Below are 47,694 nucleotides of genomic sequence, written 5' to 3'. Positions count from 1 at the left end.
ACGACGAACCGGGACCTGCTACCGGGCACTCCGGTGTCTACCCGGACGGGACTCCCACCCGCGAGCCTGGACCAGCTTGCAGGACGCAACATGACTCCAGCCTACTCACCTGTGGTGATGCCCGAACCGTATTGCTCGATGCGGAACAGGCTTTGGACGCGGCCACCCTGCCCTCCGGAGGATGGAGGCACATCCACTCACCACCCTGGAAGGGCTGCACCATGCGCGTATTCGTCACGGGCGCGACCGGTTTCATCGGCTCTGCGGTCGTCCGCGAACTCCTCGACGCCGGGCACCGGGTCACGGGGCTGGCCCGCTCCGGCGCCTCCGCCGAGGCGCTGCGGGCCGCCGGAGCCGAGGTGCGCCGCGGGGACCTCGCCGACCCGGCAGGTCTCGCGGAGGGGGCGGCCGCGGCCGACGCCGTCGCCCACCTCGCCTTCATCCACGACTTCTCGGCAACGTTCGACTTCGCCGCCGCGTGCGCGGCCGACCTGCGGGCCGTCGAGGCGATCGGGGCGGCGCTGGAGGGCTCGGACAAGCCCTTCGTGATGTCCTCCGGCACGGCGCTGCTGCAGCCGGGCAGGTTCAACACCGAGGAGGACACGGCCCCGCCGGAGTCGTTCGGGGCGGTCCGCGCGCGCAACGAGGACGCGGCCGTCGCGCTGGCCGACCGCGGGGTCAGGTCGGCGGCCGTCCGGTTCTCCCCGACCGTGCACGGCCGGGGGGACAAGGGCTTCGTCTCGATGCTGATCGCCACCGCCCGCGAGAAGGGCTTCGCGGCGTACGTAGGTGACGGCGCCAACCGCTGGCCCGCCGTGCACCGCACGGACGCGGCCCGTGTGGTCCGCCTCGCCGTGGAGTCGGCGCCCGCGGGCACCCGGCTGCACGCCGTGGGCGAGGAGGGCGTCCCGTTCCGGGACATCGCCGCCGTCATCGGCCGCCACCTGGACGTCCCGGTCAGGAGCATCACCGCCGAGGAGGCGCCCGCCCACTTCGGCTGGCTGGCCCACGTCGTAGGCCTCGACGTACCGGCCTCGAACACACTGACCCGCAAGTGGCTCGGCTGGGAGCCGACGGGCCCCGGCCTGATCGAGGACCTGGAGGAAGGGCACTACTTCACCGCGTGACGGCCCGCGCCCGCTCCGCAGGCTCCCCGCCACCGCCCGCAACGCGCCAAAAGCCACGCGGCGAGCCTTGGACTGGCAGCACGACATCCTCGGCATGACCAAGAGCCCGGCCCCCAGGCCCGATCCTGAGGCGCACACCTCCCAGCGCATCTTGCACCTGCACGGAGAGCTTCAACGTCGCAGCGACACACCTGTCAGGTCCATCGAATCTTCTCGACCGTTCATTCCAGCAGAACTGAACGATCGGGGGTGAGCGGGCCTTGTCGCCTGCCCCGCCACCGTCGCCCCGAACGCCAGCGCCATGCCCGCGAGTTGGACCGGGGTGAGCGCCTGGCCGAGGGCCGCCCAGCCGACCACGGCCGCGGTCAGCGGGGAGAGCGGGCCGAGGAAGGTGACCTGGGTGGCGGTGAGGCGGCCGATGCCGCGGAACCAGAGCCAGTAGGCGATGGCCGTGTTGGCGAGGGCGAGGCAGAGGTAGCCGCCGATGGCGCGGGTGTCCAGGGCGGGCGGGGCGCCCTCGACGAGGAGGGCGAGCGGGGCGATGAGCAGCCCGCCGGCCGTCAACTGCCACCCGGTGAGGGCGAGCGGGCCCACCCCCTCGGGGCGCCCCCACTTCTTGGTCAGCACCGTGCCGGTGGACATCGACGCGGACGAGGCGAGGGCGGCCAGCACACCGACGGGGTCGAGCGCTCCGGCCGCCTTCAGTACGACGAGGCTGACGCCGAACGCCGCCACGACCCCGGCGGCCAGCGCCCGCCCCGTCGGCCGCTGCCCCAGCAGCAGCGCCGACAGCCCGACCACGAACAGCGGCCCGACCGAGCCGACGACGGCCGCCATGCCGCCGGGCAGCCGGTACGCGGACAGGAACAGCAGCGGGAAGAAGGCACCGATGTTCAGCGCACCGAGCACGGCCGCCTTCCACCACCAGGCACCGCGCGGCAGCACCCGGGTGACGGCCAGCAGAAGCAGACCGGCGGGCAGGGCTCGCGCCAGCGCGGTGAACAGGGGACGGTCGGCCGGGAGGAACTGCGTGGCGACGGCGTAGGTGGTGCCCCAGGAGACGGGGGCGAGGGCGGTGAGCAGGACGGTCGCGGTCCGTTTCATGACCGGGTTCCTTCGGGGTGGCGGGAGGTGAGGGTCGGGGCTTCCTCGGAGTCACGGGAAGCGAGCGGGGAGGTCCTGCGTACGACGGTCTCCGCGACCGGCCGTACCGCGTCGGCCGGCAGCCGGCGTTCCGTGCGGATCAGCAGGGCGGCCGCCAGCGCCGAGGTGAGGATCAGGACCGCCCAGGGCGCCCGGCCGTCCACCGCGAGCAGCGCCGTGAACAGCGAGGGCGCCACGGCCTTCGCCAGCGACCAGGACATCTGATAAGCCGCCAGGTAGCGGCCGCGCACGGCCTCGGGTGCCGCCGACACGGCGAGGACCTCGGCGGCGGGACTGTGGATCAGCTCACCGAGCGTGTAGACGACGACCACGGCGACCAGGGCCCCGCCCAGCACCGGCCCGGACTCCGGCCGCACGGTGCCCAGCGCGATCAGCCCGAGGAACGCCACCGCGAACAGGCTCCCACCCAGCGCCGCCGCCCGGGTTCGCCGTGCACCGGCCCTGCGCACCCGTCCGCCGACGTACACCCCGGCCGCCGCGCACAGCACCGTGTTGATCGTGAACGCGGCACCGGTGAGCGCCGCGGGCCCGTGCAGCCACTCCACGAGGAACAGCGGGAAGAGCACGGGCAGGGCCGAATAGCTCAGCGCGTTCAGGAAGTTGGCGCCGGTGACGACCAGGAAGGGCCGGTCGGCGAACACGAGCCGGTAGCCGGCCCCGGCCGGCCGGACCGCCGTACCGTCGGCGGCGGGCAACGGCCGCAGCGGCTTCAGCAGCAGCGCGGCGAGGGCGAAGGACAGGGCGTTGCCCCAGGCCGCGTAGGTGTAGCCGGCGGGTCCGGCGAAGGCGATGACCAGGGTGGCCAGCAGGGCACCGGCGCCGTAGCCGCCGTTCTGCAGCGCCCGGGTGGCGGCCTGCAGCCGGTCCCGCGCGGCACCCCGCGCCACCTCGCCGAGCAGCGAGGACTGCACGGCGGGGAAGGCGCGGTCGGCCGCGGCGGTGACCAGCGCGACCGCGGCGAAGGCGGCGAGGGAGCCGGCGAAGGGGTAGACGGCGAAGCCGGCGGCACGCACCCCGTACAGCGCGAGCTGCACGGGCCGCGCGCCGAACCGGTCGACGGCTGCTCCTGCCAGCGGCAGGGCGGCGAGGCCGACGAGCCCGGTCACGGTCAGCACCAGCCCGACGGTGGTGAAGGAGAGGCCGGTGACGTAGTGGAAGAAGACCAGCGTGAAGGGCACGTACATGCCCGTGCCGACGCCGTTGACGGCGGCGGCGACGGGCAGGGCCCACTGGCCGGGTATGCGGTCCGGTTTCTCCACGGTCGACCTCTCGGAGTCGGAAGGGGATGCGGCTCGGCGACGAGCGCAAGGGAGCCTGGCGATGATTAGCTTGGCAGTGATTAGCTTAGCGCCAAGCAACTTTCCGTCAAGCTACTTTCTTGCGAGTGACTCTGTGCTTGCGGATACTCGGGGCATGAGTGCACAGCGCAAGGACGCCGTCGACGCGATCATCGAGCAGTGGGCGGGGGTGCGACCGGACCTCGACACCAGGGCGATGGAGGTCTTCGGGCGGATCTACCGCCTCTCCCGCACCATGGGCGACCGCATGGAGAAGGCGTACGCCCCGCACGGCATCTCACGCGGCGAGTTCGACGTGCTGGCGACCCTGCGCCGCTCCGGGGAGCCGTACACCCTCTCGCCGCGCCAGCTCTCGGCGACCCTGATGCTCACCACGGGCGGCATGACCGGCCGCCTGGACAAACTGGAACGCGCCGGTCTGCTGCGCCGCTCCCCCGACCCGCACGACCGCCGGGCCCTCCAGGTGACGCTCACCGAGAAGGGGCTCACGGTCATCGACGAGGCGGTCGGCGCGGGCCTCGCCGTCCAGACGGAGGCCCTGGCCACCATGAACGACGAGCAGGCCGGCCAACTGGCCGACCTGCTCCGGCAATTGCTGGCGGGGACACTGGAGGCCGGGCACTAGCCCACGTACCGGGCCACCGCTTCCTCGATGCGCCCCGCGTCCGCCGAGTCCGCCGCCCAGGCCACATACCCGTCGGGGCGGACCAGGACGGTGGTGCGCCGATCGCTCGCCCAACGCTCGACGGCCAGCCGGTCCTTGCGGGCTCCCCGGCCCTTGTAGGCCTCGGGAGTGATCAGCACGAACCTGCCGCCGCGCAGGGCCTCGTAGAGGCGGCCGCCCTTGAGGGCGACGTCCGGGACGCGGGTGCCGGTGAGGCGGTGGGCGCCGCGGGGGGCGGGGTAGCGGTAGCCGATGCCGGTGATCTGGCCGACCGCCCTGCGCCGGGCCGGGGCCACGGTGTCCAGGAAGGCGGTGAGCGCGGCACGCAGCCCCAGTTCCCAGGGACGCTTGGCCATCGCCAGGCGGACGATGCCGCCGCTGCTGCGCAGCACGGCCTCACCGACGGGGTGGCGCTCGGCCTGGTAGCTGTCGAGGAGGGCCGCGTCCGAGTGGCCCTGGACGACGGCGGCCAGCTTCCAGCTCAGGTTGGCCGCGTCCTGCAGGCCGGTATTCATGCCCTGACCGCCGGCCGGGGTGTGGACGTGCGCGGCGTCCCCGGCGAGGAAGACGCGTCCCACCCGGTAGGCGGGGGCCTGGCGTTCGTCACTGTGGAAGCGGGACATCCAGCGGGCGTCGTGCATGCCGTAGTCGCGGCCGAGGGCGAGCCGGGTGACCTCCTTGACCTCGTCGAGGTCGAGGGGCTCGCTGTCGGGGACGTTGCGGGCGCGGTTCCAGGCGATCACGCGGTGGTAGCCGTCGCCGAAGGGCGCGAGGAAGGCGAAGGCGTCGCCGACCGCGTTGACGGTCAGCAGGTTCTCGGGCTCCTCGGCGAGGCGTACGTCCGCGAGGACGACGGAACGGATGGCGGAGCGGCCGGGGAAGGGCAGCCCGATCGCGTCGCGGACGGCGCTGCGCATGCCGTCGGTGCCGACCACGTACGCGGCCCGGAGACTGTCGGCGGCCCCGCCGGGCCCGCGGACCTCGACCGTCACGCCGTCCGCGTCCTGCGCGAGCCCGGTCAGCTCGGTCTCGTGGCGGAAGTCCACGCCGGCCTCGACGGCGCGCCGCTCCAGGGCCTTCTCCACCTCGTACTGCGGGATGACGAGGAGGTGGTTGAAGCGGGAGGGGAGCGTGGAGAGTTCGATGGTGAGGCGGCCGAAGAGGCGGAGGCTGTCGAGGGGGCGGCCGATGGCCTCCAGACCGTCGGCGAGACCGCGGGCGTCGAGTTGCTCGAGGGTGCGGGCGTGCAGGACGAAGGCGCGGGAGAGATTGCTGATCCTGTGCGGGCGCTTTTCGAGGAGGGTGACGGGGACGCCGGCGGTGGCGAGGTCGCCGGCGAGCAGGAGACCGGCGGGGCCCGAGCCGACGACGATCACGGAGTGCTGAGCCTTCATGAGGACCTCCCTGTTGCCAACGCTTGTTTGCCAACATGTGTTTGCCAACGCTTGTTGACGAGCGTAGGGCGGCCGGGCGAGGGAAGTCAACACTTGTTGGCCAACACGCGTTGGCCTAAGCTTGATGATGTGAAAGTCAGCGACAGCAGCAGCACGGCTCCCGGCTCCGGCGGCACCCGCCGCCGCTCGGAGACCACCCGTAACGCCATCCTCGTCGCGGCCCGCGAACGCTTCGCGGCCGACGGCTACGAACGGGCCACCATCCGTGCCATCGCGCGGGACGCGGGCATCGACCCGTCGATGGTGATGCGCTACTACGGCAACAAGGAGGGCCTGTTCGCGGCGGCCGTCTCCATCGATCTGAGAATGCCGGACATGGCAGCGCTACCTCGGGAGGAGGTCGGCTGGCGGCTCGTCGCGCACTTCCTCGGCATGTGGGAGGAGAACGAGGTGCTGACGGCGCTGCTCCGGGTCGGGGCGACCAACGGGGCCGGGGCCGAGCGGATGCAGGAGATCTTCCGGGACCAGATGATGCCGGTCGCCTACGCGGTGTGCCCCGACCCCCAGCAGGCCCCCGCGCGGGCCGCGCTCGCCGCGGCGCAGCTGCTCGGGCTGGCGCTCACCCGCTACGTCCTGCGGTTCCCGCCGACCGTGGCACTGCCCCCCGAGGAGATCACGGCGTGGCTCGCACCCACCCTGCAGCGGTATCTGACGGCCCCGAGCCCGTGAGAACACAGCGGGGGCGTCGGCCTCACCGTACGTACGGTGAGGCCGACGCCCCCGGGAAACGTGAGGTCAGGCCTTCGCCTTGGCCTTCGGCTGACGGTCCTTGGACTTGTCCAGCGCCATCACCAGGCCCGCGATGACCGCGAACAGGGCCAGGGGGGCCAGGACGTAGAGGCCCAGCGTCTCGCCGACGCTCAGGCCGTGGCCGGGGTCGTCGCCGTCGTCGCGGATCAGCGCGGAGGCGGGGGACGACATGAGCAGCATCATCAGCGTCGTACCGGCGGCCAGGGCGCCGGCGCGCAGGGCGTTCTTCTTGTCCACGCTGTCAAAAGTATCGAACGACGATTGGGGCCGCGCGTCCGGGGGGTGCTCTACGAGATCGGCCCTCTCCTCATCCCGGCCGTACGGTCCGCAGTACGTCGATCAGGGCATGCAGCCGCGGCGATCCGGCCAGTTCCTCCAGCGTCACCGGACGGCCCTCCGCGTCCGCGATCGGCAGTCGCCAGTTCGGATACTGGTCCCAGGTGCCGGGGAGGTTCTGCGGGCGGCGGTCCCCGACCGTGTCGGGGAGCCAGATGCCGATCATGCGGGACGGGGTGCACAGCAGGAAGCGGTGGACCGCCTGGATCTCGGCCTCCTCCTCCGACGCGCCGTGCGCGCCGCCGGTGCCGTGCAGCAGGCCGAGGCGGACGAGCAGGCCCAGCCACTCCCCCGTGTCGTGGGCCGCCTCCGCACGCTCCTCCTCCAGCGGGCGGGTCAACAGGCCGAGGCGGTCGCGGAGTTCGACGTGTTCGCCGGTGAGACGGGCGGCGGTGGGCGGCAGGTCGTGGGTGGTGGCGGTGGCGAGGCAGTCGGCGCGCCAGGCCTCCGGCGGCAGCGGCTGTCCGTCGCCCTCCCAGTCCCGCTCGAACCACAGCACCGAGGTGCCGAGCACCCCGCGCTCGCGCAGCGTCTCCCGCACCCCCGGCTCGACCGTGCCCAGGTCCTCGCCGATGACGACCGCCCCGGCGCGCGAGGCCTCCAGCACGAGGATCGCGAGCATGGCCTCGGCGTCGTAACGGACGTAGGTGCCCTCCGTGGGCGGGTGGCCCTGGGGCACCCACCAGAGGCGGAACAGGCCCATCACGTGGTCGATGCGCAGGGCGCCGGCGTAGCGGAAGAGGGCCTTCAGCAGGCGGCGGTAGGGCGCGTAGCCGGACTCGGCGAGGCGGTCCGGTCTCCAGGGCGGCAGGCCCCAGTCCTGGCCGCGCGCGTTGAAGGCGTCCGGCGGGGCGCCCACCGACATCCCGGCGGCGAAGTACTCCTGCTGCGCCCAGGCGTCGGCGCCGCCGGGGTGCACCCCGACCGCCAGGTCGTGCACGATCCCCACCGGCATCCCGGCCTCGCGTGCGGCACGCTGGGCGTCGGTGAGCTGGGCGTCGGTGAGCCAGGCGAGACGGGAGTGGAAGTCGACGCGGTCCATCAGCTCCCCGCGGGCGCGGGCGGTTTCGGCCGAGCGCGGGTCCTGGAGCGGTGCGGGCCAGCGGCTCCAGTCGGAGCCGTGCACCTCGGCGAGGGCGTACCAGGTGGCGTGGTCCTCCAGGGCCTCGCCCTGCTCGGCGAGGAAGTCGACGTACGCGGCGCGTCGGCCGGGCCCGAGCTCCACCTCGCGGATCAGCTCCAGCGCCTCCCGCTTGAGCTCCCACACGGCGTCCCGGTCGATCAGCGCGCCCTTCTCCAGCACGGCCTCGCGCAGTTCGGCGGCGCGCCCGAGCAGCGCCCGTACCCGCTCCCGGTCCTCGACATGGGCGTATTCGGGGATGTCCTCGACGCGCAGATGCACGGGGTCGGGGAAGCGGCGGGAGGAGGGGCGGTACGGGGAGGGGTCGGTGGGCGCGCCGGGCACGGCCGCGTGCAGCGGGTTGACCTGCACGAATCCCGCGCCGAGCGTACGTCCGGCCCAGGCGGTGAGCTCGGCGAGGTCACCGAGGTCGCCCATGCCCCAGGAGCGCCGGGAGAGCAGGGAGTAGAGCTGGACGAGCAGGCCGTACGAGCGTGCGGTGGGGGTGGGGAGCCGGGGCGGGGCGACGACGAGGTGGGCCTCGGCGCTGCGGCCGTCGGGTGCGGTGGCCGTCAGCCGGTGGACGCCGGGCGGGAGTTGCTCGGCAGAGGCGCGCGTCTCGCCCTGCTCGGTCTCGATGCGCAGCCGGGTGCCGGCCGGGAGGGCTTCGAGGGCGGAGGAGGTGGCTCCGCTCCACAGGACCACCGTCGGCGGCAGCAGCCGCTCGGCGAGCTCCCGCTCCCGGGCGGCGAGCGCGGCACGGGTCAGTTCGTCGGTGCTCGCGTCGACGCCGAGGGCGGCGAGGGCGAGGGTGACTGCGGTGGCGGAGGCCGCGACCGTGCGGTCCGGGGAGGGGCTGTAGGAGGTGGCGACGCCGTGCAGTGCGGCGAGCCGGGACAGCTCCTCGGAGGGCGGGTCGGCCGACCCCTGCGCCGTCACTAGTGCCTCGGAGCGTCCGGCTCGGGGGCCACCGCCTCGCTGGTCAGGGGGGCGGCGTCGGCGAGTGGCGGCTCACTGGTGAGGGGCTCGGCCTCGGGCAGTGGCGGTTCGCTGGTCAGGGGGGTCTCGGCGCAGGCACCCTCCGCGCTGAAGACGCAGAAATGCGGCTCGGGATCGAGGGACGGCAGCTGCGCCACAGGTTTGGAGAGGGGGTAAGCCGGTGCGGCCACGGGGGCCTCCTTTTCGAGTACGGCGAGGTTGCGGGTCAACGCAGCCCTACCCACCGGACGCGGCGGCAGACGTACCGAAAGGGAGTACGTGCCTCTCCTCACATTCTGCGTCAGGTTCAAGGCGCTGCGACGGCCACTATTCACTCAGTACATGTACCGAGTGCATAATGATCGCCATGAGCACCCGCCACATCCTGCTGGGGCTGCTCGCTGCGGGGCCGAGCCATGGCTACGACCTGAAGCGACGGCACGACGAACGTTTCCCGCAGGCCCGTCCACTGGCCTACGGGCAGGTCTACACGACCTTGCAGCGCCTGGTCCGGGACGGCCTCGCGGAGGTCGAGGGCACCGACTCGGACGGCGGCCCGGAGCGGACCACGTACCGCTCGACCGAGGACGGGGCGCGTGAACTGGCCACCTGGGCCGGGGAGATCGCCCCGCCGGCTCCCTTCGTGACGAACGAGATCTTCGCCAAGGTCGTCGTCTCGATCCTCTCCGGCGGCGACGCGGACGCCTATCTGGCCGCCCAGCGCGCCGCACACATGCAACGGATGCGGGAGCTCACGGCGGTCAAGACGGCGCCCGGCGCCGATCTCGCGACCGTGCTCTCGGCCGACTACGCCCTCAACCACCTCGACGCCGACCTCCGCTGGATGACCACGACGGCGGCCCGGCTCACCACCCTGACCGCGGAGGTCGACGCAGCATGAACAACGGGGACAGCCCAGACAGCACGGTGCCGCTTCTGGCGGCCCGTGACCTCACCAAGGCGCACGGCAGGACCGAGGCGCTGCGCGGCGCCTCGGTGGAGCTGCGGGCCGGCGAGATCCTCGCCGTGACCGGCACCAGCGGCAGCGGGAAGTCCACGCTGCTGCACTGCCTGGCCGGCATCGTCCGCCCGGACGCGGGCTCGGTGACGTACGACGGGCAGCGGCTGGACCAGCTGCCTGAGAAGCGGCTGAGCGAGCTGCGCCGCAGCGACTTCGGGGTGGTGTTCCAGTTCGGACAGCTGATTCCGGAGCTGACGGTCCTGGACAACGTGGCGCTGCCGCTGATGCTCGCGGGCGCCGCCCGCAGGGACGCCCAGGCGGCGGCCGGCGAGTGGCTGGAGCGGTTCGGCGTACGGGGGCAGGAGGCGCTGCGGCCCGGTGAGCTGAGCGGCGGCCAGGCCCAGCGGGCGGCGCTCGCGCGGGCCTCGGTCACCGGCCCCAGGGTCGTCTTCGCCGACGAGCCGACCGGTGCGCTGGACTCCCTGTCGACCGAGCAGGTGATGACGCCCCTGGTCCATACGGCGCGCGAGGCGGGCACGGCGGTCCTGCTGATCACGCACGACGCCCAGGTCGCGGCCTACGCGGACCGCGAGGTCCGGCTGAGCGACGGGGCCGTGGTGGCGGCGGGGGTGACGGCGTGAGGGCGGATCTGCGGCTGGCCTGGCTGCTGACCCGGGGTTCGGACCGCCGCGAGGGATGGCGTGTTCTCCTCACCGCCGTCGGCGCGGCCCTGGCGACCGGGCTGGGGCTGGTGATCGCCGCGCTGCTGTCGCTGGACGGCCAACTCACCATGTCCGTGGGCGGCGGTCTGCTCGACCAGCCCGGCACCCGCATCGGGGTGGTCTTCGCGCTGCTGATGCTGTTCGTCCCGGTCCTCGGGTTTCTCGGCCAGTGCGCCCGGATCGGCGCGGTGCACCGGGACCGCAGGCTGGCCGCGCTGCGGCTGGCGGGGGCCGCACCCGCCCAGGTGCGGCGGATCGCGGCACTGGAGGCCGGGCTGGCATGTCTGGCGGGTTCGGCGGCGGCCACGGTGATCTCCGTGCCGACCCTGCTCCGGCTGTGGCACAGGCCCGCCCCCTGGCCTGGGTCGGCATGGCCGTGGTGGCGGTCGGGGTGCCGGTGCTGGGCGCGGCCGTGAGCGCTCTGGTGCTGCGTCGTGTGGTGGCCTCGCCGCTGGGGCGGATACGGCGGGTGCGGCCGGCCGAGGGTCCGGGGCGGATGTTCCGGGTGGCGACCGCGGCGCTTGCGCTGGCGGTGGTGTACATCGTGACCGTCCCCTTCTTCGATGACGTCCCGTTCGAGTTCGCGCTCGCCCCGCTCACCGTGTTCGCCGTGTGCCTGCTGGTCGGCGCGGTGGCGGTGTGGCTGACCGGGGCGTCGGCCCGGCAGCTGGGCGAGGGGCTCACCGCCCGCGCCAAGAGCCCCGCGGTACTGATCGCGGCGGGACGGCTGCGCGAGGACCCGTGGGCAGCGGCCCGCACCCATGCCGCGGTGCTGCTGGTGACGGTGGCGGCCTCGGGCTTCGCGGGCGTACGGCAGGTCATGCTGGTGCAGCTGCACTCCGCGCAGGCGCACTACGCCGAGGGGAACGGGTTCTACGAGAACGGTCTGAACCTGGCCGGCGCCGCGATCCTCGTCGCCCTCGCGCTTTTGCTGACCGCGCTCGCCGTGGGCACCGCCGAGTCCGTCGCCACCCGGCGACGGGGCCTGGCCGCACAGGCCGCCGCCGGGGTGCCGCACGGCGTACTGGCCCGGGCGCTGCTGCTGGAGACCGCGGTGCCGCTGGCGCCCGCGATCGCGGTGGCCGGCCTCGGCGGCACGGTGATCAGCTTCTGGTACGACTCGATCACCTCGGAGCCCCTGGCGCTGCCCGTGCCGTACGCCTCGCTCCTGGTCCCGCTCGCCGTCTACCCGGCCTGTCTGCTGGCGGCAGCCACCTCGCTGCCGCTGCTGCGCCGTTCGGTCCGCCCCGCGGAGCTGCGCTACGCATGACGGTCCGGCCCCGGGAGTACGGGGGGCTCCCGGGGCCGGACCCCTGTGACCGCAGGCCCCGTCACCAGGGGTGTGCGAAGGCCCGGATCGTCAGGCGGAAATGCCGTCGATCCGGGCCATGGCGTCCTCCGCGCCGTACGGCTGCAAGTACGGCAGCCAGCGCGGGTCCCTATGGCCGGTGCCGATGATCCGCCAGGCCAGACCGGAGGGTGGAGCGGGTTTGTGGCGCAGCCGCCAGCCGATCTCGAAGAGGTGTCGGTCGGCCTTCACGTGGTTGCAGCGGCGGCAGGACGCCACCACGTTGTCCCAGACGTGTTTGCCCCCGCGGCTGCGCGGGATGACGTGGTCGACGCTGGTTGCGACGCCACCGCAGTACATGCACCGGCCCCCGTCGCGCGCGAAGAGCGCCCTACGGGTCAGAGGAACGGGCCCCCGATAGGGAACCCGGACGAATCGCTTGAGCCGGACCACGCTGGGTGCGGGGACTGTGACGGTTGCGCTGTGCATGAAGGCGCCGGATTCCTCCAGGGAGACAGCTTTGTTCTCCAGGACGAGGATGAGCGCGCGGCGGAGCGGTACGACGCCGAGTGGCTCGTACGACGCGTTGAGGACCAGGACATGCGGCACGGATGCCTCCTTGGGCGTCGGCGGCGCGTGGCTCGCGCCGGGACGATCTGTAGTCAGTCTCCCCTCTTGCCTGGTGGAAGCGCCACCATGTCCCGGTAACGGGCTGGGAGTGTTTTCGACCACATCTGATTCATCCCCCGGAGGGGCATCGGTTTATCCCACCTGCTCAACCCGGGGTGAGCACGGTCTCTCCTCAGAAGATGGCAAGGATTCGCACACCATGCCCCGATAGTGTGGTGGGCCTGCCTCCCGGTGACCTTTTCGTGACCTTGACCGAGTTGACGTACGGGACGGCAGACCGTTGCACCTGGAGGTACCTGCCGTGTCCTTGCCCGCCGTCCTACTGGCCGCCGGTCCGTCGCCGTCGCCGACATCCTCGGAGTCGACGCCCTCGGCGGTCCGCACGTTCCAGGACGCCCAGCAGAGCGCGACCAACGCTGCCAGCTGGGTCGAGCAGAACTGGTCCACGTGGCTCGCGATCGGGCTCCGGGTCCTGCTGATCCTGGTGGTAGCCGGGGTGCTCAGAGCGGTCGTGCAGCGGGCGATCACCAAGCTGATAGACCGGATGACCCGCACCGCCGAGGCGGTCGACGGCACCTCGCTGGGCGGCCTGCTGGTCAACAACGAGCGCCGCCGCCAGCGTTCCCAGGCGATCGGCTCGGTGCTCCGCTCGGTGGCGTCCTTCGTGATCCTCGGCACCGCGGCCCTGATGGTCCTGGCCGCGTTCCAGATCAACCTGGCACCGCTGCTCGCCTCTGCCGGAGTCGCGGGTGTGGCGATCGGTTTCGGCGCCCGCAACCTGGTCACGGACTTCCTCTCCGGCGTCTTCATGATCCTGGAGGACCAGTACGGCGTCGGCGACACGATCGACGCGGGCGTCGCGTCCGGCGAGGTCATCGAGGTCGGCCTGCGCGTGACGAAGCTGCGCGGCGCGAGCGGCGAGATCTGGTACGTCCGCAACGGCGAGGTCAAGCGCATCGGCAATCTCTCCCAGGGCTGGGCGACGGCCGGCGTGGACGTGACCGTGAAGGCGAACGAGGACCTGGACCGGCTGAAGTCCACCCTCGACGAGGTCGCCGAGAAGATGAGCGCGGAGGAGCCCTGGAACGAGCTCCTGTGGAGCCCGATCGAAGTCCTCGGCCTGGACAGCGTGCTGCTGGACTCGATGGTGGTCCGGGTCTCCGCCAAGACGATGCCCGGCAAGTCCCTCACCGTCGAACGCGAGCTGCGCTGGCGCATCAAGCGCGCCTTCGACGCGGCGAACATCCGCATCGTGGGTGGCGCGACGGCCCCGGCCGACGAGGAGGAGGCCGCCGACCCGACGGCGGCGGTCGCGGCCCCGTCGGTGCTCTCCAACCCCGACTCCCCGCAGTCGGAGGCGACAACACCGCTCGTCCAGCAGCGGCAGCCGACCAAGTAGGCCGCACGACGGGTGGGGCACCCGCAGAGTTCCGGGCGTGCCCCACCTCTCAGATCAGATCGTCGTTGGGCTGATAGGTGCCGCCCTTTTTCTCTCTCAGAGTCGCGCGCACGCGCTCCAGCACCTGGGGGAAGTCCAGCGCGTCATTGGAGTCGACGGTGACGTCGGCGGCACTCGACACCCGGAGAGTGATCGACGAGCGATCACCGCTGGACACGATGATCTCCATCCGCCTCACGGTGTCGTATCGGGCGAAGGCCGCGACCTGCGATGGCCTCGGCGTGATGGAAATGCCCTCCCGGTACAGCGGCACCGACGCGGTGCGGACAGCCACCACATCCTTGTAGTGGTACTCATGCGTCTGCTCCGACTGCAGTTGGCCGCTGAACAGATCCAGCTCGCACCGGTAGATGGCCAACTGGTAATGAGTCGGGCAGATCACCATGAACTCGTATCGCGAATAGCGCATCCGGCCGTCGTCGCCGATGGCCATGCGGCAGGGGAACGCAGGGCCCCACACCATCAGTTGGTTGTCCCCCTGCCTGCGAGGTCCGCCCTGCGATCCGGCCTTGGCAGCGATGTCGTCGAAGCTCGCTCCGCCGGCTCCGGTGACGGCGCGGGGCGCCACCAGGTCATCGGCCGTGAGTCCGAGCTGCGGCAGCGACCGGTTCATGATCGAGAAGCTGTCCATGCCGATGAGCTGGTCGATGTCCGTGTCCGAGGGGCGTGGCACGGCCTGGGCATAGGCGGCGTCGTAGACACGCTTGGCGTTCCAGCCTTGGATCCCGACGATCGCGCCGGCCACCAGCATGACGAAACCCAGGACGGCAGCGCCCCCGCCCGCGGCGAAGAGCAGCACCAGGCCGAGAGCGGCACCGGGGCCGCCGAGCCACATCTTCAGCTGCGCGGCCTGCAGATCGGCCGGATTGGGCGGGTCGATGAAGTAGCGGGCGATCCACTGCGGCGGTGGACGCATGGGCGAGGTCACGTCAGTTCTCCCTGGATGTCGGGCGGCGCAGCCGGCGCTCGAGAAGGGACCGCGTCGGGCTCTCCGGCACGGGGACGTGCGCGAGGATCTCCCGGCCCCTGCTCGGGTCGACGAGTGAGACGAGACGGCGGGTATCGGCCGTGGGCGCGCTCGCCCGGCCGCTGCCTCGTACGAGGAGGCCGTCATTGATGATGAGCGCGAGCATCTTGGCGTGGTGGCAGTCGGGCTCGTCCATGGCCAGCCGGACAAGCCGCTCCATCAGGCCCTGGATCTGCCGTGCGCCGTAGCGGTCGGGATGGCGGCCCCGGAGCGCGGCGAGCACCAGCCGGAAGCGGGCGAGGACGTCACCGGGATTCACCTGGAGAACCTGCTTCAGGTGACCGATCGCACTGTCGTACTCCCGCGCTTCGAGCGCCGCCGCAGCGGCGGCCCGGTGGTCCACCGGCGGGGCGCCGAAGTTGAAGACGATGTCGGCGTTCTGGATCAGATCCGCCTGCTGGCGGTCGATGTCGAAGTCGGCCACGTCAGCTGAGCGGCAGCGCTGCGACGATCGCTTCGAGCGAGCCGACGACACCGGCCGCCGCCGCGACCCCGGCGAGAAGCTCGGCGGCCTTGGCCAGCGCGGCACGGATGCGGCCCGGTTGCGCGGCGGGGGAGGAAGCCTCCTCCAAGGCGCCGACGAGCTCTGCCGCCGCCCTGGCCGCGCGGTCGTCGCCCGTGGACTGCCCCTGCAGCTCCTCGATGAGCCGGGGCAGCGTCTGCGTCAGCTCTCCCGGTACGCCGCCGTGGTTGTGGATCACGTCGGCCTGCTGGATTGTGCCGCTCTGATGGTTGATATGGAAGGTCGCCACAGAAGCCCCCGAGATGTGAGAAACGCTCTCCGGCCAGACTAGGCCACCAACTCCCCTTGTCAGCATGACAATTGCAGACCCCGCACGACGAAACCGCGACTCCGATACAACATCCGGTCCACGCGTCTTGGCGGATAACGAGTTGATTGCCCACCGACGACGGTATTGACGCGTCCGGCCTCCCAGGCCTACGTTCCCTCCACAAGATAGGAAACTTTCCTAATAGTCATCGCCTCGGATGGACTTCCTCCCCGGGCCACTGAGAAGCTGGGCAGCTGAAAGGCAGGTGTCGACCCCATGGCAGGAACAGCCGGTACGCCGGGCACCCCGCGCGTCCTGCGCGCCATGAACGACCGCGCCGCCCTGGACCTCCTCCTGGAGCACGGCCCCCTGTCCCGTACCCGGATCGGCAAGCTCACCGGCCTCTCCAAGCCGACCGCCTCCCAGCTGCTCGCCCGCCTCGAAGCGGCCGGGCTCGTCCTCGCCACCGGCACCACCGAGGGACGCCCCGGCCCCAACGCCCAGCTGTACGAGGTCAATCCGGCCGCCGCGTACGCCGCCGGGCTCGACGTCACCCCCGAGCGCGTCCTCGCCGCCGTCGCCGACATCACCGGCCGCACGGTGGGCTCCTTCGAGCTCCCGACCCCGGGCAGGCGGCCCACCCAGCCCGTCGTCCGGCAGGTCACCGACGCCCTCGACGGTGCCGTGAAGGCCGCGGGGCTCGCCCGCGACGACATCCACCGGCTGGTCATCGGCACCCCCGGCGCCTTCGACCCCAACACCGGCCGCCTGCGCTACGCCTCCCACCTGCCCGGCTGGCACACCCCGGCCCTCCTCGACGAACTCGCCGCGGCCCTGCCGATGCCGGTGGAGTACGAGAACGACGTCAACCTCGCCGCCGTCGCCGAACAGCGACTGGGCGCGGCCCGCGGGCACGAGGACTTCGTGCTGCTCTGGAACGAGGGCGGCCTCGGTGCCGCCCTCGTTCTCGGCGGACGACTGCACCGCGGCTGGACCGGCGGCGCGGGAGAGGTGGGTTTCCTTCCTGTTCCCGGTGCGCCTCTGGTCCGGCATGTGACCAAGGCCAACAGTGGCGGCTACCAGGAGCTGGCCGGCTCCCAGGCCATCCCGCACCTCGCCGGTGAACTCGGCATCGGACAGATCCCCTCGGGACCGTACGCCGAGGTCGCCGCCGCCCTCGTCGAGCGGGCCGCCGCCGAGGACACCGTCCTGCATCGCAAGCTGCTGCAGACGTACGCGACCCGGCTGGCCACCGGTCTCGCCTCCCTCGTCTCCGTCCTCGACCCCGAACTCGTCGTCCTCAGCGGTGCCTCGCTGACCTCGGGCGGCGAGGTGCTGCGCGCCCTCGTCCAGGCCGAGCTGGAGGAGCTGGCGGCCTCCCGGCCCCGGCTCGTGGTCGGCGACGTCCGTGAACACCCCGTGCTGCGCGGCGCGCTGGAGAGCGCCCTCGCGACCACCCGCGACGAGGTCTTCGACACCTCCCGCTGACACCCCGTACGCACCGCGTACGGGCCCCGATACCCACCCCCGCCTTCCCTCACCATCCCTGCCCTGTCCCTGGGAGACCCTGCCATGCCCGGAATATCCCGGAAAGCGGCCTTCGCTCTCGCCGCCTCCGCCTCCCTCGCCCTGCTCGCCACCGCCTGTACCGGCCAGTCCTCCTCGAGCGCCGACGACGACGCCTCGAAGGACACGACCATCAACTTCTGGCACGCCTGGAGCGCGCCCAATGAAGTGAAGGCGGTCAACTCCCTGATCGCCGGCTTCGAGAAGGCACACCCCAACATCCATGTGAACGTCGTCGCCAACATGACCGACGACAAGATCAACCAGGCGCTGCGCACGGGCGGCGACAAGGCCCCGGACGTCATCTCCTCCTTCACCACCAACAACGTCGGAAAGTTCTGCTCGTCGGGTGCGCTGGTCGACCTCAACCCCTTCTTCAAGAAGGCCGGCATCGACCCGCAGACGACGTTCCCGAAGGCAATGAACGAGTACACCCAGTTCGACGGCAACCGCTGCGCGGCACCGCTGCTGGGTGACGCCTACGGGCTCTACTACAACAAGACGGCCTTCGCGAAGGCGGGCATCAAGACTCCGCCGAAGACCTGGTCCGAATTCGAGACCGACGCCAAGAAGCTGACCATCCCGGACGGCGACAGCTACAAGCAGCTCGGATTCATGCCGGACTACCACGGCTGGGAGACCACGACCGAGCACTACTTCGGCCAGTTCTCCCCGACGTACTTCGACAAGGCCGGCAAGTCGCAGCTCGCCACGGACCCCGCCTTCGAAGCCGGATTCAAACTCCAGAAGAAGCTCGTCGACGAACTCGGCGGCTTCACGAAACTGGAGACGTACCGCTCCAAGCTCGGCGACGAATGGGGCGCCAAGCACCCCTTCCACACCGGTCAGGTGGCCATGCAGCTGGACGGCGAGTGGCGTCTGGGAATGGCCCTGGACGCCAAGCCGAAATTCGACATCGGCGTGGCCCCGCTGCCCGTTCCCGACGACCAGGTGAGCCAGTACGGCAAGGGCTACATCACCGGCACCATCACCGGCATCTCCGCCGCCAGCCACAAGCAGAACGCGGCCTGGGAGCTGGTGAAGTACATGACCACGGACACGGACGCGGTGGTGAACTTCTCCAACGCCATCCACAACGTGCCCTCGACGCTGGCCGCCCTGAAGTCCCCGCAACTGAAGTACGACCCGCGCTTCAAGACGTTCCTGGACATCGCCGCGAACCCGGAATCGACCACCTCTCCGGCCTCCATCAACGGCGGCGTGTATCTCACGACGATCCAGAACTTCGGCTACGACTACGAGAGCGGAAAGGTCACCGACCTCAAGGCGGGCCTGAAGAAGACGGCCGCGCAGATCGACACGGACATAGCGCAGGCGAAGTAGTCCGACGATGAGCACCATCACCCTGGCGTCGAAGCGCCGCAGGTCGACGCTTCGGACTCTCGCCTTCATGTCGCCCTGGTTGATCGGCTTCGCGGTCTTCTTCGCGTATCCGCTGATCTCGACGGTCTATTTCTCCTTCATGCACTACGACGGCTTCAAAGCGCCGACGTGGAGCGGAACGAAGAACTGGACGTACGTCTTCGAGCACTACCCCTACTTCTGGCCGGCCCTGCGCAACACTCTGTGGCTGGTGGTGGTCACGGTGACCCTGCGCGTCCTCTTCGGACTGGGCATCGGCCTCCTCATCACGAAGATCAAGACCGGCACGGGTGCCTTCCGCACCCTCTTCTACCTGCCCTACCTGGCCCCGCCGGTGGCGGCCACGATGGCCTTCGCCTTCCTCCTCAACCCCGGTACCGGCCCGGTCAACTCGATCCTGGAGAAGATCGGCATCCCGGCCCCGGGCTGGTTCAACGACCCGAACTGGTCCAAACCGGCCCTCACTCTCCTCTTCCTGTGGGGCGTGGGCGACCTGATGGTCATCTTCATGGCCGCGCTGCTCGACGTACCGAAGGAGCAGTACGAGGCGGCCGAGCTGGACGGGGCCTCGGCGTGGCAGCGGTTCCGGTTCGTCACCATCCCGAACATCTCGCCGATCATCATGTTCGCGGTGGTCACGGGGGTGATCGCGGCGATGCAGTGCTACACCCAGCCGCTGGTCGCCGGAAAGGTCGCCTCGGGCGTGATCCAGGGCGCGGGCACCATGTTCGAGCCCGGATACCCCGAGAGGTCGACGCTCACCCTTCCCCAACTCGTCTACAACCTGGGCTTCCAGCGTTTCGACTACGGCTCGGCCTGTGTGGTCGCCCTCGTCCTGTTCGCCCTCTCCATGGCCTTCACCGCGTTCCTGATGCGGCGCCGCGGCGGACTCATCCAGGCAGGTGACTGACAGATGACCCAAGTACTGGACCGGCCGGTGGAATTGAAGACTCCGGCCTCCCCCGCCGAACGCACGGCCCGCCGCAAGGCAGTCCTGGAATGGATAGCGATCCACTCCCTCGGCATCGCCGCGGCCCTGTTCTTCACCCTCCCCTTCGTCTTCGTCTTCCTGACCTCGCTCATGAGCGACGACCAGGCCCTGAGCCGGGACCTGATCCCGCACACCTGGGAGTGGGCCAACTACCGCAAGGTCTTCGACACCCCGGGCTTTCTCACCTGGTGGAAGAACACCCTGATCTACGCCGGCGCCGGCACGGTCCTCGTGGTCCTGTCCTCGATCCCCGTGGCGTACGCGCTGGCCAAGTTCCGCTTCCGGGGCCGCAACCTCTCCCTGATGCTGGTGATCTCGATGATGATGCTGCCGCCCCAGGTGGTGGTCATCCCGATGTACCTGTTCTGGGCGAAGCAGCTGGATCTCTCCGGCACCCTGTGGCCACTGATCATCCCGCTCGCATTCGGGGACGCGTTCTCGATCTTCCTCCTTCGCCAGTTCCTGATGACGATCCCCAACGAGTACCTGGACGCGGCGAAGGTGGACGGCTGCGGAGACCTGCGCACCCTGCTGAAAGTCGTCCTCCCGATGGCGAAGCCCGGCATCGCCGCGGTGGCCCTCTTCCAGTTCTTCAACGCCTGGAACGACTACTTCGGCCCCCAGATCTACGCCTCGGAGAACCCGGCCGCCTGGACCCTCAGTTACGGCCTGGAGTCCTTCAAGGGCGCCCACCACACCGACTGGAACCTCACCATGGCCGCGACCGTGCTGGTCATGGCTCCCGTGATCCTCGTGTTCTTCTTCGCCCAGAAGGCGTTCGTAGAGGGCGTCACGCTGACCGGAGTGAAGGGTTAACCGTTCATGAAACTCACCGTGGTCGGCGGAGGCTCGACCTATACCCCCGAACTCATCGACGGCTTCGCCCGGCTGCGCGACACCCTGCCCGTCGAGGAACTGGTCCTCGTCGACCCGGCGCCCGAGCGCCTGGAACTGGTGGGGGGCCTGGCCCGCCGTATCTTCGCCAAACAGGGCCACAACGGCCGGATCGTGACGACCGACGACCTGGACGCCGGCGTGGACGGCGCCGACGCCGTGCTGCTGCAGTTGCGCGTGGGCGGGCAGGCGGCCCGTGAGCAGGACGAGACCTGGCCGCTGGAGTGCGGCTGCGTCGGCCAGGAGACCACCGGCGCGGGCGGCCTGGCCAAGGCACTGCGCACGGTCCCGGTGGTCCTCGACATCGCGGAACGGGTCCGCCGTACCAATCCGGGCGCCTGGATCGTCGACTTCACCAACCCGGTCGGCATCGTCACGCGCGCGTTGCTGCAGGCGGGCCACAAGGCGGTGGGCCTGTGCAACGTGGCCATCGGCTTCCAGCGGAAGTTCGCGGACCGGCTCGGCGTCGCACCGGCCGACGTCCACCTCGACCACGTGGGCCTCAACCACCTCACCTGGGAGACCGGTGTCCGCCTGGGCGGCCCCGAGGGCGAGAACGTCCTGCCCAAGCTGCTCGCCGAACACGGCGACGCGATCGCCGCTGACCTGCGGCTGCCGCGGGTCCTGCTCGACCGCCTGGGCGTCGTCCCGTCGTACTACCTGCGCTACTTCTACGCACACGACGAGGTCGTACGCGAACTGCGCACCAAGCCCTCCCGTGCCGCCGAAGTCGCCGAGATGGAACGGAACCTGCTCAAGATGTACGGCGATCCGACCCTCGACGAGAAGCCGGAGCTGCTTGCCAAGCGGGGCGGTGCCTACTACTCGGAGGCGGCGGTGGACCTGGCGGCCGCCCTGCTGGGCTCGGCGGGCAGCCCGTACCAGGTGGTGAACACCCTCAACCGGGGCACGCTGCCGTTCCTGCCGGACGACGCGGTGATCGAGGTGCAGGCGGCGGTGGGCCCGAAGGGGCCGCTCCCGCTGCCGGTACCGCCCGTCCACCCGCTGTACGCGGGCCTGATGGCGAACGTGACGGCGTACGAGGACCTGGCCCTGGAGGCGGCGCTGCGCGGCGGCCGCGACCGGGTGTTCAAGGCCCTCCTCGCCCACCCCCTCATCGGCCAGTACGAGTACGCGGAAACCCTCACCGACCGACTGATCGCACACAACCGGGAGCATCTCGCGTGGGCATGACCGCACGTGTCCTCGCCGTCGACGCGGGCAACAGCAAGACCGACGTCGCGGTCGTGGCGGCGGACGGAACCGTCCTCGCCACGGCCCGTGGCGGCGGGTTCCGGCCGCCCGTGGTGGGCGTGGAGGCGGCCGTCGACAAGGTCGCCGAGGCGGTGAAGCGGGCCTTCGCCGAGGCCGGGGTGAGCTCGGTGGACCACGTCTCCGCCTGTCTCGCCAACGCCGACTTCCCCTTCGAGGAGGAGCAGCTGGCGGCCGCGCTGCACGCGCGCGCGTGGGGCGCGGGCGTGGAGGTCCGCAACGACACCTTCGCCATCCTGCGCGCGGGCGTCACCGAGCCCCGGGGGGTCGCCGTCGTCTGCGGCGCGGGCATCAACTGCGTCGGCATGCGCCCCGACGGCCGCACCGCCCGCTTCCCCGCGCTCGGTCGCATCTCCGGCGACTGGGGCGGCGGCTGGGGCCTCGCCGAGGAGGCCCTGTGGCACGCGGCACGGGCGGAGGACGGCCGCGGCGAGCCCACAGCCCTCGCGCGCACCCTCCCGGCCCACTTCGGCCACGACACCATGCTCGCCCTCATCAAGGCCCTCCACCTGGAGCAGGTACCGGCCGCCCGCCGCCATGAACTGACCCCGGTCCTCTTCGCCACGGCGGCGCACGGCGACCCGGTCGCCCGCGCGATCGTCGACCGCCTGGCCGACGAGGTGGTGACCATGGCGACGGTGGCCCTGACCCGCCTCGACCTCCTGGAGGAGGAGACCCCGGTCCTCCTGGGCGGCGGCGTCCTGGCCGCCCGGCACCCCCAGCTCAACGACGGGATCAGGGACTTGCTGACCGCACGAGCTCCGAAGGCGGTGCCCCGGGTCGTGACGGCGAGTCCGGTGCTGGGGGCGGCACTGCTGGGCCTGGACAGGGTGGGCGCGGAAGCGGAGGTGCACGAGCGGGTGCGGGCACACTTCGAGCAACCCCGCAGCCCGTCCGGCGTTTGAGGACGAGGCCGTTCAGGCCGATGGCGGGGGCCTGGGGGCGGCAGCCTCCAGACGGAACCGAACTGATTCCCAAGACGTGTTCACGGGCAGGGGTGATACCGGATTCTGCAGCCGCCGGCAGGCGCCCCGTGCGAATGTCAGTCCCGGCGGCGATACTTGCTGTGACGGATGACCATGGGGGAGGTCAAAAGTGACACACCCGCCGAAGAGCAGTGCGGCAAGACCGGGCACCGCCGTGCCCACGATGCCGTCCGTACCGCCTCAGCCCGGCCGGCCCGTTCCCCCCACCCCGACGGGCCCGGCAGCCGTACCCGACGCCGTCTCCGCACGTCGTACGGCCTTCGCGGAGGGCGTCGACCGGCTGCGCGAGGCCGCGACCACGGAGCCCGGGCGGCTGCGCATCATCGGTGCGCTGCTCGCCCTGCTCGTCGTCGCGTTCGGTGCGGTCACCGCCTGGCAGATGACGGCACGGGCGACGGCCGCCGAGGACGTGCTCACCCGCAGCCAGCCGCTCAGCTCCGACGCGGCCGACATCTACCGCTCGCTCGCCGACGCCAACACGGCGGCGGCCAGCGGCTATCTCGCGGGCCCGCAGGAGAAGCCGGAGACGCGACAGCGGTACGAGGACGGCATCCGGACGGCCGCGGAGAAGCTGGTCACGGCCGCCTCCAGCTCGGACCCGGGGTCCGATTCGGCGAAGACCATCGCCGAGCTCAACAAGCTGCTGCCCCAGTACAAGGGCCTGGTCGAGACGGCCCGGGCCAACAACCGGCAGGGCTACCCGGTGGGCAGCGCCTATCTGCGGGCGGCGAACGAGCAGATGCAGCAGCAGATGCTGCCGAAGGCCGAGGCCCTGTACCAGAAGGAGAACCAGCGGCTGAGCTCCGACTACGCGGACGCGAAGTCGTTCCCGTGGGCGGCGATCGGTCTCGGTCTGCTCGTCCTCGGTGGGCTGGCCTGGGCGCAGCGCCGCAACTACCTGCGCACCAACCGGGTGTTGAACCACGGTTTGGTCACCGCCTCCGCCGCGTCCGTGGTGGTGCTGCTCTGGCTGGTCGTCGGCCACACGGTCGCCCGCTCGGGGCTGAACGACTCGTACAACCACGGCGTCCGCTCGCTGAACGTGCTGCACGACGCCCGTATCGCGTCCCTGACGGCCCGCAGCGACGAGAACCTCAGCCTGATCCGGCGCGGCGCGGACACCAAGGTCGTGGGCGGCAACCCGGTGGACGCCTACGCCGCGGGGTACGACGAGCAGATCGGCGAGCTGGCGGCGTCACTGACCAAGGCCGACGGTCTCGCGGACGACTCGGCGGGCCGCAAGCCCGTACAGGACGCGAACGGCTACATGAAGGCGTGGAAGGAACGGCACGGGGTCGCGCAGGGCCTGAACGACAAGGGCGAGTACACACAGGCCCGGGACAAGGTCATCGGCGTCGGCAAGGACCCGACGAGCGTGTGCTTCGACAATGTGGACATCGCTCTGGAGACGGCACTCGGCCATGGGCAGGCCGAGTTCAAGCGGGCCGCGGGCGACGGCCGGGACGCGCTGACCGGACTGCCGTACGGGGCCGCGGTCCTCGCTCTGCTCGGTGCGGCCGGCGCAGTGGTCGGCATCGGGCGCAGGCTGTCGGAGTACCGGTGAGAGGGGGCGTGACGATGGATGCACGGCGTCTGGCACAACGTCTGCGGACCGGCCTCCGGGGCTGGGGCGGGGTATGCGCGATGGCGGCCCTGTGCGCCCTGGCGTTGGCGTTCGCGCTGCTGCTGCCCCTGACCCAGTCGAGCGGCACGGACGACGCCGCGGGCAGCGGCGGCACGGGGGTCGCCCAGGGCCTGCAGGCCAGGGCGGCAGCCCAGTGCGACAACCCGCAGGACGGCAGTCTGTCGCCGTCGGGCGGTGACGGCAGCACACCGATCATCGACAGGATCAAGGCCCGCAAGGACCGCCGTCTGATCGTCGGCATCGACACCAACAGCTACCGCTGGGGCTATCTCAACCCGAACAACACCTCCGGTGCGCCGGAGGGCTTCGACATCGACCTCGTCCACCAGATCGCCAAGGACATCCTGGGCGACCCGGACGCGGTCTCGTTCAAGGCCATCCCGACCAGCCGCCGGATCAAGGCAATTCAGGACGACGAGGTCGACATGGTGGTGCGCACCATGACGATCAACTGCGACCGGATCAAGCAAGTCGCGTTCTCCGCGCCCTACTTCAGGACCGGACAGCAGGTCCTCGCCCCGCGGACCTCGGCGATCACGGGCTACAACAGCACCCTGGCCCACAAGAGGATCTGCTCGGCGGACAGTTCGACCGCCCTGGAGCGACTGCAGGGCGACAAGGCGAAGGGCACTCTCCCCACCGGCGCGGACATCGGGACGGTGGTCCCCAACCAGCTCGACTGCCTGGTGAAGTTGCAGCTCGGCGAGGTCGACGCGGTGGTCACGGACGGCGCGCTCGCCGCGAGCCAGGCCGCGCAGGATCCCACGGTGCAGCTCAAGGGCGGCCTGTTCACCGACGAGTACTACGGCGTGGCGATGAAGCTGGGCTCCCAGGATCTGATACGCCAGGTCAACCGGACCCTGCAGAACTACGTCAAGGACGGCGACTGGGCGGCCTCGTACGGGAAGTGGCTGCATCCGACCATGGATCAGGGCGGCGAGAAGTCGGCGTCGGCGACCCCTCCCGAAGCCCACTACAAGTGACCGATCATCAACTGACGGACGTACGGCAGAACACGACGGAACCACGACGGAACACGACAGCAGCGAGAGGTGATCGATGGGCGTCACGGACCCCGCCGGGCCGGTGATGGACCGGGACGAGGTGGACCGTGCGCTGGCGCGGCTCGGCGCGGAGCACGAGGCGATCGAGACCTCACTCCTCGCCCTGCAGGACCACGCGGGACGCAGACTCCTCGAGGGCGCCGAGCTGACGGGCATCACCAAGGAGCGGTGGGCGGCCGCGGAGGCGTCGATCACGCTGCTGTGGGCGTACTTCGACGCGTACACGGACGCGTTGCGCTCCGCCCGGGAGATCCGCTCACGGCGCCGCTGGTCCAGCCGCGAGGACCTGGTGGAGCTGACGGAGCTGCTGCGCGGCGAGTCGGTCACGGTCGCGGGCTCGGCGACGGCCACGGCGAACGCACCGACCCGGCTGTCCGCCCCGGGCAAGCTCAGCCGGCAGTTCTCCCTGGCCGCCCTGGTCGACCTGATGAACGAGCTGTATGCGTCGAGCCTGGACATGGTGGTCGCGGCCGACGCGGTCTGGTCGGCGCTGCCCGCCCGGATCGATTTACTGGCCGCGGAGCTCCAGCGCACCCGTACGCTCGCCCACTCCGTCGGGGTGCGCCCCGGCGAGCACCCTTCCGGCGACGACCTGGAGCGCATCACCCGCACCCTGACCACCCTGCGCGAGCAGGTCATCTCCGACCCGCTCGCGTACTGGATTCCCGCGCAGGGGAGTTCGGCGCCGGGCGGCGGCCGGCCGGACACCACGGTGTACGACCGGGAGGCCCGCGCCCTGGAGGAGGTGCGCCGGGAGATCGACGCCGTGCTCACCGTCCGGCAGGACGCGGAGCAGCGGCTGGTGAAGCTTCGGGACGTGCTCAGCCGAGCCGACCGCACACTCGCGGAGGCACGCAACGCGCGCGGGGAGGTCCTCGCGAAGATCGCCGCCACGGAGGTACCGGTCGTCAGCGGCCCGCCGACCGTGCTGCAGGAGCAGCTGGCGACGGCCGCGGAGTACCGCAGACACGCCCAGTGGCACCGTCTGTCCCCGCTTCTGGAGTCCCTGGAGCAGAAGGCGGAGGACGAACTGCTGCGCGCCCGCGAGTCGTTGACCGCGGTCACCGCGCCGCTGGCGGTCCGCGCCGAGCTGCGCGGCCGCCTCGACGCGTACAAGGCGAAGGTGGCGCGCCTCGGATACGCCGAGGACCCGTTCCTGATCGAGCGGTACGACGCGGCGCGCCGCATGCTGTGGAGCGCACCGTGCGATCTGCGCGTCGCCGAACAGGCCGTGCTGCGCTACCAGCAGGCGGCCGCCGAAGTGCTGGGCGCCCCGCGCGTGCCGCCGCAGGGCGGCCCGCAGGACCGCAGGGAGACGGGGGCATGAGCGACAAAGGGGGCACGTCGTCATGAGTGAGGCACAGCAGAGCTGCCAACGACCGGACTGCGAGGGCGCGTACGAGGACGTGGGCGGCGGCGAGCTGTACTGCGACACCTGCGGTCTCGCGCCGGTCGTGTCGGCGAAGGGCATGGTGAACTCGCCGGCCACCGGCATCACCGGCGACGGCAAGGGCTCGCAGGACAGCGGCAGTTCGCGGGCCGGCAGCCGCGGCAGCTCGCGTACCTCCTCGCAGTCGTCGAAGTCCCGGCGTTCGGTGTCGGGGCGGCTCTCGCGCTCCTTGTCGGGGAAGTCCACGGGCCGTTCGGTGTCGGTGCGCAGCTCCGGTTCCGGCACCAGCACCGGCTCCCGCGGCCGGCTGGGCGTGGGCCTGGTGCAGGTGCCGGACGTGCCGCGGCCCGATCCGCGCGCCATGGTGCTGGAGAACCCGGAGGTGCCCGAGCGCAAGCGGTTCTGCTCGCGCTCGGACTGCGGGGCGCCGGTGGGCCGCTCGCGCGGTGACCGCGCGGGCCGCACGGAGGGCTTCTGCACCAAGTGCGGCAACCCGTATTCGTTCGTACCGAAGCTGAAGGCCGGCGACGTGGTGCACGGCCAGTACGAGGTCGTGGGCTGTCTGGCGCACGGCGGGCTGGGCTGGGTCTACCTCGCCGTGGACAAGGCGGTCTCGGACCGGTGGGTGGTGCTCAAGGGCCTCCTGGACACCGGTGACCAGGACGCGATGGCGGCGGCGATCTCCGAGCGGCGCTTCCTGGCCGAGATCGAGCACTCCAACATCGTGCGCATCTACAACTTCGTGGAACACCTCGACCAGCGCACCGGTTCGCTCGACGGCTACATCGTCATGGAGTACGTCGGCGGCAAGTCCCTGAAGGAGATCGCCAACGGCCGCCGCACACCCGACGGCAGGCGGGATCCGCTGCCGGTGGAGCAGGCGTGCGCATACGGCATCGAGGCGCTCGAAGCCCTCGGCCATCTGCACAGCCGCAACCTGCTGTACTGCGACTTCAAGGTCGACAACGCGATCCAGACCGAGGACCAGCTCAAGCTGATCGACATGGGCGCGGTGCGCAGAATGGACGACGAGGAGTCGGCCATCTACGGCACGGTGGGCTACCAGGCGCCGGAGGTCGCCGACGTCGGCCCGTCGGTGGCGAGCGACCTTTACACGGTCGCGCGCACGCTGGCCGTGCTGTCCTTCGACTTCCAGGGCTACACGAACGTCTTCGTGGACTCCCTGCCCGACCCCGACAACATCGAGGTCTTCCGCGAGTACGAGTCCTTCTACCGGCTCCTGGTCCGCGCCACCGACCCGGACCCGGCCCGCAGGTTCGCCTCCGCACAGGAGATGGCGGAGCAGCTGACGGGCGTACTGCGCGAGGTCGTCTCGCTGCAGACGGGGCGTGCGCGGCCCGCGCTGTCGACGCTGTTCGGACCCGAACTGAAGGCCACCGACACGGAGTTGTTCCCGAAGCTGGAGGGGGACGTCTCGCGGCTCGGGGCGCGGGTGGTGCAGCCGCGGAGGGGACAGCAGCCGCAGCTCCCCGCGTCCGCGAACGGCACGGCGGCCCTCGTCAAGCACGTCGACTCCCCCACCGCGGCCCTCGCCCTGCCCGTCCCCCGCGTCGACCCCTCCGACCCGAACGCGGGTTTCCTGGCGGGCCTGATGACGACCGCGCCGGCCGAGTTGCTCGGGGCGCTCGCCGCGGCTCCGGCGGCATCGGTCGAGACCCGGCTGAGGCAGATCCGCGCCTGGCTGGAGAACGGCGACTCGGCCACCGCGCAGGGCGCCCTGCAGACCCTGGAGACCGAGCGGCCCGACGACTGGCGGGTCGTCTGGTACCGCGGCGTGGCCGCGCTGGTGACCGGCGACGAGGAGGGTGCCGCGCTCGCCTTCGACGCGATCTACGACGCGTTCCCCGGCGAACCCGCGCCCAAGCTCGCGCTCGGCCTGTGCGCGGAGCTGCTGGGCCAGCTGGACAACGCCGCCGAGTACTACCGGCTGGTCTGGTCGACCGACCCCAGCTATGTGAGCGCCGCGTTCGGCCTGGCCCGCGTGCAGCTCGCCGCCGGGGACCGGCGCAGTGCGGTACGGACGCTGGAGTCGGTGCCGGAGTCCTCGATCCACTACACGGCCGCGCGGGTGGCGGCCGTACGGGCGCGACTGCGCGGACGTACGGCGGCCGCTTCCGACGTACCGTTCCTCGAGGACCTCAGGGCAGCCGCCGGGCAGGTCGAGGCGCTGGAGGCGTACGGTCTGGATCCGGCACGCCGGGAGCAGTTGTCCGCCGAAGTCCTCGGCTGCGCGCTGGACTGGATACTCTCCGGTGGCCAGGTGGTTGCTCCCGCCGCGCAGCGCGTGCTGCTCGGCAGCGACCTGGACGAGCGGGGACTCCGCTTCGGCCTGGAGCGTTCGTACCGCACGCTGGCCCGGCTGGCGCGAGGCGGCGAGGAGAGGATCGACCTGGTGGAACGTGCCAACCGTTACCGCCCCCGGACGTGGGTGTAGTTGATGTCGCAGATGCCCCAGCAGGCCGCCCTGTCGAACTGCCCGAGCTGCGAGTGGCCGCTCGAGTCGGGTGACCGTTTCTGCGGTGCGTGCGGATACGACCTGTCCGTCGTGCCCGCACGGCCGGACGACCATCCGACGATCGCCCTGAACGGCTCGGCCCTGCCGCCGGGCGAGGGCGGCGGTGCGGCCTGGCCCGTCGCCGCCGCTCCGGGCGGCTCCGACACCCCGGCGGCGACCCATCTGCCCACGGACCTGCACGGGACGGACTCGGGCGGCTCCCCGCTGCCGCCGGAGCAGCCCACCGGATCGCCGGTCTCCCCGGCCTCCGGGGTGCGCTTCGACCGGCCGCCGGTGCCCGACGAGTACCCGCTGCAGGCCCCGGACCCGCGCGTGGCTTCGCTCGCCGCGCCCGCCGAGGAGGCCAAGCTGTGCGTGGCCTGCCGTGCGGGCCGCGTCGACGACGACGGCTACTGCGAGAACTGCGGGCACGCCCAGCCCCGGGAGCGCGACCACATGGAGCAGGAGTCCGGCCCGGTGGCCGCCGTCAGCGACCGCGGACTGCGCCACCACCGCAACGAGGACGCGTTCGGCATCGGCACCGCCACCCTGCCCGACGGCGCCCCCGCGTCCGTGGCCGTCGTCTGCGACGGCGTCTCCTCCGCGACCCGGCCCGACGACGCCTCGCTCGCCGCCGCCCGCGCCGCGAACGATGCGCTGCTCACCGCCCTGCCGCACGGCACGCACCCGCAGCAGGCCATGCACGACGCGATCGTGGCCGCCTCGCACGCGGTCAACGCCCTGGCCGACGAACCCGCCACCGCCCGCGAGCACTCCCCGCACCAGAACGCACCCGCCTGCACGATCGTCGGCGCGGTCGTGACACCCGGGCTGCTGGTCGTCGGCTGGGTCGGCGACAGCCGCGCCTACTGGGTGCCGGTGGACCGCAGTTCGGCCCCGGTCCGGCTCACCGAGGACGACTCGTGGGCCGCGCAGATGGTCTCCGCGGGCCTGATGAGCGAGGCCGAGGCGTACGCCGACGAGCGCGCCCACGCGATCACCGGCTGGCTCGGCGCGGACGCCTACGAACTGGAGCCGCACACCGCTTCCTTCAAGCCGGACCGGCCGGGTGTAGTGGTGGTGTGCACGGACGGACTGTGGAACTACGCGGAGGCGGCCGAGGAGATGGCCGAGGTCGTGCCGCCGGATGCCGCCGTACGTCCGCTGCACAGCGCCCGTGTGCTGGTCGGTCACGCCCTGGACGGCGGGGGCCACGACAACGTAACAGTGGCCGTCGTGCCGTTCCCGGCCGTGCCTCAGGGGGCAGGATCGGCCTGAGGCCGTATTCGGGGATGCCTCAGCGGACCGGAGGGGACCGGTCCGCATACAGTCATCACCCCGCGAACGCGGGGTTTTCGAGGGGGATTTGAGTAGGCATGGCCAATTTCTCGAAGTCCAGCGTGCCGCAGTTCTCGATGGACGTGTACCAGAACGAGTACCTGCCCGAGGGCGGCCGCGAGGTCAACGCCATCGTCACGGTCACCGCCACCGGCGGCGGCACGGTCGGCAGCGCGGTCGCCGCGCCCCACCTCTACGCACCGGGGGGCGGCCCGTCGGCGGGGGTGGCGATCATGGTCGACTGTTCCGGCTCGATGGACTATCCGCCGACCAAGATGCGCAACGCGCGTGACGCGACGGCCGCCGCGATCGACACCCTGCGCGACGGAGTGCACTTCGCGGTGATCGGCGGCACACACGTCGCCAAGGAGGTCTACCCGGGCGGCGGACGCCTCGCGGTCGCCGACGCCGCCACCCGCGGCCAGGCCAAGGAGGCCCTGCGCAAGCTGAGCGCGGGCGGCGGCACGGCCATCGGCACCTGGCTGAAGCTCGCCGACCGCCTGCTCTCCTCGGACGAGGTCGCCATCCGGCACGGCATCCTGCTCACCGACGGCCGCAACGAGCACGAGTCACCCGAGGACCTCAGGGCCGCCCTGGACTCCTGCGCCGGACGGTTCACGTGTGACGCACGTGGCGTGGGCACCGACTGGGAAGTGAAAGAAGTCACAGGGATCGCCTCCGCGCTGCTCGGCACCGCCGACATCGTCGCCGACCCGGCCGCCCTCGCCGCCGACTTCACGCAGATGATGGAGAAGGCGATGGGCAAGGAGGTCGCCGACGTCGCTCTGCGGCTGTGGACGCCTGTCGGCACCGCCATCAAGTTCGTCAAGCAGGTCGCGCCCACCGTCGAGGAGTTGACCGACCGCCGCACCGAGGCCGGCCCGCGCGCCGGGGACTACCCCACCGGCTCCTGGGGTGACGAGTCCCGTGACTACCACGTATGCGTCGAGGTCCCGGCCGCGAGCCTCGGCCAGGAGATGCTGGCCGCCCGGGTGTCCCTGGTCGTCCCGCAGCCCGACGGCAGCGCGCAGAACCTCGGCGCCCAGGGCCTGGTCAGGGCCGTGTGGACCGACGACATGGCGGCTTCCACCTCGATCAACCCACAGGTCGCCCACTACACCGGGCAGGCCGAACTGGCACAAGCCATCCAACAAGGGCTGGATCTTCGCAAAGCGGGCGATATGGATGGAGCAACGGCCAAACTGGGCCGGGCTGTTCAGCTCGCCAGTGCCTCCGGAAACGCGGATACTGCGAAACTGCTTGCGAAGGTGGTGGACGTGGTCGATGCCACGACAGGTACTGTGCGACTGAAAGCGAAGGTCGAGGAGGCCGACGAGATGACTCTCGAGACACGGTCGACAAAGACTGTTCGTGTAAAGAAGTGACACCGGACGTCACGTCGCCGTACACATCACAGGACCGCATAGGACCCTGAAGGAAAGGGGGAAGCGCCGACATGCCGACCTGCCCGAACGGACACCAGTCGGGTTCCGACGACTGGTGCGAGGTCTGCGGTCACCGCATGGCCGGTGCCGTGCCTCCGCCCCCTCCCCCGCCGCCCCCGCCCGGCGGCGGCTACGGCTTCCCGCCGCCAGGCCAGGGTCCTCAGCCCGTCGGCCGCCCGCTGTCCGCGGTGCCGGAGCACGAGCCGGAGCTCTGCCCGCAGTGCCGTACGCCCCGTGAGGGCGGTGCGCCGTTCTGCGAGGAGTGCCGGTGGAACTTCCTGACGAACACCGCGACCTCGTACACCCCGGCCGCCCCGCACCCGCCGGCGCCCGGCCCCGGCGGGCCCTTCCAGCAGCAGCCGCCGCCCGGACCGTCGTACGGCGGCGGCGACTCGTACGAGTACCAGGGCTCGCGCCCGTCCCAGGTGAACCGCCCGGCGGAGCCGATCCCGCCGAGCCCGTTCGGCAACGAGCCCTCGGGCCCGCCGCCGAGCCCCTTCGGCACCGAGCCCCCCGGTCCGCCGAGCCCGTTCGCCGACCGGTCGGGCTTCGGCCCCGACCCGTCGCGTCCGGTTCCGCCGCCGCCCGGGCCCACACCGCACGGCGGCCCCGGTGGCCCCGGTGGCGCCCCACAGGCGTTCCAGCAGCCCGGTCCGCCGGCCCCGCCCCGCTTCCCGCAGGAGACGGGACGTCCGCCGCAGCAGGGCGGACCGTCCTTCGGCGGCGGTGACGACGACTGGGTGATCTCCCCGCCGTCCGGCGGCCCCGGTGCGCCCGGTGGCCCCGGTCAGGGCGGTGGCTACGGCTATCCGCAGCCCGGCCCGACCCAGGCGCCCCCGCCCGGCCAGGGCTTCCCGCAGACCCACGGCGGGCCGGTGACCTGGACGGCGACCATCGGTCCGGACCGCGAGTACTTCATGGCGATGATGCAGCGCTCCGGCCCCGAGGCCGCGGGCCTCAACCTGCCCGCGTACTCGCCGGAGCAGCAGCGCACCCTCAGCGGCAACCAGATCACCATCGGCCGCCGCCGGCACTCCACCGGCGACACCCCCGACATCGACCTGGCGGTGCCGCCGGAGGACCCGGGCGTCTCGCACCAGCATGCGGTGCTCGTGCAGCAGCCGGACGGCAGTTGGGCGGTCGTGGACCAGAACTCGACGAACGGTACGACTGTCAACGGCTCTGATGAGCCGATTCAACCGTTTGTGCCGGTGCCGTTGCAGGACGGGGATCGTGTGCACGTCGGCGCGTGGACGACGATCACTATTCGCCGTGGGTAGCCGGCGCACCCCGCGCCCCTGAGGGCGGCTGACTCACCGGAGGGGCCAGACCGTACGGCCCTTCCGGGGCGTCCAGCCATGCCCACTCCTGCTCGCCGTCGACCGTGATGCCGTAGCGCTCCCGTTGCGGTTGCTCTTCGCGCTCCCACAGGGCGAAGGCCTCCTGGGGGGCGAGGGTGCCGCGGGTCAGGGTCAGGAGGAAGCGGAAGAGTTCGTGGTCCCTGGCCCGGCGGGGGATGTCGCCGAGTTGGAGTGTCTCCTGCTCGGGACGGGTCTCGCCGCGCAGCGGTACGAAGTAGGCGGGCGTGTGCAGGAAGCGGCCCTCGGCGTGGGTGGGGTCCCGGACCGTCAGGGCGATCAGGCCGGTGGCGAACGGGGCCAGGATGCGGGCGCCCGGGTTGCACTGGGCGAGCCAGGCGCGCGGGATCGAGGTCAGGGCGCAGGTGGCGATGATCCGGTCGAAGGGGCCGCGCTCGGGGACTCCGCGGGCGCCGTCGCCGGTCACGACGGCCGGGCGGTAGCCGGCGGCGGCCAGGTGCTGCCGGGCCGACTCGGTGATCTCCGGCTCCAGATCGACGGTGGTGACAAGGTCGTCGTCGCCGAGCCGGTGGGCCAGCAGGGCCGCGTTGTAACCGGTGCCCGCGCCGATCTCCAGGACCCGGTTGCCGTCCTCGGCCCTCAGCTCGGCCAGCATCCTCGCCATCAGCGACGGCTGGCTGCTGGAGGAGAGCAGCTCGCCGTCGCGCAGCCGCGTGGCCAGCGGGGCGTCCTCATAGGCCCCACGCAGCCAGCGCTCGCGCGTCCGCGGATCGGGGCTCTCGCCCCACCGTCGCTCGTAGCCGCCCACCCCACCGCCGACGTAGTAGTACGGCACGAAGAGATGGCGCGGGACCGCCTCGAACGCCTCCCGCCACACCGGGTCCTCGTCCCAGGCCCCGCTCGCCTCGATCTCTCGTACGAGTTCCGCCCGCGCGGTGGCCGCGAGATCGTCCAGTTCCTTGTCGACAGCAGCTGCGCCCATACGTCCACTGTGCTGCGGGAGAGGGGACGAGGCGAGTACCGAAGCCGCCAGATCCGGAATGTCCGCTTCCTGAATGCGGGGGCGGGACCTAAGCCTCAAGTCCTCCGCCGAGCGGTCTGAGAACATGGAGGGCGTGAATGAGATTCGGCGCGGCACGCTTCAGGAGCAGACCTTCTACGAGCAGGTCGGCGGGGAGGAGACCTTCCGCCGCCTCGTCCACCGTTTCTACGAGGGCGTGGCCGAGGACCCGGTGCTGCGGCCCATGTACCCCGAGGAGGACCTGGGCCCGGCCGAGGAGCGCCTCACGCTGTTCCTGATCCAGTACTGGGGCGGCCCGACGACGTACAGCGACAACCGCGGCCACCCCCGGCTGCGTATGCGCCACGCCCCCTTCACCGTGAACCGCGAGGCGCACGACGCCTGGCTGCGGCACATGCGGGACGCCGTCGACGAGCTCGGTCTGTCCGAGGAGCACGAGCAGCAGCTGTGGAAGTACATGACGTACGCCGCGGCCTCGATGGTGAACGCCCCGGACTGACCCTGACCGCATGACGCGCCGATTCCGGTCGTACGACGCCGGGATCCGGTCACGATCCGGTCAAGCCCGGGAGGTCTGGACGACCACGGGGGTCGGGAGTGACGCCGTTCGGCGCGGTGGCACGGTTCGTCCTGTCACGTACGGGTCCCGCAGCGAGTGATGCAGGGCCGCGTCGCCCCGCCGCCGACGCCGCGCTGAGCGCCAAGACCGACGTGCCGGCACCACCGGACCTGTCCGGACGACTACCGGACGCTGACGTCCAACGCCCCAAGTCCCGCACGCCGTACGGCAATCGACCCGTACGGCGTCCGCAGTCGCAGCCAGGCGCCCGACGAGACCAACGCCAGGTCACCGGCGCCCTGGGTGGACCGGAGGAACCCGAGCGACTGTGCCGCGTGCGCGGCCCGTACCGGGAGACGGGTGTCGCCGACGGTCCGGGACCAGATCTCCCGTCCGATGCGGTCGAGTTCGGCGCGTGTACGCAGCTCGGGCGCCAACTCCCCGGTGCGGGAGCGGAATTCGGCGACGGCCGCGCCGACCATGGCCCGCAGGGCATCGGGCGCGGGCAGCCCCGGCTCGGGCCGCCAGCCGCCGCGCGGCGGGAGGACACCCGCCCAGGGCGGCCCGGTGACCGCCGCCGGAACGCCGGCCGTCGCGGCCGACTCGTCCACCGTCTCCAGGAGTTCACCGGCGGACACGGTCACGTCGAGCGTGACGTCGAGCCCCTTCTCGTACGGCTTGGCGAGCCGCACCGCGCGGATCGCCAGTACCTCGAAGGACGGCGGCCGTCCGAAGACGGCGAGCGCGGTCCGGGCGGCCTGGAGGCGTACCGCGGCACCGCGGTCGTAGTGGAGCAGCCGCGAGAGGAAGGCCGCGAGGTCCGCCGCCTCCCCCTCGTCGGCAAGGTGGAGCACCGTCATGCGGCGACGGCCTCCTCCTCGGCGTCGTCCCGGTACCCCTCGAGGAACTCCCGCTCCTCGGAGGTGATCCGGCGCGGCCGCTGTGTCTCGAAGTCGAACGGCACGACGACCGTCAAGGCCCGTACATAGACCAGGTCCTCGTCCTTCACCTCGTAGGTGACGGTGAAGGACGCGGCCCTGATCTCGGTGACCCACAACTCGATGTCCACCGGGTCGGGCCGGTGGACGAGCTGCCGCTTGTAGTCGATCTCATGGCGCGCCACCACGGACCCCTGCTTGGACTCCTTGCCCCGAAGGGACAGGAAGTCGATGCGGGCCTCCTCCAGATACCGGAGGAAGATCGCGTTGTTGACATGGCCGTATGCATCCATGTCCGACCAGCGCAGGGGGCAGCGGTAGATGTGACGCAAGATCGATCAGCCCCGGGTCAGCTTCTTGTAGGTGGCGCGGTGCGGACGCGCGGCGTCGGGTCCGAGCCGCTCGATCTTGTTCTTCTCGTACGACTCGAAGTTGCCCTCGAACCAGAACCACTTGGAGTCACCCTCGTAGGCGAGGATGTGCGTGGCGACGCGGTCCAGGAACCAGCGGTCGTGGGAGACGACCACGGCCGCGCCCGGGAACTCCAGCAGCGCGTTCTCCAGCGAGCCGAGGGTCTCGACGTCGAGGTCGTTGGTCGGCTCGTCGAGGAGCAGCAGGTTGCCGCCCTGCTTGAGGGTGAGCGCCAGGTTGAGGCGGTTGCGCTCACCACCGGAGAGGACACCGGCGGGCTTCTGCTGGTCGGGGCCCTTGAAGCCGAAGGCGGACACGTATGCACGCGACGGCATCTCGACCTGGCCGACATTGATGTAGTCGAGCTCGTCGCTGACGACGGCCCAGAGGGTCTTCTTCGGGTCGATGTTCTCGCGGCTCTGGTCGACGTACGAGATCTTGACGGTCTCGCCGACCTTGATGGAGCCGGAGTCCGGGGTCTCCAGGCCCTGGATCATCTTGAAGAGGGTCGTCTTGCCGGCGCCGTTCGGGCCGATGACACCGACGATGCCGTTGCGCGGCAGCGTGAAGCTGAGGTCGTCGATGAGGACCTTGTCGCCGAAGCCCTTGCTGAGGTTGGTGACCTCGACGACGATGCTGCCGAGCCGCGGACCCGGCGGGATCTGGATCTCCTCGAAGTCCAGCTTCCGCATCTTGTCGGCCTCGGCCGCCATCTCCTCGTAGCGCGCGAGACGGGCCTTGGACTTGGCCTGGCGTCCCTTGGCGTTCGACCGCACCCACTCCAGCTCTTCCTTGAGCCGCTTGGCGCGCTTGGCGTCCTTCTGCCCCTCGACCTTGAGACGGGTCTGCTTGGTCTCCAGGTACTTGGAGTAGTTGCCCTCGTAGCCGTGCAGCCGGCCGCGGTCGACCTCGCAGATCCACCCGGCGACGTTGTCCAGGAAGTACCGGTCGTGGGTGACGGCCACGATCGTGCCGTCGTACTTGGCGAGGTGCTGCTCCAGCCAGTTCACCGACTCGGCGTCGAGGTGGTTGGTGGGCTCGTCGAGGAGCAGCAGGTCGGGGGCCTCGAGCAGCAGCTTGCAGAGCGCGACGCGGCGCCTCTCACCACCGGAGAGGTTGGTGACGGCCCAGTCGCCGGGCGGGCACCCCAGGGCGTCCATGGCCTGCTCCAGCTGAGCATCGAGATCCCATGCATTCGCATGGTCGAGCTCTTCCTGCAGCTTGCCCATCTCGTCGAGCAGCGCATCGGAGTAGTCGGTGGCCATCAGCTCGGCGATCTCGTTGAACCGGTCGAGCTTGCCCTTGACCTCGGCGACGCCCTCCTGGACGTTCTCCAGGACGGTCTTGTCCTCGCTGAGCGGGGGCTCCTGGAGCAGGATGCCCACGGTGTAGCCCGGCGACAGGAACGCGTCACCGTTCGACGGCTGCTCCAGTCCCGCCATGATCTTCAGGATGGTCGACTTACCGGCACCGTTCGGGCCGACCACACCGATCTTCGCGCCGGGCAGGAAGTTCAGCGAAACGTCGTCAAGGATGACCTTGTCGCCGATTGCCTTGCGCGTCTTGCGCATGGTGTAGATGTACTCAGCCAAGAGAAACCGTCCGGCAGCTTGAAATCTGGCAGTGGGCAGATACACCCCATCTTGCCTGACCGCCACCCCTGGGGGGAAACGGGTATGGTCGGGCGGCTCTGACCTGCGACTCCTCCGTCGCCAGCCCCGGCGCATCTGTCACTGTCGGTCGCCCTTGAGTAGCCTCGGGCGCCGTCGCACGGCCCAGAGGCGGCCCAGAGAACGATCACTCGGCAGACATCCGACACTCATCCAGCCGGACCCTGACCTGGTGGTTGTGGGCGTGCCAGAAGACCTCCCCCTCGACGCAGGCTCCGATGGCAGGTAGCTCCATCCCCAGCGGCATGGCAGTGATCTCAGCCAACGCCACGGCAGGGGGCACACCGTCTATACGTATGAAGACGCCGAAGGGCTGGCGGCCGATGACCTCTCCCGTGATGCGGGTCCCGACCGGCAGAGCTGCGACGGTTGCCGCCCAGCTCCCGAGAACTACGTCTACGGCCGGCAGGTCGGGACCCGTAGGCCACGGGTACTCGTCCATCGACAGATCATGACGCAGCGATGGGCCGACGACAGCCACCCTCGACGGCGGGCGTGACGACCGACCACGCACGCGTGTGCCTCGCCGCACCACCACCGGCCTCACCCGCGCTGCTGGTGCCGTCGACCGGAGCAAGGCGCGCCGGCAGACCCGTGGGGAGAACTCCGAAGCGGCTCGACTCCCAAAAACTCTCAGCTTGGGAGGCTCGGGCGTTTGAGGGAGGGATGGCTGCTGACCTGCGGGGCAAGGGCGCTGGTGTCTGAAACCCGCAGGCCGGTTTCCCCCGCATTCCCAATGGTTCCCCGCACTGTCTGGCACGAGTTGGGCGGGTACGCGGGCAGTCGAGGCCCCCTGCCATCGTCTCCCGCGACAATGCCGCGATGCGACGCTGGTCGTGGGGTTGGGGGAAGGAACGGCGTTGATCATTCGTGGGGTGCTCGGACTGCTCCTGTTGCTCGCGGTCAGCGTCTGCACGGCGGTGGCATGTGGCTACCGCGGTATCGACGTTCGGGTCTGGGATTGGGCAGACGTGGTAGTCACGCGTCGGACCCGGTACGGAACGCCCTGGAGGAGCCTTACCACCATGCGGATCTACTTCGGCGTCATGGGGATCTTCTTTTTGACGGGATGGCTGCATACTCTGGCCCGCTGACAGGACTGGGAGTCGCTGGCGTCAGCATTTACCGAGCATGCACAGGGCTCCGGGTCCCACTGCCCTGAGTAGATGGGCGGCCCGACTCCCGCTGCAGCAACGCCTCACCTCCGCCGAACTCGTCCCAGTCGACCTCGACGACTCCCGCTCCTTCTGCGGCGGCTGTCATAGCCCGCTGGGCATCGAAGATTGCTTCGCGCTCCGAACGTGAGCCGTATTGGTCGTCACTCAGACGCAGGCGCGATGACGGGAGCTTGGCAACGTAGGGGCTGGGATCGTGCCAGTAGGTTCCCTGGCCTTGCTCTTCGACGACTGCGTAATTCACGATCTCCCCTCGGCTGACCGCTCAAGGTACTCGGGCGGCATACCGATCGCACGTAGTCGGGATGAGGTCGGTGCGGCTCGGTCGCCGGCGAACGCAGGACTTGAACCTGCGGCCTCATCTTTATCAGGTCGATCACGGGGGTCTGTCAACGTCGATCAACCGCCCCTGCGCCTCGGCCGATCGTCCACTGAGGTCCGGCATCGACCGCTACTGTTCGTGCTTGTTGGTGTCAGCCAGTGGTGTCAGCCGCCGCCCGCGGTCTTGACAAGCGCGGTTCTTCTCTCCGGCCACCAGTCTGGAAGACGGTATATGGGGACGGCGGCTGACCTGGTAACTCGGAGCAACCGTCATTATCCGTAGCTGGGCGTTGCGCCCCGTCTAATCGTGCGTGGAATGGGCATGGGCACTAATTCAGGCCTGGATGCAGTCTTGAACAACTTTGCGAGCCAGCAAGCGCTTCGGTTCGCAGAGTTCGTCCTCGATGGCATCAGCCTGGGCCGCGTCGAGCATGACCGTGGCCGGGTACGTTGTACCAATGGACAGCCGAGCAACACGCAGCTCGATGGCTGGGAGGCCGGAATCCTTGGCTTGGCGGCCCAGAGGGTCGGAATCTGTAGTTTCCCCGTTGCCTGAGCTGACACCGTTGCGCTTGTTCCGTGCGCTATCGGGCAATGATGCCGTGTGTGCGCCAACCTTCGCCCAAAAGTACTGGTCTACGCTCCGCACAGTGCCGGTCCGGCCGAATGTTCGTGCCGCAATCGCCAGTCGATGTACTTCGACGGTGACGATGTCGGCCAGTTGCCGGTCGCGCAAGGCTGAGACAGCCGCCTGCGTAGAAGCTACACGAGCAGCCACAGCGTCCGCCCGGAACTCTGTGCGCCGAGCACTTGGCAGCGTGAGCCGAACCAGCAGCCAAACGGCGCCCTTCATCAGCAATCCTGGGATCCAGAGCGCCCAATTCGTAGTTCGGCTATGAGCCTTGAACCGCACTTCTGCTAAGGCCACATCGCCCGCATACAGGGCGAGCGGGGACGCAGCGAAGGCCACCTCTGCTGTATCGGGCCGGTGCTCCATCAGATCCGCCCCGCCGGCCAGGGAAGCGAGCGCGATACCAACCAGCGCCCCGCGTCGGACATCGCGAGATGCAAAGTGCCCCAATTCATGTGCGACAGCAGCAACTCTCTGCTGCGGTGCAAAGGTCAGCCAGAGAGGGTAGCCGAGCACCAGCCGCCGTCTGCGTCGTACGCCGTAGGTGGAGACCCGTACGGCAAAGTCCGTGCTGACCTGCACGACGTCGAGGCGCCGTACGCCGACCGCGTCCGCTACGTCATCCAACAGCGCGTACAGGGCGGGCGCTTCTTCCCGCAGCAGCGTGGGTAGGTGTGGGTCGAGTCTGTCGAAACGGGGACGCAATAGGGCGGCGCACACGAGTAGCACGAGCCCGATCAGCGGTTGCAACAACCGTCCTGAGGCCCAGAACGATCAGCAGCAGACCGCCGATCAGTAAACTCACCGTCAGGATATGCAGCAGACAAGCGACGCCATAAGCAGCAGCCGTAGCCGAACTCGCCCGGTCGGGCATGTCAGCCTCGACCTCAGCGGATACCCCCTGACCCTGCATGGCTCTCTCCCCCGGCTGGTCACTGAAAGGGACATCCTCCTCGGAACACAGAGCGCTGACAAGATCCGTGTTTTCGTGCGAGGGTGCAGTTTCGCTGGGCCGCCAACCGATTCGTGTTTCTGATCTCGTGTCCGTGTGTGCCCAGTATTCGCCGTGTCTTACCGCGTCATCAGGCACGCATGGGGCACGGTTCCGAGCACAAGGCGCGCTCGACAACTACCTCTTCCACCACTCACCCCAGCTCCCATCCTGTACGCCGTCGACCCACACACCGTGGAGCGGGCGTGGTTCATGGCGTCCAGGTGGAGCGCGCCACTGTACGAACGACCTGGACGCCATGGGCCACGTCTGCTCGGCTCCGCCTGGGTCGACGGTGGACGGGATGGGAGCACCCCGCGCACGCCACCACGGACCCGCGGCCGGGAACGGCGCCTCCTCCGTCCCGGTGCCGGCCGGTCCCCCTCGCCGGAGGCGTTGTTGCGCCTTCACGCGTTGCCGTACCTCGGCTCACGCCCCATCGGGTCGTTCCAGCCGGAGCACATCCGCGACTGGAACCGCCAGTTCGAAGACTCCGTAGCGTCGGCGCAGTACCGGCGCCTGATCTTCGACGCTGTCTCCTCGGTACTCAACGCGGCCGTAGATGACCGCTTGCTGGCCTCGAACCCCTGCCGGGCTCGATCGGTCAAGGCACCTCGTCCAGCACCGACACGCGTCCATCCCTGGTCCGCTGAGCAGGTGTTCGGCGTACGGGCCGGACTCCCCGAGCGCTAGAAAACCACAGTCGACGTCGGCGCCGGATGCGGCTTGCGACAGGGTGAGATCTTCGGCTCGCCGTCGACAACATCGGTGACCTCGGCTGGCTCTACGTCCGCCAACAGGTCAAAAAGGTGCGCGGGACGCTCGTCTTCGCCCCACCCAAGCGCGGCAAGCTCCGTGACGTCCCCCTCGACCCCGAGGTGTCGGCCGCGCTCCAAGAGCACATGAAGCTGTTCCCGCCCGTCGACATGACCTTGCCGTGGCTCCGGCCGGACGGCCCGAAGGTGACACACCGCCTCGTCTTCACGAGCGGCATCGGCGCCGCCATCTGGAGTCAGGGGTTCAACGATCAGGCTTGGAAGCCCGCGTTGGCTTCCGCCGCAATTATCCCCGTCCCCGAGAAGGGCCAGCGTTACGCACCGGCCCGCGAACACGGCATGCACGCTCTACGGCACTTCTACGCCTCGGTCCTCCTGGACGCCGGAGAGAACATCAAGGTGCTGAGCCTCTACCTGGGTCACAGCGATCCGGGGTTCACGCTCCGCGTCTACACGCACCTGATGCCGTCCAGCGAGACCCGCACCCGGAAAGCCATCTCCACGATGTACCGGGCCGCCGGTCACGCTCATGACGGTCCAGGAGCGGCCCAAGCCGCCTGACCCGGCCCCTCATCGGCAGGAAAATCCGCTGGTGAGGGGCCTCTTAATGCCTTCCGTCGGCGAGTAACCAGTGCCTGGCGTCCACCCTGCGGTGGAGTGGCTGTCCTGTCCGACAGGGTGGCGCCGCGCCGCGCGAACGGGTGATTCAGGTGGTTTTCCCGTTGTCGGATGGAAGGGAAAAGGTGGCATTTGTGCGCTAATGAGGCGCATGAGCATCAGGGAGGAATCATGCCGATACAAATGGCCGCGCTCGCGCGCGGCAGTGCGGTGCTGGTCACCGCCGCGGCGACCGCCGCCATGCTGAGTGCCCCTGCCCAAAGCATCGAAGCCAACGACGGGCGGAAAGACGGCGGGCGGGCGAGCGCGACCAAGCAGATCGCATCCTCGGTGCTTGACGCGGACGAGAACGTCAAGTTCACCCTGACCGCGATTCGGTCCACCGTCGACCCGCTGAAGGCCTCCGTTCGCCTGAAAGCCTTCGTTCGGCAGCACGGCCGGTTCGTACTGTCGGACGAGGTACAGGTCGGCGCTGCGGACGGCTGGTTCTGGTTCCCGGTCACCGGGCGGGGCGCGATCTGCGAGTTCTCGACGGCGAGCACCAACCCCGCGCCCGTTACCGCGAGCTTGCTGATCACCCCGTCGGTCGGATGCTCGCTCCCCGAGCGTTTCGAGCTGCGGGACGGGAAATTCGAAGCCGACGGCCACAGCTCGCGGGCCCCGCGCGGCGGAGTTAGCGCCGGGGGTGGCGGCATGGCCGGACGGACCGCCGCTCAGGGCGCGGTTGAGCAGGGCGACGGCCCAGAGACGGCCCAAGCCGCCTGACACGGCCCCTCATCGGTGGAAAACCCGCTGGTGAGGGGCTGTTTCATGCCCTCCGGCGGCAAGTAACACCCCATCTTGCCTGAGGTCCAGCCTTGGGTGGTAACCCATATGGCCGGGAGGCTGTGACCTGGGGTTTCACTGTCGGCGGCGGTGGGTGCTCAGGCTCCGGGGTGCTGGTGGGGCTGCTGCGGCTGCCCGTGGGGCCGGCCGCCGGGGACGCCCGTGGACTGGGCCTGGAGCTGTTCGGCCTGTTCCTTGGTCAGCTTCTGTTCCGTGCCGCAAAAGGTGCACTGCGTGGCGTACCTCGTCGAGATGGGGAAAAGCGGCACGAAGAAGAGCGTGAACTTCGTGACGCGCTTCCTGAGCGTGTGCGCGGCAGGGTTGCCGCAGCCTCCGCACACCAGCGTGAGTATCGCGAGCTGGTACAGGTATCCCCTGGTGCCAAAGATGATCACGAGATCGGCCCTTCTCGGGTCGGTGTCCGCCGCCGGGTGGTAGACGCTGACCGAGATCTTCTCGCAGTTTCACCCCCTCGGCGCCATGATCACCGTCGGTGCTCGCCGTTCACCTTCGACAGCCCCTGAGCCAACAGCAGAGCAGCTGCGGCCGTCGCCCCGAGCACGCCCGCCCACCGGAAGGCGCGGGAGGAACGCCAGGACAGCACCGACCACCGGGACTGCGCGGACAGCAGTGACCCTGTGCTCAGCCATGACCCGGCCGAGATCAGCGACAGCGCCGATCCGATCGATCCGACGGAGAGTGCGCTCCCGATCGACCCGACGGACAGGGCCGACCCGACGGACCCGATGGACAGCACCGACCCCACCGAGCCGATCGACAGCACCGAGTCCTGCGACCACAGGGACAGCACCGAGCCCGAGGATGCGCACGGCGCCGACGATACGGATGACTTCGTCATGAGGCCATCCTGCCCATTGATCTCGCCGGGCTCCATGTATGTGGCCGAACGCCCCTTGGATGGACGGCTGTTGGGGAAGTGACGGACCAGTTCAGTACAGAGCCGCGGCGAACTCTGCGCGGTGCGCCGCCGTGTAGTCGTGCTCGCGCTCGGACCAGGCGATGCGGGCGGCGATCCGGTCTTCGCCCGCGCGGTGCGGTCCGGGCCGGTCGCGTTGGTCGTGCCACCAGCGGGCGTTGCGGGTCTGGCGGTCCAGCATCGCGTCGATCAGGGTCGGGCGGCTCTGCGGGACGAGGCCGTAGGAGTCGGCGAGGAGCCGTACCTGGGCCGCCTGGGCGGAGACCGGTCCTCGGTCGGAGCGGGACGAGACGCACCATGTCCAGGCCAGGTATCCCAGGTCTTCGAGCGGGTCACCTGGCGCTGCTGTGTCGAAGTCGATGAACGCGGTGGGCAGGTCGTCGTGGAAGCCGAAGACGACGTTGTTGGGGCCGGGGTCGTGGTGGCACACCACGGGGGCGGTGCCGGCGAGGTCGCTGCCGCGGGTGGCCTCGTGCAGCTTGCGCAGCAGGGTGCCGGCCGCGCTGACCTGCAGGTCCGTCCAGCGCCGGAAGCGGGACGGCACCCATCCGGAGAGGTACGAGAGCATGTCGCGTCCCTTCTCGTCGGTGCCGAGGTAGCGGGGTGCGCCGGTGAACCCGTACCGCTCGAGGTGGGTGAGAAGGGCGCCCACGAAGGCGGAGGACCCTGTTGAGGGCCGCCGTACGGTGTCGGCGACCCTCACCACCCCTGGCGTGATGCGTCCCCCCCGTCAGGGGCACTTCCTCGTCATCACGGGGCACCATCTCGCGCCCCCCTTCCTCCGACGGCTCAGTCCTGTGTCGGTGCGTCCTTCTTTCCTACGAGGACCAGGGCCGCGCCGCCGATCACCACGAGGGCGATGGCGATGCCCGCGATCAGCGGGGTCGTGCTGGAGCCGCCGGTGGCGGCGAGGTTGGTGTCGTCTGCCGTGCCGCCCACCGTCGCGGGGCTCGGTTCGCTGAGGATCTGGGTCGCGTTGCCGGTCGCGGAGGTCTGGGTCCTGCAGTCGAGGATGCCCGTGAAGCGCTCCTTGAGGCCGGCGGGTCCCGTGATCGTGAAGTCGTAGGGCTGGTCTTCCTGCAGAGGGATCGTCACCGTGCGGGACTCGCCCGCCGGGATGCTGTGCTCGATCCCCATCAGCTCGAAGGTGAATGCCTCGTCGCCCTGGTTGACGGCGGTGATGTCCACCCCCTGCTTGGCGCAGTTCCTCACGGCGGAGAGGGCCGGTATGGCGCCCTTCTTCGCCCAGGTCGCGCCGGCCGTCGCCGAGACCGTCGACTCGCTGGAGCCGGCCAGTATCTGCGTCTGGCTGTGGGTGTCGGAGGCGAAGGCGCGGCCCACGGGCACGGTGGTCGAGGCCTGCACGGTGAGCTCGGCCGAGTCGTCGGCGGCGTGCTCGGGCACGTCGAAGAAGACCTGGGTGCCGTCGGCCGCGGAGGTGAGGGGCTTGCCGTCCTTGCCGACGATCCGTACCCCGCTGGTCGCCGCGTCCATCGGCGGCGTCACGGTCACACCGGCCGCGTTGGTGTGCACGGTCACCGGGCCGAGCAGCTCGCCGGGGTGGCCGGAGACCGCGGGCGGGTCCAGCGTCATTGACGCCTCGGGCTCCGCCATGTCGACGGCGCTCTTCTGCAGGTAGTCCGCAAGCTTCTCGGCCTGCGGGTCGACGGCGTCGACGTCGGCGTGGTCCGAGTAGCGCCAGATGGCCACCTGGGTGCCGGCCGCCGCATCCTGCTCGGTCAGGCCGCCCCGGACGCCCGCCTTCGCAGCGAGCGTTGCGAGGTCGTTGACCTGCGGGTAGGAGTTCTGCAGGATCCAGCGGATCCGGCCGGCGTTCTTGTTGGCGCCCAGTGAGGTGCCGCTCCAGGCGGTCTCGTGGTACTTGGCGTCCCGCCGGGTGGGGTTGTGGATGTCGACGCAGTACGTCTGCAGGGTGCCACCGCCGTCGACGGACATCTCGAACAGGCCCGCCGAGACCTGCTGGTCCCCGGTCTTCTCGTGGATCACCGCGGTGCCGTACGTCTTGAGGCCGCCTATGGTGGCGGTCGCCCCGCCCTGGCTCTGTGTCGTCTCCTCCGCGGTGGCCGTACCGGCTCCGGAGAGCACCCCGACGGCCACAAGACCGGACACCAGCGTCGCGGCGGCGAGACGCACGGCCCCTCGCCTGCGCGCGGACGGCGCAGAGAACGAAGAAAACACCAAATTCCCCTTCGAGCAGGACCATTGACATGGGGGGTGTGGTCCCACCAGCAGAATCAGAAGCCCCGAGAGCTATGCCGGGCATCCTATGGACGCGGCGCACCACGCTTGCCGGTCATACCGTCGGACAAGCGATCCGACTCGGAATCGTTATCGCCAAGACGGCCCATGAGCAGGGCTTATCGACAAATCCACCGGACCGTTCGGAACGCATTCGCCGATAAGCCGCAGTACGGTCAGCTCCAGGCACCGCCTGACATCACGTCACCGCGGCTGGCTCCGCCTCCCGTTGGTCCGAGTCGTCCCCTGAACCGGCGGGCGGGGTCTCCCAGTTGGGCTCTGGCTGTTGGGGCGCTGCAGCGGTCGTCCCCGGTTCCGCCCTGCCCGGCCGCCGGAAGGCCGAGGTCCCCCGCGTGAGGTCATGGCCGATCGCCACCGCCTCGAGATCCGCCGAGACCCGGTTCTGCCCCTCGCGCGCATCCTCACGTACCTTGAGCCTGCCCTGCACGATGACGGGGTCGCCCACGTCGAGCGAGGCCGTCACGTTCGTGGCCAACTGCCGCCTGGCCCACACCGTGAAGAAGTTGGTGTGGCCGTCGGTCCACTCGTTCTTCTCGCGGTCCAGATAGCGCGTGGTCACCGCGAGCCGGAAGCGCGCCGACGGCCCCGACGCCAGATCCCGGAACGCCGGCTTCGTCGCCACGTTCCCCACGGCGCAGATGATCGTCTCGTTCATCACGACCCCCTCCCTCGCCCGGCCGCCGGGGCCGGGCGGACATGCCCACGGGCCCGTCCCGTACGGCTGCGTCTGCCGCGGCGACCGTGTACCTCGGTGTACCTCGCGATCGCCGCACCGCCAGACTGCCTCCGTCGGGCCGGGCCCGCTGAGCCCTGTGGACCGTCCCCCGCCTGTGGAAAACTCCATCACCCGGACGAGTGAGTCCAGGGAAACCCCGACGAGTGATCATCCAATGCCGCGAAGTTAAGGATTCGCAGTCGGTGTCAACTGGGGCCGGGCATATAGGTGGAGCCTCTGCTGTTCAGCGGATCGACCAAGATCTTT

The 47,694-nt window shown here is 70.4% G+C and carries 42 protein-coding genes and 2 pseudogenes; 23 read left to right on the top strand and 21 right to left on the bottom strand.

What is annotated here, in order from left to right; genetic code table 11:
* Positions 1-221 precede the first annotated feature (221 nt).
* Positions 222-1,127 (top strand): SDR family oxidoreductase, encoded by a 906-nt coding sequence (locus AB0N07_RS33995; RefSeq protein ID WP_365841766.1) that lies wholly within the window; start codon positions 222-224, stop codon positions 1,125-1,127.
* A 171-nt stretch (positions 1,128-1,298) separates the two neighbouring features.
* Here AB0N07_RS33995 and AB0N07_RS33990 read toward each other — a convergent pair whose 3' ends face one another.
* Together AB0N07_RS33990 and AB0N07_RS33985 are read right to left on the bottom strand one after the other, a co-directional pair.
* A complete protein-coding gene (locus AB0N07_RS33990) occupies positions 1,299-2,231 on the bottom strand; it encodes an EamA family transporter (protein ID WP_365841764.1) in 933 nt (310 codons plus the stop codon).
* Positions 2,228-3,550 (bottom strand): MFS transporter, encoded by a 1,323-nt coding sequence (locus AB0N07_RS33985; protein WP_365841762.1) that lies wholly within the window; start codon positions 3,548-3,550, stop codon positions 2,228-2,230. Before AB0N07_RS33985 ends, AB0N07_RS33990 begins: the two co-directional genes overlap by 4 nt.
* Positions 3,551-3,704: 154 nt before the next feature.
* On the opposite strand from AB0N07_RS33985, the gene AB0N07_RS33980 reads away from it, so the two are divergent.
* Positions 3,705-4,214 (top strand): MarR family transcriptional regulator, encoded by a 510-nt coding sequence (locus AB0N07_RS33980; protein WP_365841760.1) that lies wholly within the window; start codon positions 3,705-3,707, stop codon positions 4,212-4,214.
* Here the strand turns inward: AB0N07_RS33980 and AB0N07_RS33975 are convergent.
* Positions 4,211-5,647: an FAD-dependent monooxygenase gene (locus tag AB0N07_RS33975; protein ID WP_365841758.1), complete on the bottom strand. Its 1,437-nt coding sequence runs from the start codon at positions 5,645-5,647 to the stop codon at positions 4,211-4,213. The two genes, AB0N07_RS33980 and AB0N07_RS33975, sit on opposite strands and share 4 nt — an antisense overlap.
* A gap of 129 nt (positions 5,648-5,776) precedes the next feature.
* Between AB0N07_RS33975 and AB0N07_RS33970 the strand changes: the two genes are divergently transcribed.
* Positions 5,777-6,376: a TetR family transcriptional regulator gene (locus AB0N07_RS33970; protein WP_365841756.1), complete on the top strand. Its 600-nt coding sequence runs from the start codon at positions 5,777-5,779 to the stop codon at positions 6,374-6,376.
* 66 nt (positions 6,377-6,442) lie between these two features.
* Here AB0N07_RS33970 and AB0N07_RS33965 read toward each other — a convergent pair whose 3' ends face one another.
* The 3 genes from AB0N07_RS33965 to AB0N07_RS33955 all read right to left on the bottom strand — a co-directional run bounded on the left by AB0N07_RS33965 (position 6,443) and on the right by AB0N07_RS33955 (position 9,049).
* Positions 6,443-6,694: a hypothetical protein gene (locus AB0N07_RS33965; protein WP_365841754.1), complete on the bottom strand. Its 252-nt coding sequence runs from the start codon at positions 6,692-6,694 to the stop codon at positions 6,443-6,445.
* 70 nt (positions 6,695-6,764) lie between these two features.
* Positions 6,765-8,852 carry a 4-alpha-glucanotransferase gene (gene malQ / locus AB0N07_RS33960; RefSeq protein ID WP_365841752.1) on the bottom strand — a complete coding sequence of 696 codons (2,088 nt, stop codon included), beginning with the start codon at positions 8,850-8,852 and terminating at the stop codon, positions 6,765-6,767.
* Positions 8,852-9,049 (bottom strand): hypothetical protein, encoded by a 198-nt coding sequence (locus tag AB0N07_RS33955; protein ID WP_351475249.1) that lies wholly within the window; start codon positions 9,047-9,049, stop codon positions 8,852-8,854. Before AB0N07_RS33955 ends, malQ begins: the two co-directional genes overlap by 1 nt.
* A 209-nt stretch (positions 9,050-9,258) precedes the next feature.
* Between AB0N07_RS33955 and AB0N07_RS33950 the strand changes: the two genes are divergently transcribed.
* From AB0N07_RS33950 to AB0N07_RS33940, 3 genes and pseudogenes are all read left to right on the top strand, one after another.
* Positions 9,259-9,792: a PadR family transcriptional regulator gene (locus tag AB0N07_RS33950; RefSeq protein ID WP_365841750.1), complete on the top strand. Its 534-nt coding sequence runs from the start codon at positions 9,259-9,261 to the stop codon at positions 9,790-9,792.
* Positions 9,789-10,493 (top strand): ATP-binding cassette domain-containing protein, encoded by a 705-nt coding sequence (locus tag AB0N07_RS33945; protein ID WP_365841748.1) that lies wholly within the window; start codon positions 9,789-9,791, stop codon positions 10,491-10,493. The genes AB0N07_RS33950 and AB0N07_RS33945 overlap by 4 nt, the downstream gene beginning before the upstream one ends.
* Positions 10,490-11,844 (top strand): annotated as a pseudogene (locus tag AB0N07_RS33940) (ABC transporter permease). The gene AB0N07_RS33945 and the pseudogene AB0N07_RS33940 overlap by 4 nt, the downstream one beginning before the upstream one ends.
* 90 nt (positions 11,845-11,934) lie before the next feature.
* Here AB0N07_RS33940 and AB0N07_RS33935 read toward each other — a convergent pair.
* Complete coding sequence (locus tag AB0N07_RS33935; RefSeq protein WP_099928941.1) at positions 11,935-12,471, bottom strand: HNH endonuclease; 537 nt, start codon at positions 12,469-12,471, stop codon at positions 11,935-11,937.
* A 322-nt stretch (positions 12,472-12,793) separates the two neighbouring features.
* Here AB0N07_RS33935 and AB0N07_RS33930 point away from each other — a divergent pair, with 322 nt between their 5' ends.
* Complete coding sequence (locus AB0N07_RS33930; protein WP_365841746.1) at positions 12,794-13,891, top strand: mechanosensitive ion channel family protein; 1,098 nt, start codon at positions 12,794-12,796, stop codon at positions 13,889-13,891.
* Positions 13,892-13,940: 49 nt separating this feature from the next.
* On the opposite strand, the gene AB0N07_RS33925 is transcribed toward AB0N07_RS33930, so the two are convergent.
* From AB0N07_RS33925 to AB0N07_RS33915, 3 genes are read right to left on the bottom strand one after another with little or no spacing between them, the layout of a single operon-like run.
* Entirely contained in the window at positions 13,941-14,879 is a 939-nt protein-coding gene (locus AB0N07_RS33925; protein WP_365841744.1) for a hypothetical protein, read from the bottom strand.
* Position 14,880: 1 nt separating this feature from the next.
* Complete coding sequence (locus AB0N07_RS33920) at positions 14,881-15,402, bottom strand: hypothetical protein (protein ID WP_365841742.1); 522 nt, start codon at positions 15,400-15,402, stop codon at positions 14,881-14,883.
* A gap of 1 nt (position 15,403) precedes the next feature.
* Positions 15,404-15,730 carry a hypothetical protein gene (locus AB0N07_RS33915; RefSeq protein WP_365841740.1) on the bottom strand — a complete coding sequence of 109 codons (327 nt, stop codon included), beginning with the start codon at positions 15,728-15,730 and terminating at the stop codon, positions 15,404-15,406.
* A gap of 297 nt (positions 15,731-16,027) precedes the next feature.
* Here AB0N07_RS33915 and AB0N07_RS33910 point away from each other — a divergent pair, with 297 nt between their 5' ends.
* The 13 genes from AB0N07_RS33910 (at position 16,028) to AB0N07_RS33850 (ending at position 33,520) form a co-directional block, all read left to right on the top strand.
* Positions 16,028-17,239, top strand: a complete 1,212-nt coding sequence (locus AB0N07_RS33910) for an ROK family transcriptional regulator (RefSeq protein ID WP_351474823.1) — start codon at positions 16,028-16,030, stop codon at positions 17,237-17,239.
* Positions 17,240-17,323: 84 nt separating this feature from the next.
* Entirely contained in the window at positions 17,324-18,661 is a 1,338-nt protein-coding gene (locus AB0N07_RS33905) for an ABC transporter substrate-binding protein (protein ID WP_365841737.1), read from the top strand.
* A gap of 7 nt (positions 18,662-18,668) precedes the next feature.
* The gene (locus tag AB0N07_RS33900) at positions 18,669-19,610 is read left to right on the top strand and encodes a sugar ABC transporter permease (RefSeq protein ID WP_365841735.1); all 942 of its coding nucleotides are present in this window, start codon (positions 18,669-18,671) and stop codon (positions 19,608-19,610) included.
* A 3-nt stretch (positions 19,611-19,613) separates the two neighbouring features.
* Positions 19,614-20,507 carry a carbohydrate ABC transporter permease gene (locus AB0N07_RS33895; protein ID WP_365841733.1) on the top strand — a complete coding sequence of 298 codons (894 nt, stop codon included), beginning with the start codon at positions 19,614-19,616 and terminating at the stop codon, positions 20,505-20,507.
* Between the two features lie 6 nt (positions 20,508-20,513).
* Positions 20,514-21,779 (top strand): 6-phospho-beta-glucosidase, encoded by a 1,266-nt coding sequence (locus AB0N07_RS33890; RefSeq protein ID WP_365841731.1) that lies wholly within the window; start codon positions 20,514-20,516, stop codon positions 21,777-21,779.
* A complete protein-coding gene (locus AB0N07_RS33885; RefSeq protein WP_365841729.1) occupies positions 21,770-22,762 on the top strand; it encodes a BadF/BadG/BcrA/BcrD ATPase family protein in 993 nt (330 codons plus the stop codon). The genes AB0N07_RS33890 and AB0N07_RS33885 overlap by 10 nt, the downstream gene beginning before the upstream one ends.
* Before the next feature lie 190 nt (positions 22,763-22,952).
* Positions 22,953-24,407, top strand: a complete 1,455-nt coding sequence (locus tag AB0N07_RS33880) for a hypothetical protein (protein ID WP_365841727.1) — start codon at positions 22,953-22,955, stop codon at positions 24,405-24,407.
* A gap of 14 nt (positions 24,408-24,421) precedes the next feature.
* Positions 24,422-25,471, top strand: a complete 1,050-nt coding sequence (locus AB0N07_RS33875) for a glutamate ABC transporter substrate-binding protein (protein WP_365841724.1) — start codon at positions 24,422-24,424, stop codon at positions 25,469-25,471.
* Between the two features lie 76 nt (positions 25,472-25,547).
* The gene (locus AB0N07_RS33870; RefSeq protein WP_365841722.1) at positions 25,548-26,879 is read left to right on the top strand and encodes a hypothetical protein; all 1,332 of its coding nucleotides are present in this window, start codon (positions 25,548-25,550) and stop codon (positions 26,877-26,879) included.
* A gap of 22 nt (positions 26,880-26,901) precedes the next feature.
* The gene (locus tag AB0N07_RS33865; protein WP_365841720.1) at positions 26,902-29,397 is read left to right on the top strand and encodes a tetratricopeptide repeat protein; all 2,496 of its coding nucleotides are present in this window, start codon (positions 26,902-26,904) and stop codon (positions 29,395-29,397) included.
* A 3-nt stretch (positions 29,398-29,400) separates the two neighbouring features.
* Positions 29,401-30,735 carry a protein phosphatase 2C domain-containing protein gene (locus AB0N07_RS33860; protein ID WP_365841718.1) on the top strand — a complete coding sequence of 445 codons (1,335 nt, stop codon included), beginning with the start codon at positions 29,401-29,403 and terminating at the stop codon, positions 30,733-30,735.
* A gap of 98 nt (positions 30,736-30,833) precedes the next feature.
* Positions 30,834-32,180: a VWA domain-containing protein gene (locus AB0N07_RS33855; RefSeq protein WP_365841716.1), complete on the top strand. Its 1,347-nt coding sequence runs from the start codon at positions 30,834-30,836 to the stop codon at positions 32,178-32,180.
* A 71-nt stretch (positions 32,181-32,251) separates the two neighbouring features.
* Positions 32,252-33,520 (top strand): FHA domain-containing protein, encoded by a 1,269-nt coding sequence (locus AB0N07_RS33850; RefSeq protein WP_365841714.1) that lies wholly within the window; start codon positions 32,252-32,254, stop codon positions 33,518-33,520.
* Here AB0N07_RS33850 and AB0N07_RS33845 read toward each other — a convergent pair.
* Complete coding sequence (locus AB0N07_RS33845) at positions 33,504-34,541, bottom strand: methyltransferase domain-containing protein (protein ID WP_365841712.1); 1,038 nt, start codon at positions 34,539-34,541, stop codon at positions 33,504-33,506. The genes AB0N07_RS33850 and AB0N07_RS33845 overlap by 17 nt on opposite strands.
* A 124-nt stretch (positions 34,542-34,665) precedes the next feature.
* Here AB0N07_RS33845 and AB0N07_RS33840 point away from each other — a divergent pair, with 124 nt between their 5' ends.
* Positions 34,666-35,079: a globin gene (locus AB0N07_RS33840; RefSeq protein ID WP_365841710.1), complete on the top strand. Its 414-nt coding sequence runs from the start codon at positions 34,666-34,668 to the stop codon at positions 35,077-35,079.
* A gap of 242 nt (positions 35,080-35,321) precedes the next feature.
* Here AB0N07_RS33840 and AB0N07_RS33835 read toward each other — a convergent pair whose 3' ends face one another.
* The 5 genes from AB0N07_RS33835 to AB0N07_RS33815 all read right to left on the bottom strand — a co-directional run bounded on the left by AB0N07_RS33835 (position 35,322) and on the right by AB0N07_RS33815 (position 41,035).
* On the bottom strand, positions 35,322-35,999 hold the full coding sequence (locus AB0N07_RS33835) for a hypothetical protein (RefSeq protein WP_365841707.1): 678 nt from the start codon (positions 35,997-35,999) through the stop codon (positions 35,322-35,324).
* Positions 35,996-36,409: a thioesterase family protein gene (locus AB0N07_RS33830; protein WP_365841705.1), complete on the bottom strand. Its 414-nt coding sequence runs from the start codon at positions 36,407-36,409 to the stop codon at positions 35,996-35,998. Before AB0N07_RS33830 ends, AB0N07_RS33835 begins: the two co-directional genes overlap by 4 nt.
* A gap of 6 nt (positions 36,410-36,415) precedes the next feature.
* Positions 36,416-38,080 carry an energy-dependent translational throttle protein EttA gene (gene ettA, locus AB0N07_RS33825; RefSeq protein ID WP_365841703.1) on the bottom strand — a complete coding sequence of 555 codons (1,665 nt, stop codon included), beginning with the start codon at positions 38,078-38,080 and terminating at the stop codon, positions 36,416-36,418.
* A 205-nt stretch (positions 38,081-38,285) separates the two neighbouring features.
* The gene (locus AB0N07_RS33820; RefSeq protein WP_365841701.1) at positions 38,286-38,600 is read right to left on the bottom strand and encodes a hypothetical protein; all 315 of its coding nucleotides are present in this window, start codon (positions 38,598-38,600) and stop codon (positions 38,286-38,288) included.
* Positions 38,601-39,988: 1,388 nt separating this feature from the next.
* Positions 39,989-41,035, bottom strand: coding sequence for a M48 family metallopeptidase (locus AB0N07_RS33815; RefSeq protein WP_365841699.1), 1,047 nt, complete (start codon positions 41,033-41,035; stop codon positions 39,989-39,991).
* A gap of 640 nt (positions 41,036-41,675) precedes the next feature.
* On the opposite strand from AB0N07_RS33815, the pseudogene AB0N07_RS33810 reads away from it, so the two are divergent.
* A pseudogene (locus AB0N07_RS33810) lies at positions 41,676-42,613 on the top strand (site-specific integrase); the annotation flags it as partial.
* Positions 42,614-42,841: 228 nt separating this feature from the next.
* Positions 42,842-43,435, top strand: a complete 594-nt coding sequence (locus tag AB0N07_RS33805) for a hypothetical protein (protein WP_365841697.1) — start codon at positions 42,842-42,844, stop codon at positions 43,433-43,435.
* A gap of 158 nt (positions 43,436-43,593) precedes the next feature.
* On the opposite strand, the gene AB0N07_RS33800 is transcribed toward AB0N07_RS33805, so the two are convergent.
* From AB0N07_RS33800 to AB0N07_RS33780, 5 genes are all read right to left on the bottom strand, one after another.
* Entirely contained in the window at positions 43,594-43,890 is a 297-nt protein-coding gene (locus AB0N07_RS33800) for a zinc-ribbon domain-containing protein (protein ID WP_365841695.1), read from the bottom strand.
* Positions 43,891-43,979: 89 nt separating this feature from the next.
* Positions 43,980-44,354 (bottom strand): hypothetical protein, encoded by a 375-nt coding sequence (locus AB0N07_RS33795; protein WP_365841693.1) that lies wholly within the window; start codon positions 44,352-44,354, stop codon positions 43,980-43,982.
* Between the two features lie 91 nt (positions 44,355-44,445).
* On the bottom strand, positions 44,446-45,084 hold the full coding sequence (locus AB0N07_RS33790; RefSeq protein ID WP_365841691.1) for an aminoglycoside phosphotransferase family protein: 639 nt from the start codon (positions 45,082-45,084) through the stop codon (positions 44,446-44,448).
* A 137-nt stretch (positions 45,085-45,221) separates the two neighbouring features.
* Positions 45,222-46,631, bottom strand: coding sequence for a Cys-Gln thioester bond-forming surface protein (locus AB0N07_RS33785; protein WP_365841689.1), 1,410 nt, complete (start codon positions 46,629-46,631; stop codon positions 45,222-45,224).
* A gap of 259 nt (positions 46,632-46,890) precedes the next feature.
* Positions 46,891-47,367, bottom strand: a complete 477-nt coding sequence (locus AB0N07_RS33780; protein WP_365841687.1) for a single-stranded DNA-binding protein — start codon at positions 47,365-47,367, stop codon at positions 46,891-46,893.
* Positions 47,368-47,694 lie beyond the last annotated feature (327 nt).

Source organism: Streptomyces sp. NPDC051172, from assembly GCF_040682555.1.
Lineage (GTDB): Bacteria > Actinomycetota > Actinomycetes > Streptomycetales > Streptomycetaceae > Streptomyces.
Note: the sequence above shows the minus strand (reverse complement) of the source record. Positions and strands in the feature narration are given on the sequence as shown.

Excerpts from the sequence above, each read along its gene's own strand:
- AB0N07_RS33845 (WP_365841712.1), bottom strand. The coding sequence starts at position 34,541 with ATGGGCGCAGCTGCTGTCGACAAGGAACTGGACGATCTCGCGGCCACC.
- AB0N07_RS33950 (WP_365841750.1), top strand. The coding sequence starts at position 9,259 with ATGAGCACCCGCCACATCCTGCTGGGGCTGCTCGCTGCGGGGCCGAGC.
- AB0N07_RS33820 (WP_365841701.1), bottom strand. The coding sequence starts at position 38,600 with ATGGACGAGTACCCGTGGCCTACGGGTCCCGACCTGCCGGCCGTAGAC.
- AB0N07_RS33780 (WP_365841687.1), bottom strand. The coding sequence starts at position 47,367 with ATGAACGAGACGATCATCTGCGCCGTGGGGAACGTGGCGACGAAGCCG.
- AB0N07_RS33860 (WP_365841718.1), top strand. The coding sequence starts at position 29,401 with ATGTCGCAGATGCCCCAGCAGGCCGCCCTGTCGAACTGCCCGAGCTGC.
- AB0N07_RS33805 (WP_365841697.1), top strand. The coding sequence starts at position 42,842 with ATGCCGATACAAATGGCCGCGCTCGCGCGCGGCAGTGCGGTGCTGGTC.
- AB0N07_RS33865 (WP_365841720.1), top strand. The coding sequence starts at position 26,902 with ATGAGTGAGGCACAGCAGAGCTGCCAACGACCGGACTGCGAGGGCGCG.
- AB0N07_RS33945 (WP_365841748.1), top strand. The coding sequence starts at position 9,789 with ATGAACAACGGGGACAGCCCAGACAGCACGGTGCCGCTTCTGGCGGCC.
- AB0N07_RS33895 (WP_365841733.1), top strand. The coding sequence starts at position 19,614 with ATGACCCAAGTACTGGACCGGCCGGTGGAATTGAAGACTCCGGCCTCC.
- AB0N07_RS33990 (WP_365841764.1), bottom strand. The coding sequence starts at position 2,231 with ATGAAACGGACCGCGACCGTCCTGCTCACCGCCCTCGCCCCCGTCTCC.
- AB0N07_RS33870 (WP_365841722.1), top strand. The coding sequence starts at position 25,548 with ATGGGCGTCACGGACCCCGCCGGGCCGGTGATGGACCGGGACGAGGTG.
- AB0N07_RS33995 (WP_365841766.1), top strand. The coding sequence starts at position 222 with ATGCGCGTATTCGTCACGGGCGCGACCGGTTTCATCGGCTCTGCGGTC.
- AB0N07_RS33900 (WP_365841735.1), top strand. The coding sequence starts at position 18,669 with ATGAGCACCATCACCCTGGCGTCGAAGCGCCGCAGGTCGACGCTTCGG.
- AB0N07_RS33975 (WP_365841758.1), bottom strand. The coding sequence starts at position 5,647 with ATGAAGGCTCAGCACTCCGTGATCGTCGTCGGCTCGGGCCCCGCCGGT.
- AB0N07_RS33910 (WP_351474823.1), top strand. The coding sequence starts at position 16,028 with ATGGCAGGAACAGCCGGTACGCCGGGCACCCCGCGCGTCCTGCGCGCC.
- AB0N07_RS33835 (WP_365841707.1), bottom strand. The coding sequence starts at position 35,999 with ATGACGGTGCTCCACCTTGCCGACGAGGGGGAGGCGGCGGACCTCGCG.
- AB0N07_RS33875 (WP_365841724.1), top strand. The coding sequence starts at position 24,422 with ATGGATGCACGGCGTCTGGCACAACGTCTGCGGACCGGCCTCCGGGGC.
- AB0N07_RS33855 (WP_365841716.1), top strand. The coding sequence starts at position 30,834 with ATGGCCAATTTCTCGAAGTCCAGCGTGCCGCAGTTCTCGATGGACGTG.
- AB0N07_RS33840 (WP_365841710.1), top strand. The coding sequence starts at position 34,666 with ATGGAGGGCGTGAATGAGATTCGGCGCGGCACGCTTCAGGAGCAGACC.
- AB0N07_RS33890 (WP_365841731.1), top strand. The coding sequence starts at position 20,514 with ATGAAACTCACCGTGGTCGGCGGAGGCTCGACCTATACCCCCGAACTC.
- AB0N07_RS33795 (WP_365841693.1), bottom strand. The coding sequence starts at position 44,354 with ATGACGAAGTCATCCGTATCGTCGGCGCCGTGCGCATCCTCGGGCTCG.
- AB0N07_RS33980 (WP_365841760.1), top strand. The coding sequence starts at position 3,705 with ATGAGTGCACAGCGCAAGGACGCCGTCGACGCGATCATCGAGCAGTGG.
- AB0N07_RS33850 (WP_365841714.1), top strand. The coding sequence starts at position 32,252 with ATGCCGACCTGCCCGAACGGACACCAGTCGGGTTCCGACGACTGGTGC.
- AB0N07_RS33905 (WP_365841737.1), top strand. The coding sequence starts at position 17,324 with ATGCCCGGAATATCCCGGAAAGCGGCCTTCGCTCTCGCCGCCTCCGCC.